Source organism: Micromonospora sp. RV43, from assembly GCF_001029515.1.
Classification (GTDB): Bacteria; Actinomycetota; Actinomycetes; order Mycobacteriales; family Micromonosporaceae; genus Micromonospora; species Micromonospora aurantiaca.
This window is the reverse complement of record NZ_LEKG01000053.1, coordinates 1-40416: the sequence shown is the minus strand read 5'-3', so window position 1 is coordinate 40416 and position 40416 is coordinate 1. Positions and strand designations below refer to the sequence as shown.

The 40416-nt window shown below is 76.2% G+C and carries 4 protein-coding genes; all 4 read left to right on the top strand.

Annotation, left to right across the window (positions count from 1 at the left end; genetic code table 11):
- Positions 1–13490 (top strand): type I polyketide synthase (locus tag ABD52_RS15275; protein WP_047892252.1); only part of this gene is annotated, 13490 nt, incomplete at its 5' end.
- Positions 13491–13839: 349 nt separating this feature from the next.
- Positions 13840–23967 (top strand): type I polyketide synthase, encoded by a 10128-nt coding sequence (locus ABD52_RS15270; RefSeq protein ID WP_047892251.1) that lies wholly within the window; start codon positions 13840–13842, stop codon positions 23965–23967.
- Positions 23968–24010: 43 nt separating this feature from the next.
- Positions 24011–38614, top strand: coding sequence for a type I polyketide synthase (locus ABD52_RS15265; protein ID WP_047892250.1), 14604 nt, complete (start codon positions 24011–24013; stop codon positions 38612–38614).
- 41 nt (positions 38615–38655) lie between these two features.
- On the top strand, positions 38656–40416 hold a 1761-nt coding region (locus tag ABD52_RS15260; RefSeq protein ID WP_047892249.1), incomplete at its 3' end, for a type I polyketide synthase.

The window sequence follows — 40416 nt, the reverse complement described above, 5'->3', positions numbered from 1 at the left end:
ACATCGGGCACACGCAGGCGGCTGCGGGTGTGGCTGGTGTGATCAAGATGGTCTTGGCGATGCGGCACGGTCTGGTGCCGGCGACGTTGCATGTGGACGAGGCGTCGCCGCATGTGGACTGGTCGGCGGGGGCGGTGGCCCTGGCCACCGAGCCCACTCCGTGGCCGCGGGTGGACCGGCCGCGTCGGGCGGCGGTGTCGTCGTTCGGGATCTCCGGCACGAACGCGCACGTGATCATCGAGCAGCCGCCGGCCGGGACGATCGAGGGTGAGGTCGTCACCCGCGACGTACCGCCGGTCGTGCCGGTGCTGCTGTCGGCCCGCGACGCCGCCGCGCTGTCGGCGCAGGCGGGCCGGTGGGCGCGCTGGCTGACCGCTGACGAGGCCCCGCGTCCGCTGGACGTGGCCTGGTCCTCCGTCACCACCCGGCCCGCGCTGGAACACCGGGCGGTCGTCACCGCCGCCGACCGGGACGACCTGGTCGCGGCGTTGACCGCCCTCGCCGACGGCGACCCCACCGGTACGGTCGTCTCCGGCGCCACCGGCCAGCGCGGCCGGCTCGCCCTGCTCTTCTCGGGCCAGGGCGCGCAGCGCGCCGGGATGGGCCGGGAGCTGTCGGCCGGGTTCCCGGTGTTCGCCGCCGCGCTGGACGAGGTGTGCGGACACCTCGATCCGTTGCTGCCGCGTCCGTTGCAGGGGGTGCTGTTCGCGTCGGCGGGCACCCCCGAGGCGGAGCTGCTGGACCAGACCGTGTTCACGCAGGCCGGGTTGTTCGCGGTCGAGGTGGCGCTGTTCCGCCTGGTGGAGTCGTTCGGGATCGTGCCGGACATGCTGGCTGGTCACTCGATCGGTGAGGTGACGGCCGCGTACGTGGCCGGGGTGCTGTCCCTGGCCGACGCGTGCGCCCTCGTGGCCGCGCGGGGCCGGTTGATGCAGGCGTTGCCCACGGGCGGCGGCATGCTGGCCGTGGCGGCCGACGAGGCTGCGGTGGTCGAATCGATCGCCGGGCTCGCCGACCGGGTGGGCATCGCTGCGGTCAACGGACCCACCGCAGTGGTGGTGTCGGGTGCCGTCGAGGCCCTCGACGAGGTGGAGCGGCACTGGCGCGACCGGAGTGTGCGCACTCGCCGCCTGACGGTGAGCCACGCGTTCCACAGTCCGCTGATGGAGCCGATGCTCGACGAGTTCCGCACGGTCCTGGACGGGTTGACGTTCTCCGCGCCGCTGCTGCCGGTCGTGTCGAACGTGACCGGGGCCCTGGCCGACGCCGACGAGATCCGCACGGCCGACTACTGGGTGCGGCACGTCCGCGACGCCGTGCGCTTCGCCGGCGGGATCATCGCCCTGCGCGAGGCGGGGGTGGACACGTTCCTGGAGGTCGGGCCGCAGAGCGTGCTGACCGCGATGGCCGCCGACGTGCTGCCCGCCGACGACGCCGTGCTGGCCGTCGCGGTGCAGCGCCGGGACCGTCCGGAGGCGCACGCGCTGCTGTACGCCTTGGCGGAGCTGCACGTGCACGGCGTGCCGGTGACCTGGACGCAGTGGTTCGCCGACACCGGCGCGCGCCGCGTCGACCTGCCCACGTACGCCTTCCAGCACCAGCGCTACTGGCCCACCGCCGGCCGGGCGCGTACGGGCGACGTGTCCGGGGCCGGGCTCGGCCGCACCGGGCACCCGCTGCTCGGCGCGACGGTGGACCTGGCCGGCGACGACGAGATGGTGCTGACGGGCCGGCTCTCCCTGGCCACGCACCCGTGGCTGGCCGACCACACGGTCTCCGGGCTGACGCTGGTGCCGGGCACCGCCCTGGTCGAGCTGGCGGTGCGGGCCGGCGACGAGGTGGGCCTCTCCCGGCTGCGGGAGCTGACCATGGCCACCCCGCTGGCCCTCCCCGGAACGGGAGGCGTACGGATCCAGGTGCGGGTGTCCACGTCGGAGTCGCCGCAGCGTCCCGTCGCCGTCTACTCCCGCCCCGACGACGATCCCGAGGCGGGCTGGACCCGGCACGCGGAGGGCGTGCTGGAGCCTTCCACCGCCGACGAGCCGGACCCGGTCACCTGGCCCCCCGCCGGCGCGGCGGAGGTGGACCTGGCGAGCTGGTACCCGACGCTGGCGGAACACGGCCTGACGTACGGGCCGGCCTTCCAGGGGCTCCGGCGTGCCTGGACCGGCGGCGACGAGGTGTACGCCGAGGTGGTCCTGCCGGACGACGCGACGGAGGCCGCCGGGTTCGGCGTGCACCCGGCGCTGCTGGACGCCGCCCTGCACCCGATCGGGCTGCTGCTGGGCGGCGAGGAGTCGGGCGGGCCACGGGTGCCGTTCGCGTTCGAGGGCGTGCAGGTGCACGCCTCGGGAGCGGGGGCGCTGCGGGTACGCCTGACCCGCGACGGCTCCGGGCTGCGGCTGGCCGCGTACGACGAGGTGGGCGCGCCGGTCGTGTCGGTGGACTCCCTCGCCCTGCGGGAGCTGACCGGCGTGGCCGCGCCGGGCGTGGCCACGCGGTCGCTGTTCGAGCTGCGATGGCCGGCCGTGGAGGCCGCGCCCGCCGGGGAGCTTTCCGGCTGGGCGCTGGTGACCGGCGGCCGGGAGCTGCCGGCACCCGTCGGAATGCCCACGTACCCCGACGTGGCGACGGCCGCGGGGGAGGAGTCCGTCCCCCGGACGCTGCTGCTGCCGGTGTTCCCCGCGCCCGGCGCGGCGACGCCGGAGTCGGTCCGGGCGGTGACCTCGGACGTGCTGGCGACCGTGCAGTCCTGGCTCGCGGCGGACGCCCTGGCGGACTCGCGGCTCGTGGTGGTGACCCGGGGCGCGGTGTCCGTCGGGGACGACGACCGGGTGACCGACCTGGCCGGCGCGGCGGTGTGGGGCCTGCTGCGCTCGGCGCAGTCGGAGCACCCGGGCCGCATCGTGCTCGCGGACGTCGACGGCGACCCGGATGCCGCGCTGATGGCCCTGCTGGACGGCGCCCTGCGGGAACCGACCGCGACCGGCGGCCAGTTGGCCGTCCGCGGGGGTGCGGTGCACTCGCCGCGCCTGGTCCGGGCCGGCATCACGGCGGCGGAGACGCCGGCCGTGGGTGACGGTGCGGTGCTGGTCACCGGTGGTACGGGTGCGCTCGGGGCGTTGGTCGCGGAGCACCTGGTGTCGGTGCATGGTGTGCGGTCGCTGGTGCTGGTGTCGCGGCGTGGTCCGGAGGCTGTGGGTGCGGGTGAGTTGTCGGAGCGGTTGTCGGCGTTGGGTGCGTCGGTGCGGGTGGTCGCGTGTGATGTGACGGACCGGGACCAGGTCGGCGCGCTGGTGGCGGAGGTGGCCGCCGGGGGTCGGTTGGCGGGTGTGGTGCACACGGCTGGTGTGTTGGATGACGGTGTGGTGGAGGGGCTGACGGCGGAGCGGTTGGCGGGGGTGTTGGCGCCGAAGGTGTCGGCGGGTTGGTTCCTGCATGAGGCGACGGCGGGTCTGGATCTCGACTTGTTCGTGGTGTTCTCGTCGGTTGCTGGTGTGCTGGGTTCGCCGGGTCAGTCGGGGTATGCGGCGGGTAACGCGTTCCTGGACGGGCTTGCGGCCCACCGGCGGCAGCTCGGGTTGCCGGCGGTGAGTCTGGCGTGGGGGATGTGGGACACCGCCGGCATGGCCGCCTCGATCGACGAGGCGGACCGGGCGCGGTCCGCGCGGGCGGGTCTGACGCCGATGAGCGCCGGGACCGGGTTGGAGCTGTTCGACGCCGCGCTGGGCGCCGACCGGGCGGTGCTCGTACCGGCCGTGATCGACGTGCCCGCGCTGCGGGCGGCGCTCGGCGGCGGCCCCGTGCCGGCCGTGCTGCGCACCCTGATCGGGTCGACGGCGGCCCGCCGCCAGGCGGGGCAGGGCGGCGGCTGGGCCGACCGGCTCGCCGGGCTGACCGAGGACGAGGGCCGCGCCCAGGTCGACGTGCTGGTACGGGGTCTGGTCGCGCAGGTGTTGGGGCACGGTGGTGCGGAAGCCGTGCCGGCGGACCGGGCGTTCCGGGAGTTGGGCTTCGACTCGCTGACGGCGGTGGACCTGCGTAACCGGTTGAACGCGGCCACCGGGCTGCGGCTGGCCTCGACGCTGGTCTTCGACTACCCGACCCCGGCCGTGCTCGCCGACCACCTGCACGAGCAGGTCTCCGGGCAGATCACCGCCCGCCAGACGGCGGTACTCACCGCCGGCACCGACGAGCCGATCGCGATCGTGGGCATGGCCTGCCGCTACCCCGGTGGCGTCGATGGTCCGGACCAGCTGTGGGCGTTGCTGGCCGGCGGCGGCGACGGGATCTCGGAGTTCCCCACCGATCGCGGCTGGGACCTGGAGAGCCTGTTCGACCCGGACCCGGAGCACAGCGGTACGTCGTACACGCGCCACGGGGGTTTCCTGTACGGGGCGGCGGAGTTCGACCCGGGCTTCTTCGGGATCTCGCCGCGTGAGGCTCTGGCGATGGACCCGCAGCAGCGGTTGCTGCTGGAGGCGTCGTGGGAGTCGTTCGAGTCGGCGGGGCTGGACCCGCAGCGGTTGCGGGGCAGCCGGACGGGTGTCTTCGCCGGTGTCATGTACCACGACTACGCCTCCCGGCTCATGGACCTGCCGACCGAGGTGGAGGGCTACGTCGGGACCGGCACCTCCGGTAGCGTGCTGTCCGGTCGGGTCGCCTACACCTTCGGGTTGGAGGGGCCGGCGGTCACAGTGGACACGGCGTGCTCGTCGTCGCTGGTGGCGCTGCACCTTGCCGCGCAGGCGTTGCGGTCGGGTGAGTGTGATCTGGCGTTGGCCGGTGGTGTGACGGTGATGGCGACGCCGGGGACGTTCATCGAGTTCTCCCGGCAGCGGGGCCTGTCGCAGGACGGCCGCTGCAAGTCGTTTGCGGCGTCCGCCGACGGCACCGGCTGGTCCGAGGGCGTGGGTGTCCTGCTGGTGCAACGGCTCTCCGACGCCCAGCGCGAGGGCCGAAAGATCTACGCCGTGGTGCGGGGCACGGCCGTGAACCAGGACGGTGCGTCGAACGGGCTGACCGCGCCGAACGGTCCGTCGCAGCAGCGGGTGATCCGGCAGGCCCTGGCGAACGCGCGCCTGTCCCCGGCGGACGTGGATGCCGTGGAGGCGCACGGCACGGGTACGACGCTGGGTGATCCGATCGAGGCGCAGGCGTTGCTGGCGACGTACGGGCAGGACCGGCCCGCCGACCGGCCACTCTGGCTCGGCTCGGTCAAGTCGAACATCGGGCACACGCAGGCGGCTGCGGGTGTGGCTGGTGTGATCAAGATGGTCTTGGCGATGCGGCACGGTCTGGTGCCGGCGACGTTGCATGTGGACGAGGCGTCGCCGCATGTGGACTGGTCGGCCGGGGCGGTGGCCCTCGCGACCGAGCCCACCCCGTGGCCGGCGGTGGACCGTCCGCGTCGGGCGGCGGTGTCGTCGTTCGGGATCTCCGGCACGAACGCGCATGTGATCATCGAGCAGCCGCCGGCTGAGACGATCGAGGGCGAGATCGTCGCCCGCGACCTGCCGCCGGTCGTACCGGTGCTGCTCTCCGCGCGCTCCGACGCGGCCCTGGCCGGCCAAGCGGGCCGGTGGGCGCGCTGGCTCGCCGCCGCCGAGGCCCCGCATCCGCTGGACGTGGCCTGGTCCTCCGTCACCACCCGGCCCGCGCTGGAACAGCGCGCCGTCGCCGTGGTGGCCGACGGCAACGACCTGCTCACCGCGCTTCGGGCCCTCGATGCGAGCGAGCCCTCCGGGACCGTCGTGACCGGCTCCACCGCCGTACGCGGCCAGCTCGCGCTGCTCTTCTCCGGCCAGGGCGCGCAGCGCGCCGGGATGGGCCGGGAGTTGTACGCCGGGTTCCCGGTGTTCGCGACCGCGCTGGACGAGGTGTGCGGACACCTCGATCCGTTGCTGCCGCGTCCGTTGCGGGAGGTGCTGTTCGCGTCGGCGGGCACCGCCGAGGCGGAGTTGCTGGATCAGACGGTGTTCACGCAGGCCGGTCTGTTCGCGGTCGAGGTGGCGCTGTTCCGCCTGGTGGAGTCGTTCGGGATCGTGCCGGACATGCTGGCTGGTCACTCGATCGGTGAGGTGACGGCGGCGCATGTCGCGGGCGTGTTGTCCCTGGCCGACGCGTGTCAGCTCGTCGCCGCGCGGGGCCGGTTGATGCAGGCGTTGCCCACGGGCGGCGGCATGCTGGCCGTGGCCGCCGACGAGGCTGCGGTGGCGGAGTCTCTCGCCGGGATGACCGACCGCCTCGGTATCGCGGCCGTCAACGGGCCCACCGCCGTCGTCGTCTCCGGTGCCGTCGAGGCCCTGGACGAGGTGGAGCAGGCCTGGCGGGACCGAGGTGTGCGCACCCGCCGTCTCACGGTCAGCCACGCGTTCCACAGTCCGCTGATGGAGCCGATGCTCGACGAGTTCCGCGCCGTCCTGGCGGGGCTGACGTTCGCGGCACCGCTGCTGCCGGTCGTGTCGAACGTGACGGGAGCCCTGGCCGGGGACGAGATCCGCACGGCCGACTACTGGGTGCGGCACGTGCGCGAGGCCGTCCGGTACGCCGACGGGATCACCGCCCTGCGCGAGGCGGGAGTGGACACGTTCCTGGAGGTCGGGCCACAGAGCGTGCTGACCGCGATGACCGCCGACGTGCTGCCCGGCGACGACGCCGTGCTGGCCGTCGCGGTGCAGCGCCGGGACCGTCCGGAGGCGCACGCGCTGCTGTACGCCTTGGCGGAGCTGCACGTGCACGGCGTGCCGGTGACCTGGCAGTCGTGGTTCGCGGACACCGGCGCGCGCCGCGTCGACCTGCCCACGTACGCCTTCCAGCACCAGCGCTACTGGCCTGAGGGCACGCCCACGAGGCAGGCCGCCCCGGAGGGCGGCGACACCGAGTTCTGGGCCGCCGTCGAGCGCGGCGACCTGTCCGCCCTCGCCGCCGAACTCGGCGACGACACCGAGGACCTGGACGCGCTCGGCCCGGCCCTGCCGCTCCTGGCGCGCTGGCGTCAGCACCGGTCGCGCGACACCGCCCTCGACGGGTGGTCGTACCGGATCGGGTGGGAGCCGGTACGGCCGGCCCCGGCGACCCGGCTGTCCGGGCGGTGGCTGGTCGTCACCGTCGACAGCGGCGCCGACGCGGGCGTGGCGAAGACCCTCACCCAGGCGGGCGCCCGGGTGGACACGCTCACCGTGTCGTCCACCCTCGCCCGCGCCGACCTGGGCGAGCGACTGGGCCGGATCAGCGGGGACGGCTGGGCCGGGGTGCTCTGCGTGCTGCCCCGCCAGGACCGGCCCCTGGCGGACACCCCGGCGGTGCCCGCCGGCGCGGCCGCCCTGCTTACCCTCATCCGGGCGCTCACCGACACCGGCCTGCCGGGACGGGTGTGGGCGCTGAGCCGTACCGCGATGCCGGTCACGGCGGGGGAGCGGGCCGGCGACGTGTGGGCGGCGCTGGCGTGGGGCCTGGGCCGGGTCGTCGCCCTCGAACAGCCGGACCGCTGGGGTGGCCTGGTCGACCTGCCCGACCGCGCCGACCGCGGCGCCCGCGCCGGGCTCGTCGCGGTCCTCGCCGACGGCACCCTGGACCAGGTGGCCGTCCGCCGCAACGGCCTCTTCGGCCGGCGGCTGGTGCCGGCCGCGCCGCCCGCGGGTGCGGGTTGGCGGCCCGCCGGGACGGTGCTGGTGACCGGCGGTACGGGTGCGCTGGGTCGGCACGTGGCGCGCTGGTTGCTGGCGAACGGGGCGGCCGAGGTGGTGCTGGCGTCGCGGCGGGGTCCGGCGGCTCCGGGCGCGGCCGAGCTGGTCGACGAGTTGGGCGCGGTGCGGGTGGTGGCGTGCGACGTCACCGATCGGGCCGCGGTCGAGGCTCTGGTCTCCGGGCTGCCGGAGCTGACCGCCGTCGTGCACACCGCCGGGGCGTCCGGCGGCACCACCGCAGCGCACGAGGTGACCGACGGCGAGCTGTCGGAGACCCTGGCCGGCAAGGTGCTCGGCGCCCTGCACCTCGACACCGCCTGCCGGGGTCGGGACCTCGACGCGTTCGTGGTCTTCTCCTCGGTCGCCGGTGTCTGGGGCGGCGGCGGGCAGGCCGGCTACGCGGCCGGCAACGCCCTGCTCGACACCCTCGTCGCCGCCCGCCGGGCGAAGGGCCTGCCCGCCACCGCGCTGGCGTACGGCCCGTGGGCGGAGGACGGCATGGCCGCCGGGGAGACCGCGGACGGCCTGCGCCGCCGCGGGTTCAGCCCGCTCGCGCCCGACGCCGCCGTCGCGGCGCTCGGCCGCTGGGTGAACGCCCCCGAGGCGGCCCCGGTGATCGTGGACGTCGACTGGTCCCGGTTCGTCACGGCGTTCACCGCCGTACGGCCGAGCCACCTCTTCGACCGGGTCGCCCCCGCCGTCGCCGGCGAGCCGCAGCGGCCGGAGAACGCCGCCGCGACCGACGGGCTGCGCAACCGGCTCGCCGCGCTGCCGGCGACCGGCCAGGAGGCGCTGCTGGTCGACCTCGTCCGCGCCGAGGCGGCGGCCGTGCTCGGCCACCCCACCACCGACCAGGTGCCGGCCGGCCGGGCGTTCCGCGAGCTGGGCTTCGACTCCCTCGCCGCCGTGCAGCTGCGGGACCGGCTGGGCCGGGTCACCGGCCTGACCCTGCCGTCGACAGTGGTCTTCGACCACCCCTCGGCGGCGGAACTGGCCCGCTTCCTGCGTACCGAAATCGTGGTCGGCGCGGACGGCGGCCCGGCTGCCGGCGGCGCGACCGCGACCCGGCCCGCGGCCGACGAGCCGATCGCGATCGTCTCCATGGCCTGCCGCTTCCCGGGCGGGGTGTCGTCGCCGCAGGAGCTGTGGCGGCTGCTGGCCGACGGAGTGGACGCGGTCACGCCGATGCCTGCCGACCGGGGCTGGGACCTCGACGCCCTGTTCGACAGCGACCCGGAGCAGGTCGGCACCAGCTACACCCGCAGCGGCGGCTTCCTGCACGACGTCGCCGGCTTCGACGCCGCGTTCTTCGGGATCAACCCGCGCGAGGCCCTCGCCATGGACCCGCAGCAGCGGCTGCTGCTGCACACCACCTGGGAGGCCTTCGAACGCGCCGGCATCGACCCGCACCGGGTACGCGGCTCCGCCACCGGCGTCTTCATGGGCACCAACGGGCAGGACTACGCCACACTGCTGCTGGGCGCCCGAGCCCAGGTGGAGGGCTACCAGGCGACCGGCAACGGCGCGTCGGTGGTCTCGGGCCGCCTGGCGTACTCGTTCGGGCTGCACGGCCCGGCGGTCACCGTCGACACGGCCTGCTCGTCGTCGCTGGTGGCCCTGCACCTCGCCACGCAGGCGCTGCGCAGCGGCGAATGCGACCTCGCGCTGGCCGGCGGCGTGACGGTGATGTCGACGCCGGGCGCGTTCCTGGAGTTCTCCCGGCAGCGCGGCCTCGCCGCCGACGGGCGGGTCAAGGCGTTCGCCGAGGCCGCCGACGGCACCGGCTGGGGCGAGGGCGTCGGCGTCCTGCTGCTCCAGCGGCTCTCCGACGCCCAGCGCGACGGCAACCGGATCCTCGCCGTCGTACGGGGCAGCGCCGTCAACTCCGACGGCGCGAGCAACGGCCTCACCGCGCCGAACGGGCCCGCGCAGCAACGGGTCATCCGGCACGCGCTCGACAACGCCGGCCTCACCCCCGCCGACGTGGACGTCGTCGAGGCGCACGGCACCGGCACCACCCTCGGCGACCCGATCGAGGCGCAGGCCCTGCTGGCCACGTACGGCAGGGACCGGACCGCCGACCGGCCGCTGTGGCTCGGGTCGGTGAAGTCGAACATCGGCCACACCCAGGCCGCGGCGGGCGCCGCCAGCCTCATCAAGATGGTGCTGGCCCTGCAGCACGAGGTGCTGCCGAAGACCCTGCACGTCGACGCGCCGACCCCGCACGTCGACTGGTCCTCCGGCACGCTGGCGCTGCTCACCGAGGCACGACCGTGGACCACCACGGAAGGGCCGCGCCGGGCGGGCGTCTCCTCGTTCGGTATCAGCGGCACCAACGCCCACGTCATCCTGGAACAGGCCCCGGACCGCCCGGAGCCGGCCTTCCCCGACGGGGACCGTCCCGCGGCGATCCTGCCGTGGCCGGTCTCCGCCGCCGACCTGCCCGCGCTGCGCGAGCAGGCCGGCCGGCTGGCCGACCGCGTCGCGACGGGCGACGACCCCGCCGACCTGGTCGCCTGGGCGCTCGCCGACGGCCGGGCCCACCTCGGCCGGCGGGCCACAGTGGTGGCCGCCGACCGGGCGACCCGAACGGCCGCGCTGCGGGCCCTGGCCGCCGGGGAGGAGCACCCCGCGGTGGTCACCGCCCGGCGACGCGGCGGCGGCCTCGCGGTCCAGTTCTCCGGCCAGGGCGCCCAGCGCCCCGGTGCCGGCCGCCGGCTGTACGACACGTTCCCCGTCTTCGCGGCGGCCCTCGACGAGGTCTGCGCGGTCCTGGACCACCAGCTGCCGCAGCCGCTGAAGCCGGTGCTGTTCGCGGCCGAGGGCAGCGCCGAGGCGACGCTGCTCGACGAGACGGTCTTCACCCAGGCGGGGCTGTTCGCGCTGGAGGTGGCCCTGTTCCGGCTGGTCGAGTCGTTCGGGGTGGTGCCCGGGCACGTTGCCGGGCACTCCATCGGCGAGATCACCGCCGCGCACGTCGCCGGCGTGCTGTCCCTCGCCGACGCCGCCACGCTGGTGGCCGCCCGGGGCCGGCTCATGCAGGCCCTGCCCGCCGGGGGCGGGATGCTCGCCGTCGCCGCCGACGAGGCGGCCGTCGTCGAGTCCCTGGCCGGGCTGGGCGACCGGGTCGGCGTCGCCGCCGTCAACGGCCCCACCGCCGTGGTCCTCGCCGGGGCCCTCGACGCCCTCGACGGGCTGGAACGGCTCTGGCGGGAACGCGGCGTACGCACCCGCCGGCTGCGGGTCAGCCACGCGTTCCACAGCCCGCTGATGGAGCCGATGCTGACCGAGTTCCGAGCCGTCCTCGACGGACTGACGTTCGCCGCGCCGCTGCTGCCGATCGTGTCGAACCTGACCGGGCGGCTCGCCGAGCCCGACGAGATCCGTACGCCCGGCTACTGGGTGCGCCACGTCCGGGAGGCCGTCCGGTACGCCGACGGGATCGCCGCGCTGCGCGACGCGGGCGTGGACACCTTCCTGGAACTCGGACCGCAGGCGGTGCTGACGGCGATGACCGCCGGCCTGCTCCCCGACGCCGACGACGGCACGGCCGTGGCGGCGCTGCGCGCCGGCGCCGACGAGCCGGCCGCCCTGCTCGCCGCGCTGGCCGTCGTGCACGGCACCGGGCGCGACGTCGACTGGGCGGCGGTGCTCGCCGCGCTGGCCGGCCCCCGCCCGGATCGCCGGCTGCTGCCCGAGCTGCCGACGTACGCGTTCCGGCCGCAGCGCTACTGGCCGACCCTCGACACGTTGCCGGCACCGGCCGCCGACGACCCGGTCGACGACGCGTTCTGGCGGGCCGTCACCGACGGCGACCTTGGCCGCCTCGGCCTCGACCCGGACCAGCCGATGCGCGAGCTGTTGCCGGAACTGGAGTCGTGGCGGCGCCGCCGGCAGCTCGACGGCACCCTGGCCGGCTGGCGGTACCGGGTCACCTGGGAACGCCGGGCGCTGACCGTCGCCGACCCCGGCACGTGGCTGGTGGTGGCCCCGCCGCACCAGGTCACCGAGCGGGTGCTCGCCGCCCTCACGGCCGGAGCCGCGACGGTGCACCTGCTGACCGTCGACCCGGCCACCGTCACCCGCGACGGTCTGACCGCCGACCTCGACCGGCTCGCCGCCGCGCACCAGCCGACGGCACTGCTGTCCCTGCTGGCGCTGGACGAGGCGCCGCACCCGGAGCAGTCCGCGCTGCCGACCGGCCTGGCGGCGAACCTGCTGCTCGTGCAGGCGCACACCGGCCGCTCCGGCCCGGCCGTGCCGCTGTGGCTGGCCACCACCGGCGCCGTCGCCGTCGGCGGGGAAGCGGTCGTGCACCCGACGCAGGCCACGACCTGGGGCCTCGGCCTCGTCGCCGCGCTGGAGCACCCCCGGCACGTCGGCGGAGTCGTCGACCTGCCGGCGGACCCGGCCGAGGCGGCGTACGCGGCCCTGGCCGGGGCCCTGGTCAACGTCGACGGCGAGGACCAGCTCGCCGTCCGGGAGGCCGGCGTGCACACCCGGCGGCTGGTCCGCGACACCGGGCTGCCGGCGGCGGGCGACGGCTACCGGCCGAACGGCACCGTCCTGCTCACCGGCGGGACCGGCCCCCTCGCCCGGCACACCACCGACTGGCTGGGCCGCCACGGCGCCGAGGTGCTCCCGCTGGCCGAGCCGGCCACGGGCAAGCTCGGCGACCTGATGGAGCGGCTCGCCGCCGAGGAACGGCCGGTGACCGCGCTCGTGCACGTCCCGGCCGAGACCGGCTCGGTGCCGCTGACCGAGCTGACCCTCGCCGCCCTGGCCGCCGACCTGGCCGCCACCGTCGGCGACGTCCCGAGGTACGCCGACGAGCTGGCCCACCGCCCGCTCGACGCGTTCGTGCTGTGCACCTCGACCACTGGGGTGTGGGGCGCGGGCGGCCGGGCCGGCCAGTCCGCCGGCGACGCGCTGCTGCACGCGCTCGCGGCGAGCCTGCGCCACGGGGGACTGGCGGCCACCGCCGTGGCGTGGGGCCCGTGGCACGACGATCCCGAGTCGGCGGAGCAGACGCAACTGCGCCGGCGGGGCCTGCCGGGCCTGCCCCCGGAGCTGGCCGTCGAGGCGTTCGGGCAGGCGCTGCGCGCGCAGGGGGCGCTGATCGTCGCCGACGTGCGCTGGGACCGGTTCGTGCCGACGTTCGCGTCGATGCGGCAGTGCCCGCTGCTGACCGGCGTCCCGGAGGCGGGCGCGGCGATGCCCGCCGACGACGAGCGCCGGCCGGCTGACGACGAGGCGGCGACCGCGCTGCGGGAGCGGCTGCGTCCGCTGAGCCCCGCCGACCGCGAGGGCGTCCTCGTCGACCTCGTGGGCGGCCTGGCGGCGACCGTGCTCGGCCACGGCGGCGACGCGGGGCTGGAGCCCGACCGGGCGTTCCGCGAGGTCGGCTTCGACTCGATGACGGCCGTGGAGCTGCGCAACCGGCTCCGCGCAGCCACCGGCGTCCACCTGCCCGCCGCCGTGGTGTTCGACTACCCCACTCCGGCGGCCCTTGCCCGGCACCTGCGCGACCGGCTCGCCGAGGACGGCGCCGCCGCGGCGGCGCCGCTGCTCGCCGAGCTGGAACGGCTCGACGACGCCTTCGCGGCCGAGGCGCCGGACCGGCTGACCCGGCAGAAGCTGCTGGTGCAGCTGCAGGCGTTCGTCGCCCGGTGGGGCGACGACCGTGGTCCCGCCGAGGAGAAATCGGCCACGCACACCCTCGACGACGCCACCGACGCCGAGATCTTCGATTTCATCCACCGCGAACTGGGTGGCCCCGGCGGCAATTTGCCAGGAATCTAGAAATGGTGTCGTACGACCGTTGTCGGCGGTCGTGACACGCCGGGCCGGGCGGGTCCGCGCACTCGCCCGGCCGCACCCCGCGAGGGCGGTGCGCCGCACCGCTCGCAGGGCGGGTCGGCCCAGCCTGCGCCCCCGCCACCTAGGGGCACCCGTAGGGGCACGCTAGGGGTTGTGACCGCCGTCCGGCGACAATTACCTTTCGTCCGGCGCGTAAGACCTGGTGGGGGGCTGAAACGCCATTTTGTCTGGCAATTCGTGGTCGGCTGAATGGGTTTGGATCTTCGCGGCTTGTGGCGTCCGTGGACGGTATTGGGTCGCTGTTTCTCTCCGACCCGAAGAGGTGGCGTCAATGGCGACTGAAGATACGCTCCGGGAGTACCTGAAATGGGTGACGGCGGACCTTCACCAGACCCGGAGGAAGCTCGGCGAGCTTGAGGCGGCCAGCCGCGAGCCGATCGCCATCGTCGGCATGGCCTGCCGATTCCCGGGCGGGGTGGGCTCGCCCGAGGAACTGTGGGAACTCGTCGACTCCCGCCGCGACGCCTACTCCGCGTTCCCCGCCGACCGCGGCTGGGACCTGGCGCGGCTGTTCCACCCGGACCCCGACCATCCCGGCACGTCGTACGTCGCCGAGGGCGGCTTCGTCGACTCCGCCACCGAGTTCGACGCCGCGTTCTTCGGCATCTCGCCGCGCGAGGCGCTGGCCATGGACCCCCAGCAGCGGCTGCTGCTGGAGACCTCGTGGGAGGCGTTCGAGCACGCCGGCATCGACCCCTCGACGCTGCGAGGCCACCAGGTCGGGGTGTTCGCCAGCACCACCGGCCAGGACTACGTGGGGCTGCTCCAGCAGCCGCCGCCCGGCACCGAGGGCTACATCCTCACCGGCACCGCGGCCAGCGTCGTGTCCGGCCGGATCTCGTACGCGCTCGGCATCGAGGGGCCCGCCGTCACCGTCGACACCGCCTGCTCGTCGTCGCTGGTCGCGCTGCACCTGGCCTGCCAGGCGCTGCGGCAGGGCGAGTGCACCCTGGCGCTGGCCGGCGGCGCCACCGTCATGTCCACCCCGTCCGCGTTCATCGGCTTCAGCCGCCAGCGCGGCCTGGCCCTGGACGGCCGGGTCAAGTCGTTCGCCGCCGCCGCCGACGGCACCGCCTGGGGCGAGGGGGCCGGCCTGCTGCTCGTCGAGCGGCTCTCCGACGCCCGCCGCAACGGCCACCCCGTGCTCGCGGTCGTACGCGGCAGCGCCGTCAACTCCGACGGCGCGAGCAACGGCCTGACCGCCCCCAACGGCCCGTCCCAGCAGCGAGTAGTGCTCCAGGCGCTGGCCAGCGCCCGGCTCGCGCCCGAGCAGGTCGACGTCGTGGAGGCGCACGGCACCGGCACCACCCTCGGCGACCCGATCGAGGCGCAGGCGCTGCTGTCGACGTACGGGCAGGGCCGGCCGGCCGACCAACCGCTCTGGCTCGGCTCGGTCAAGTCGAACATCGGCCACACCCAGGCCGCCGCCGGCGTGGCCGGCGTGATCAAGATGGTGATGGCGTTGCGGCACGACACCGTGCCCGCCACCCTGCACGTCGACGAGCCGACGCCCAACGTGGACTGGACGGCCGGCGCGGTGTCGCTGGCCACCGAGCCGCAGCCGTGGCCCGCCGGGGAGCGGCCCCGCCGCGCCGGCATCTCCTCCTTCGGCATGAGCGGCACCAACGCCCACGTGATCATCGAGGAGGCACCCGCCGCCGACCCGGCCCCGGCGGACGCCCCGGACGGCTCCGCCTCCGAGACCGACCCGGTCACGGCGCCCGGCACCGCCCCGGTCGACGGGGCCGGCCTCGTGCCGGTGCTGGTCTCCGCCCGCGACGCCGGATCCCTGACCGCGCAGGCCACCCGCTGGGCCGACTGGCTCGACGACCGCCCCGGGCTGCGGCTGACCGACGTCGGCTGGTCGTCGGCGAGCACCCGGGCCGGCCTGGAGCACCGCGCCGTACTGCTCGCCACCGACCGCGCCGACCTGGCCGCCGCCCTGCGCGCGCTGGCCGCCGGCGGCGACGCCCCGGGCCTGGTCACCGGCGCGGGTCCGCGCGGCGGCAAGCTCGCGTTCCTCTTCTCCGGCCAGGGCGCGCAGCGCAGCGGCATGGGCCGCGAGCTGGCCGCCGCGTTCCCCGTCTTCGACCGGGCACTGGCCGAGGTCTGCGCCGAGCTGGACCGGCACCTGCCCCGCCCGCTCGCCCCGGTGCTCTTCGCGCCCGAGGGCGACGAGGCGGCCGGACTGCTCAACCAGACCCTCTACACCCAGGCCGGTCTGTTCGCCGTCGAGGTCGCGCTGTTCCGGCTCCTGGAGAGCTGGGGGGTCGTCCCGGACGTGCTGCTCGGCCACTCGATCGGCGAGCTCTCCGCCGCGCACGCGGCCGGCGTGCTGTCGCTGCCCGACGCCGCCACGTTGGTGGCCGCCCGGGGCCGGCTGATGCAGGCCCTGCCGGCCGGCGGCGCGATGCTGGCCGTCCAGCTCCCCGCCGACGCCGTCCGGTCCGCTCTGGCCGACGTCGAGGACCGGGTCGCCGTGGCCGCCGTCAACGGGCCCACCGCCGTCGTCGTCTCCGGCGCCGCCGACGCCGTCGAGGAACTCGAACGCCGCTGGGCCGACCAGGGCGTACGCACCAGGCCGCTGCGGGTCAGCCACGCCTTCCACAGCCCGCTGATGGAACCGATGCTCGCCGAGTTCGCCGCCGTGGTGCGCCGGCTGGAGCTGCAACCGCCGGCGCTGCCGATCGTGTCGAACCTGACCGGCGCCGTCGCCGACGCCGACGAGATCCGCACCGCCGAGTACTGGGTGCGGCACGTGCGGGAGGCGGTCCGCTTCGCCGACGGCGTCGAGCAGCTGCGGGCCCTGGGCGTGCGTACGTTCCTGGAGGTCGGCCCCAGCGGGGTGCTCACCGCGCTGGCCCGCGACGTCCTGGCCGACGACGAGACCGCCGCCGTGGCGCTGCTGCGCCGCGACCGCCCCGAGCCCACGTCGGCGCTCACCGCCCTCGCCGAGCTGCACGTCGGCGGGGTGGAGGTCGCCTGGACCCGGCTGTACGCGGGCGCCGAGACCGCGCGGGTGCCGCTGCCCGGGTACGCCTTCCGCCGCCGGCGCTTCTGGCCCGAGCCGCCGCCCGCCGGCCCCGGCACCGCCTCCTCCGACGGCGACGACGAGTTCTGGACCGCCCTGGAGCAGGCGGACGTCGACACGCTGCGCGGCGAGCTGGGCGACGACGAGCAGGTACGGGCGCTGCTGCCGGCCCTGCCCGCGCTGTCCTCCTGGCGCCGGTCCCGGCGGGAACGCTCCCTCGTGGACGGGTGGTCGTACCAGGTGAGCTGGCAGCCCGTGCCGGTCGGGGACGGCGACGCCCCGGCGGGCCGCTGGCTGGTTGTGCTGCCCGCCGAGGACGCGCCGGCGTGGGCCGACGGCCTGGCCGGGCTCTTCGGCGACGCCGAGCCGCTGGTGCTACGCGTCGGCGCCGCGGACCTGGACCGCGCGGCGCTCGCCGCCCGGCTCCGGATGCTGACCGGCGACCGCGGTGTCGACGGCGTGCTCGCCGTCGTCGCCGGCCAGGACCGGCTGCTGCCCGAGCACCCCGGCGTGACCCTCGCCGCCGCCGGCACCCTCGCCCTCGTCCAGGCGATGACCGACCTGGACCTGGTGGCGCCGCTGTGGTGCGTCACCAGCGGCGCGGTGGCGGCGGCCCCGGGCGACCGGGTCGCGCACCCGCTGCAGACCGAGGTCTGGGGCCTCGGCCGCGCGGCGGCCGTCGAGCAACCGCACCGCTGGGGCGGCCTGGTCGACGTGCCGGCCACCGTCGACGCCGCCATCACCCGGCGGCTCGCCGCCGTGCTGGCCGGCCACGGCGGCGAGGACCAGGTGGCCGTGCGCCCCGGCGGAACCTGGGCCCGGAGGCTCACGCCGGCCCCGCCGGCGACCGACGAGAACCCCGCCGGCGACTGGTGGTCCGGCGCCGTCCTGGTCACCGGCGGCACCGGCGCCCTCGGCGGCCACGTCACCCGCTGGCTGCTCGACCGGGGCGCCGGGCGGGTGGTCCTGGCCAGCCGCCGGGGCGCCGCCGCCCCCGCCGTGGCGGACCTGCTCGACCGGTACGGCGCCGACGGGCGGGTCACCGCCGCCACCTGCGACGTCACCGACCGGCGGTCCGTGGCGGACCTGGTCGGCTCGCTGCCCGACCTGACGGCGGTCGTGCACGCCGCCGGCACCGACCAGCTCACCCCGATCACCGACACCACCCTCGACGAGTTCTCCCACGTCGTCGCGGGCAAGGTGCTCGGCGCCCTGCACCTCGACGCCTGCCTCGCCGAGCGCGACCTCGCCGCGTTCGTCATGTTCTCCTCCATCTCCGGCGTGTGGGGCAGCGCCGGGCAGTGCGCGTACGGCGCCGGCAACTCTCTGCTGGACGGCCTGGCCGTCAACCGGCGCGACCGGGGCCTGCCGGCCACCGCCGTGTCCTGGACGGCCTGGGGCGGCGCGCACGGCATGGCCGCCGAGAACGTCGCCACCGAGCAGCTCAACCGGATGGGCCTGCCGCCCGTCGACCCGGAGAAGGCGCTCGTCGCCCTCGACCGGGCGCTGCGCCGGCCCACGCCCTGCGTGACCGTCGCCGACGTCGACTGGAGCCGGTTCCACCCCGCGTTCACAGTGGCCCGGCCCAGCCCGTTCCTCGGCGACCTGCCGCAGGTGCGGGCGCTCGTCGCGCAGGAGGAGGCCGCCACGCCGGCGGACGGGGTCGCCGCGCCGCTGCGCCACCTCGCGGCGCTCCCGGCCGCGGAGCAGGAGCGGGAGCTGCTGCGCCTGGTCAACGAGCAGACCGCGGCGGTGCTGGGCCACGCCACCCCCGACGAGCTGCGCGGCCGCCCGTTCAAGGACCTCGGCTTCGACTCGCTGACCGCCGTGGACTTCCGGGGACGGTTGAACGCGGCCACCGGCCTGCGGCTGCCCACCACACTGGTCTTCGACTACCCGACCCCCGCCGAGCTGGCCGCGCACCTGCGCGAGCTGGTCTCCGGCGCCGCCCCGGCCGCCGCCCCGCAGACCGTCGTCGTCGATGCCGACGAGCCCGTCGCGATCGTCGGCATGGCCTGCCGCTACCCCGGCGGCGTCGACGGGCCGGAGGCGTTCTGGCGGCTCGTCGCCGACGGCGTGGACGCCATCTCGCCGTTTCCCACCGACCGGGGCTGGGAGATACCCGAGCCGGCCGAGGGGACGCACCCGCCGGCGGGCGGCTTCCTCCACGACGTGGCGGACTTCGACCCCGCCTTCTTCGAGATCTCGCCCCGCGAGGCCCTCGCCATGGACCCGCAGCAGCGGCTCACCCTGGAGACGTCCTGGGAGGCACTGGAGCGGGCCGGGGTGGACCCCGCGTCGCTGCGCGGCAGCCGTACGGGCGTCTTCGTGGGCGCTTCCACCTCCGGCTACGGCACGGGCCTGACCGAGGTCCCCGAGGGCGTCGAGGGCTACCTGATGACGGGCGCCGCGCACAGCGTCATCTCCGGCCGGGTCGCGTACGCCCTCGGGCTGGAGGGCCCCGCCGTCACCGTCGACACCGCCTGCTCCTCGTCGCTGGTGGCGCTGCACCTCGCCGGGGCGGCGCTGCGGCGCGGCGAGTGCGACCTGGCGCTGGCCGGCGGCGTGGCCGTGATGGCCACCCCGACGGCGTTCCAGGAGTTCTCCCGCCAGGGCGGCCTCGCCTCCGACGGGCGGTGCAAGTCCTTCGCCGCGACGGCGGACGGCACCGGCTGGTCCGAGGGCGTCGGCATGCTGCTCGTGCAGCGGCTCTCCGACGCCCGGCGGCAGGGCCGCCGCGTCCTCGCCGTCGTCCGCGGCTCCGCCGTCAACTCCGACGGCGCATCGAACGGCCTGACCGCCCCCAACGGCCCCTCCCAGCAGCGGGTGATCCGGCAGGCGCTGGCCGGCGCCGGGCTGGCGGTCACCGACGTGGACGTCGTCGAGGCGCACGGCACCGGCACCGTCCTCGGTGACCCGATCGAGGCGCAGGCGCTGCTGGCGACGTACGGGCAGGACCGGGGCGACGCCGGCCCGCTGCTGCTGGGCTCGGTCAAGTCGAACATGGGCCACGCGCAGGCCGCCGCCGGTGTGGCCGGCGTGATCAAGGTGGTGCTGGCGATGCGGGAGGGGACCGTACCGGCGACGCTGCACGTGGACGAGCCGTCGCCGCACATCGACTGGTCGGCCGGCGACGTGGAGCTGGTGACCCGGTCCCGGCCGTGGCCGGCCGTCGACCGGCCCCGCCGCGCGGCGGTCTCCTCGTTCGGCATCTCCGGCACGAACGCCCACGTGGTCGTCGAGCTGCCCACCGACGCGCCCGCCGACGCGCCCGCCGACGCCGAGCCGGGCGACGCACCGATGCCGCCCGCAGCCGCTGCGGAGGGGGAACGCGCCGCCGGGCTGCTCACCGCCGACGTGGTGGCCTGGCCCGTCTCGGCCCGCTCCACCTCGGCCCTGGCCGCGCAGGCGTCCCGGCTGGCCCGGCACCTGCGCGCGCACCCCGGCCTCGCCCCGGCGGCGGTCGGCTGGTCGCTCGCCGCGACCCGCTCGGCGTTCGACCGGCGCGCCGCCGTGCTCGGCGCGACCCCCGGCGAGCTGCTGGCCGGCCTGGACGCGCTCGCCGCCGGCACCCCGGCCGGCAACGTCGTGACCGGCACCGTCGCCAACCACGGCGCAGGCCCGGTGTTCGTCTTCCCGGGCGCCACCCCGGCGGGGGCGGCGGCCGCACTGGTGGGCCGCTGCCCGGTCTTCGACGACACCCTCGCCGAGTGCCGGCAGGCCCTCGCGCCCTGGGTCGACGTCGATCCGGCCGCCCTGCTCACCGGCGCGGACGCCTCCTGGGGCGAGCGGCCGGAGCTGGCCCGGCCCGTGCGGTTCGCCGTCGGGGTGGCGCTCGCCGCCGTCTGGCGGCACGCCGGCGTCACCCCCGCCGCTGTCGTCGGCGACGGCGACGGCGAGGTCGTGGCCGCGTACGTGGCGGGCCTGCTGTCCCTGCCCGACGCCGCCCGCACGGTGGCGTTGCGGGCCCGCGCCGCCGCCGGCCACCTGGACCACGACGGCCTCCGCGCCGCCCTCGCGGGGCTCGCCCCGCAGCCGGGGACCGCCCGGCTGGCCTCCACGTTCACCGGCGACTGGGCCGATTCGGCCCGCCTCGGTGTCGACCACTGGGCCGACCTGACCGGCCTTGGTGTCGACCGGGCGGGCCCCGGTGCCGACCCGGCCGGCCTCGGAGCGGCGCCGACCGCCTCCGGCGCCGACCGCCCGGCCGATATCGCCGGGGGACCGGAGCGGCTCGACGCCGCCCTGCGCGCCGCCGTCGCGGCCGGACACGTGACATTCGTGGAGATCTCGCCGGAGCCGGCGCTGACCGACCGGGTCGCCGCCGTCCTCGACGCGACCGGCGCCACCGGCCACGTCCTGGAGACCCTCGCCGGGTCGGACGACGCCGCCACCCGGCTGCTGACCGGCCTCGCCACCGCGCACACCCTCGGCCTGGCGGTGGACCACCGCCGGCTGCTGCCCGAGGCCGAGCCCGTCGACCTGCCCACGTACGCCTTCGACCGGAACCGCTTCTGGCTGGAGCGCACCGGCGCGCACCGCTCGGTCCTGCCCGCAGTGGGCCTCGACGTGGTCGACCACCCGCTGCTCAGCGCGGTGGCCGACCTGCCCGGCGACGAGGGCCTGCTGTTCACCGGCCGGATCACCCTCGCCACCCACCCCTGGCTGGCCGACCACGCCGTGCTGGGCACGGTGCTGCTGCCCGGGACGGCGCTTGTGGAGCTGGCGTCCTGGACCGGCCGGCAGGCCGGCGCGGCGACCGTCGCCGAGCTGAACCTGGAGGCGCCGCTGGCGATCCCCACCGAGGGAGGAATCGACCTGCGGGTCCGCGTCGGCCCGCCGGACGAGACCGGGCACCGGCCCGTCGCCGTCCACACCCGGCGCGACGACGACACCGGACCCGACGGTTCCCGGGCCTGGCAGCGGCACGCCTCCGGCCAGCTCGCCGACACCGTCGACCCGGACCCCGTGCCGGCCGCCGTGTGGCCGCCCGCCGACGCCGAGCCGATCGCCCTCGACGGGCTCTACGCCCGGCTCGCCGCCCAGGGCTACCACTACGGCCCCACCTTCCGGGCGCTGCGCGCCGCCTGGCGCTCGGGCCGGGACATCCTCGCCGAGGTCGCGCTGGACGCCGACGCGTCCACCGACACCACGGCCTTCTCCGTGCACCCGGCCCTGATGGACGCGGCGCTGCACGCCATCGGCGCCAGCGCCACGGCTGGTGAGCCCACCGCTGGCCCGCCGGCCCCCGAGGGCGGCCCCGACATCCGCCCGGGCCTGCCGTTCACCTGGTCGGGCGTGACCATCCGGCCCACCCGCGCCCGCGAACTGCGGATCCGGCTGCGCGCCACCGACGCCGGCTCCGTGGCCCTGACCGTGACCGACACGGGCGCGACCCCGGTCGCCTCCGTCGACGGTCTGGTCCTGCGGCCCATCTCCGGCGAGCAGCTCAGCGCCGCCCGCCGCTCGGCCAGCCGGTCCCTGCACCGCCTCGACTGGGTCGCCCCCGCCACCGGCCGCGCCGACGGCACGTCCCGGCTCGTCGCCCTCGGCGACGACTGGCCCGGCGCCGACCGGCACCCGGACCTGTCGACGCTGGTCGCCGACGTACGCGCTGGTGCCGCCGCACCCGACGCGGTGGTGGTGACCTGCGCCGGAACCGCCGCCGGCGAGCCACACCCGGCCGCCCAGGCGCACCGGGTCGCCCACCGGATGCTCGCGCTGGCCCAGCAGTGGCTCGCCGAGGAGTCCCTCACCGCCGCCCGGCTGGTGGTGGTCACCCGCGGCGCGGTCCGGGTCGACCCGGACGAGCGGATCGCCGACGTGCCGGCCGCCACCGCCTGGGGCCTGCTGCGCTCCGCCCAGTCGGAGAACCCCGACCGGATCGTGCTCCTCGACGTCGACGACGCCCCGGCCGCCGCGCTGCTGCCGGCGGCCCTGGCCACGGGCGAACCCCAGCTCGCCGTACGTGCCGGGCAGCTCCGGGTGCCCCGGCTGACCCGGCTCGGCCCGCCCCCGGCCGAGGCGCCCGGCCCCGACCTGGCCGCCGGCACCGTCCTGGTGACCGGGGCGACCGGTCTGCTCGGGCGGCTCGTGGCACGGCGGCTCGTCACCCGCCATGACGTACGGCACCTGCTGCTGGTCAGCCGCAGCGGGGCGGACGCACCGGGCGTCGCCGCGCTGGTCGACGACCTGGCCGGGCTGGGTGCCACCGCCCGGGTGGCCGCCTGCGACGTCACCGACCGCGATGCGCTCGCCCTGCTGGTCGATGAACTCCCCGCCGACCAGCCGCTGACCGGCGTGGTGCACGCCGCCGGGGTACTCGACGACGGCGTCCTGCCCGCGCTCACCCCGGAGCGCTTCGACGCCGTGCTGCGTCCCAAGGTCGACGCGGCGTGGCACCTGCACGAGCTGACCGAGAAGCTGGACCTGGCTGCGTTCGTGCTCTTCTCCTCGGCGGCCGGCCTGTTCGGCGGCCCCGGGCAGGCCAACCACGCGGCGGCGAACTGTTTCCTCGACGCCCTCGCCCAGCACCGGCGCGACCGGGGACTCCCGGCGCTCTCGCTGGCCTGGGGCCCGTGGGTCAACGACACCGGCGACGGGCGGACCGGGCACGTCGACGAGGCCCGGATGAACCGGGGCGGCTTCGTGCCGCTCGGCGCCGAGGAGGGCATGGACCTGTTCAGCGAGGCCCTGCGCTTCGCCGAGCCGGTGGTCGTACCGGTCAACCTGGACCTCGCCCTGATCGGCCGGCACGGGCCGGCGGCGGTGCCGCCCGTGCTGCGGTCGCTGGTGCGGCCGGCGACGACCGGCGCGGTACGGGCCGCCGAACGCGATCCGGCCGAGGCGCTGCGGGAGACCCTCGCCGCCACGGCGGAGGCCGATCGCGACCAGGTGCTCTCCGACCTGGTGCGGACCCACGCCGCCGCGGTCCTCGGCTACGCGTCGATCCGCTCGATCGACGTCGAGCGCGGCTTCGTCGAGCTGGGCTTCGACTCGCTGACCGCGGTCGAGTTCCGCAACCGGCTCAACGCGGCCACCGGGCTGCGGCTGCCGTCCACGCTGATCTACGACCGGCCGACCACGGCCGCGCTGGTCGAGTACCTGCGGGGCGCGCTGCTGGCGGAGCGGAGCACCTCCGCGCTGACGGTGCTCGGCGAGCTGAACAAGCTGGAGCACGCCATGCGGGCGGTGGCCTCTGCCGACACCGACCGGGCCGCCGTCGGCGCCCGGCTGCGTGAACTGCTCTCCCTGTGGACCTACACCGAGTCCGGTGCGGACTCCGCCGCCGACGAGGGCGCCAGCCTCGAGTCGGCCTCCGCCGAGGAGATCTTCAGCCTGCTGGACGAAGAGTTCGGCTCGGCCTGATCCGGCATGTCGCACACCTCGAACCCCGATACGGAGTGGCCCGATGCCCACTGAGGCAGAGTTCCTCGACTACCTCCGGCGTGCGACTGCCGACCTGCGCGACGCGCGCCGGCGGGTACGCGAGGTGGAGGCCAAGGACCGCGAGCCGATGGCAGTCATCGGCATGGCGTGCCGGTTCCCGGGCGGCGTGTCCAGCCCGGCGGAGCTGTGGGACCTCGTCGACCGGGGCGGCGACGGGGTGGGCGACTTCCCGGCCGACCGGGGCTGGGACCTGGAGCGGCTCTTCGACGTCGACCCGGACAACCCGGGCACGTCGACCAGCAGCCAGGGTGGTTTCCTCTACGACGCGCCGCAGTTCGACCCGGGCTTCTTCGGCATCAGCCCCCGCGAGGCCCTGGCGATGGACCCGCACCAGCGGTTGCTGCTGGAGACCTCCTGGGAGGCGTTCGAGCACGCCGGCATCGACCCGCAGGCGCTGCGCGGCAGCCGGACCGGCGTCTTCGCCGGGGTCATGTACCACGACTACGCGTCGCGGGTGCTGGACCTGCCCGACGGCGTCGAGGGCTACATCGGCACCGGCAACTCCGGCAGCGTGGTGTCCGGGCGGGTGGCGTACACATTCGGGCTGGAGGGCCCAGCCGTCACTGTGGACACGGCGTGCTCGTCGTCGCTGGTCGCCGTGCACCTCGCCACGCAGTCGCTGCGCCAGCGGGACTGCGACTTCGCGCTCGCCGGCGGCGTCACCGTGATGTCCACCCCCGGCACGTTCGCCGACTTCTCCCGCCAGCGGGGCCTGGCCTCGGACGGCCGCTGCAAGTCCTTCGCCGCCGCCGCCGACGGCACCGGCTGGTCCGAGGGCGTCGGCGTGCTGCTCCTGCAACGGCTCTCCGACGCTCGCCGCGACGGCCGCCGGATCCTCGCCGTGGTCCGGGGCAGCGCCGTCAACCAGGACGGCGCCAGCAGCGGGCTCACCGCGCCCAACGGACCGTCACAGGAGCGGGTCATCCGGCAGGCTCTCGCCAACGCCCGGCTCTCGCCGGCCGACATCGACGTGGTCGAGGCGCACGGCACCGGCACCACCCTCGGCGACCCCATCGAGGCACAGGCACTGCTGGCCACGTACGGGCAGGACCGGGGCGAAGGCGGGCCGCTCTGGCTGGGCTCGGTCAAGTCGAACCTGGGCCACACCCAGGCTGCCGCCGGTGCCGCCGGCCTGATCAAGATGATCGAGGCGATCCGGCACCGCACCATGCCCGCCACCCTGCACGTCGACGAGCCCTCCCCGCACATCGACTGGTCCGCCGGGCAGGTCTCGCTGCTGACCGAGGCACGCACGTGGTCGGCCACCGACCGGCCGCGCCGGGCCGCCGTGTCGTCCTTCGGCATCAGCGGTACGAACGCGCACGTCATCCTGGAGGAGGCGCCCGTCGACGACGCCCCGTCCACGGAGGAGGCCCCGTCCGCCGCCGACGCGCCGGTGGCGCTTCCGCTCGCCCCGGTGTTCCTCTCCGCCCGTACGCCCGAGGCGCTCGCCGGGCAGGCCGGCCGCTGGGCCGACCACCTCGCCCGCGCCGACTCCCCGCGCCCGGTCGACGTCGCCGTCTCCTCGGTCAGTCGCGCGGGACTGGAGCACCGCGCGGTCGTCCTGGCCGGCGACGCGGACGACCTGCTCGCCGGGCTGCGGGCCCTCGCCGCAGGCGAGCCGGCCGGCACCGTCACCACCGGTGCGTCGGCGCCGCGCGGCCGGGTGGCCTTCCTCTTCTCCGGCCAGGGCGCGCAGCGCGCCGGTATGGGTCGTGAGCTGTACGTGGCCTTCCCGGTCTTCGCCGCCGCCTTGGACGAGGTGTGTGCTCACCTCGACCCGCTGCTGCCGCGCCCGCTGCGCGAGGTGCTCTTCGCCGGGGCGGGCACGCCCGAGGCGGAGCTGCTGGACCAGACGGTGTTCACCCAGGCGGGGCTGTTCGCCGTCGAGGTGGCCCTGTTCCGCCTGGTCGAGTCGTTCGGTGTCGCGCCGGACCTGGTGGCCGGGCACTCCATCGGTGAGATCGCGGCGGCGCACGTGGCGAGCGTGCTCTCCCTGGCCGACGCGTGCGCGCTGGTCGCGGCGCGGGGTCGGCTGATGCAGGCCCTGCCGGCGGGCGGCGGCATGCTCGCCGTGGCAGCCGACGAGGCCGCGGTGGCCGCCTCCCTGGCGGGGATGACCGGCCGGCTGGACGTGGCCGCCGTGAACGGCCCCGCCGCCGTGGTGGTGGCGGGCGACGCCGAGGCCATCGACGAGGTGCAGCGGGTGTGGTCCGAGCGGGGCGTGCAGACCCGCCGCCTGCGGGTCAGCCACGCCTTCCACAGCGCGCGGATGGACCCGATGCTGGCCGAGTTCGCGGCCGTCGCCGAGGGGCTGACGTTCCGGCCGCCGACGATCCCGGTGGTGTCGAACCTGACCGGCCGCGTCGCCGACGCCGACCAGCTCTGCGACCCGGGCTACTGGGTGCGCCACGTACGCGGCACCGTGCGCTTCGCCGACGCCGTCGACTGCCTGCGCGCCGGGGACGTCGACACCTACCTCGAGGTCGGACCGAACGGCGTCCTGACCGCCATGGCGCAGAACTGCCTCGCCGAGCGCTCGGACGACGAACCGGCGCCTCTGCTGGTATCCGCGTCGCGCCACGACCGCCCCGAGCCGCAGGCCCTCCTGGAAGCCCTCGCAGCGCTGCACGTGCACGGCGTGACCGTCGGCTGGGCGGACCTGCTCGGCCGGGCCGGCGGCCGGCACCTGGACCTGCCGACGTACGCCTTCCAGCACCAGCGCTACTGGCTGGAGCCGGCGGGCCGCTGGACGGACGTGTCCGGGGCGGGCCTCGGTGTGGCCGGGCATCCGCTGCTCGCCGCGGCCGTCTCCGTGGCCGGCGCGGACATGGTGGTGCTGACCGGCCGCCTCTCGACGTCGACGCACGCCTGGCTCGCCGACCACGTCGTCTCCGGCGCGGTGATCGTGCCGGGCGCCGCTCTGGTGGAGTTGGCGGTGCGGGCGGGTGACGAGGTGGGTGCGTCGCGGGTGCGGGAGTTGACCGTGGCGGCGCCGCTGGTGCTGCCGCAGGCGGGTGCGGTGCGGGTGCAGGTGCGCGTCGGCGCGGCCGACGAGACCGGCGTGCGATCGGTGACCGTGCACTCGCAGCCCGAGGAGGCCGCCGACCCGGAGTGGGTGCGGCATGCGGAGGGTGTGCTGGAGCCGGCGTCGGCCGACGAGCCGGGCGTGGGGGAGTGGCCGCCGGTCGACGGCGTCGAGGTGGACGTGGCGGGCTGGTACCCGACCCTGGCGGAGCACGGCCTGTCGTACGGGCCGGTGTTCCGGGGGCTGCGCCGGGTGTGGACCGTCGGCGAGGACGTGTACGCCGAGGTGGCGTTGCCGGACGAGGTGGCCGGTGACGCCGCGGGGTTCGGCGTGCACCCGGCGCTGCTGGACGCCGCGCTGCATCCGATCGGGTTGCTGCCCGGCTTGGAGGGCTCGGGTGGGCCGCGGGTGCCGTTCGCGTTCGAGGGTGTGCAGGTGTATGCCTCGGGTGCGCGGGTGCTGCGGGTGCGGCTCACGCGCGCGGGTTTGGCGGTGCGTCTGGTCGCGTGCGACGAGTCGGGCGCGGCCGTGGTCTCGGTCGACACCCTCGCCCTGCGCGAGCTGACCGGGGTGTCGTCGTCCCCGGACGCGTCGGCCCGGTCGCTGTTCGAACTCACCTGGCAGGCCCAGGAGGTCGCCCCAGCCGGGGAGGCCTCCGGGTGGGCGCTGCTGGGCTCGCCCGCCGCCGCCGCCGACCTGCCGGCCGTCGCTGAGCTGCCGGTGTACGCCGACGTCGAGGCGGTCGCCGTGGCGTCGGGTGTGGCGCCGCGTCTGTTGCTGGTGCCGGCGGGTGGCCTGCGCCGGGCCCTTCATGTCGGGACGGAACCTGCTTCGGCCCCCGGTGAGATGCCCGCCGCCGCCGTCGACAACGGCCCCGAGTCGGTGCGGGCGGCGACGTCGCAGATGCTGGCGACGGTGCGGTCCTGGCTGGCGGCCGACGCGCTGGCGGAGTCGCGGTTGGTCGTGGTGACCCGGGGTGCGGTGTCGGTCGGGGACGGAGACCGGGTCACCGACCTGGCCGCAGCGGCGGTCTGGGGTCTGCTGCGCTCGGCGCAGTCGGAACACCCGGGTCGCATCGTCCTGGCGGACGTCGACGGTGACGTGGACGCCGGGCTGCTGGATGTGCTGACTTCCGTGGCCGACGAGCCGGTGGCGTTCGGTGGTCAGGTCGCGGTGCGTGCGGGTGAGGTGTTCGTACCGCGTCTGGTGCGCGCGGTCGCCCCGGCGTCGCTGGAGACGCCGGTCGTGGGTGACGGTGCGGTGCTGGTGACCGGTGGTACGGGTGCGCTCGGGGCATTGGTCGCGGAGCATCTGGTGTCGGCGTACGGCGTGCGGTCGCTGGTGCTGGTGTCGCGTCGTGGCCCGGCGGCTGCGGGTGCCGGTGAGTTGTCGGAGCGGCTGACCGCGCTGGGTGCGTCGGTGCGGGTGGTCGCCTGCGACGTGACGGACCGGGATCAGGCGTCCGCCCTGGTGGCGGAGGTTTCCGCTGGGGGCCGGCTGGCGGGTGTGGTGCACACCGCCGGTGTCCTGGACGACGGCGTAGTCGAGGGGCTGACCGCCGAGCGGCTTCGTGCGGTGCTGGCGCCGAAGGTGTCGGCGGGTTGGTTCCTGCACGAGGCGACGGCGGGTCTGGGTCTCGATCTGTTCGTGGTGTTCTCGTCGGTTGCGGGTGTGCTGGGTTCGCCGGGTCAGTCGGCGTACGCGGCGGGTAACGCGTTCCTCGACGCCCTGGCGGTCTACCGGCGGCAGCTCGGGTTGCCTGCCGTCAGCCTCGCCTGGGGCATGTGGGACACCGCCGGCATGGCCGCGTCCCTCGACGACGCCGACCGGGCGCGATCGGCGCGGGGCGGCCTCACGGCGATGAGCGCCGAGACCGGGTTGCGCCTGTTCGACGCGGCGCTCACCGCAGACCGCCCCGCCCTGGTGCCCGCCGTGATCGACCTGGCCGCCCTCCGGGCCGCCGTCGGCGCCGGCCCGGTGCCGCCGATGCTCCGCAACCTGATCGGTACGACCACGATCCGGCGCCAGGCGGGACAGGGCACCACCTGGGCGACCCGTATCGGTGGCCTGACCGCCGATGAGGCGCGCGCCCAGGTCGACGTGCTGGTACGCGGCCTCGTCGCGCAGGTGCTCGGGCACGGCGGGGCGGAAGCCGTGCCTGCCGACCGGGCGTTCCGCGAGCTGGGCTTCGACTCGCTGACCGCCGTCGACCTGCGCAACCGCGTGAACGCGGCCACCGGCCTGCGGCTGCCCTCGACGCTGGTGTTCGACTACCCGACGCCGCAGGTGCTCGCCGTCCACGTGCACGCCGAACTCGCCGGTGCCGCCGGCGGTCCCGCCGCGCCGGGCGCGCGGACCACCACCCGCGCCGACGAGCCGCTCGCCATCGTCGGCATGGCCTGCCGCTACCCGGGCGGCGTCGAGACGCCCGACCAGTTGTGGGCGCTGCTGGCCGCCGGCGGGGAGGGGATCGGGGAGTTCCCCACCGACCGTGGCTGGGACCTGGAGAGCCTGTTCGACCCCGACCCCGACCACCCCGGCACGTCGTACACGCGCCACGGCGGCTTCCTGTATGACGCGGGTGCGTTCGACCCGGCGTTCTTCGGGATCTCGCCGCGTGAGGCTCTGGCGATGGATCCGCAGCAGCGGCTGCTGCTGGAGGCGTCGTGGGAGTCGTTCGAGTCGGCAGGGCTGGACCCGCAGCGGTTGCGGGGCAGCCGGACGGGTGTGTTCGCCGGGGTCATGTACCACGACTACGCGTCGCAGCTCATGGAGCTGGCCGGCGAGGTGGAGGGCTACGTCGGCACCGGCAACTCGGGCAGCGTGCTGTCCGGGCGGGTGGCGTACACGTTCGGCCTCGAGGGCCCTGCGGTCACCGTCGACACCGCTTGTTCTTCCAGCCTCGTGGCGCTGCACCTCGCCGCGCAGGCGTTGCGGTCGGGTGAGTGTGATCTGGCGTTGGCCGGTGGTGTGACGGTGATGGCGACGCCGGGGACGTTCATCGAGTTCTCGCGTCAGCGTGGTCTGTCGCAGGACGGCCGGTGCAAGTCGTTCGCCGCCTCGGCCGACGGCACCGGCTGGAGCGAGGGCGTGGGTGTCCTGCTCGTGCAGCGGCTCTCCGACGCCCAGCGGGAAGGCCGGCGCATCCACGCCGTGCTGCGGGGTACGGCTGTGAACCAGGACGGCGCGTCCAACGGCCTGACCGCCCCGAACGGCCCCTCGCAGCAGCGCGTGATCCACCAGGCCCTCGCGAACGCCCGCCTGACTCCGGCCGACGTGGACGCCGTCGAGGCACACGGCACGGGCACGACCCTCGGTGACCCGATCGAGGCGCAGGCTCTGCTGGCCACCTACGGGCAGGAGCGTCCGCAGGATCGGCCGTTGCTGTTGGGGTCGGTGAAGTCGAACATCGGGCACACGCAGGCGGCTGCGGGTGTGGCTGGTGTGATCAAGATGGTGTTGGCGATGCGGTACGGTCTGGTGCCGGCGACGTTGCATGTGGACGAGGCGTCGCCGCATGTGGACTGGTCGGCGGGGGCGGTGGCCCTGGCTACGGAGGCGACCCCGTGGCCGCGGGTGGACCGTCCGCGTCGGGCGGCGGTGTCGTCGTTCGGGATCTCCGGCACGAACGCGCACGTGATCATCGAGCAGCCACCCGCCGAGACGATCGACGCGCGCGCCGCCGACGGGCCGCGCGCCGGACTCGTACCCCTGGTGCTCTCCGCCGCGGACGCTCCGGCGCTGCGCGACCAGGCGGCCCGGCTGGGCGCGCACCTCGCGGCACACCCGGAGCTGGCGCCGGCCGACGTCGCGCACGCCCTGGTCACCACCCGGACCGCGTTCGCGCACCGCGCCGTCGTCCTCGGCCGCGACACAGTCGGCCTGACGCGCGCCTTGGAGTCGCTCCGCCTCGGCGAGGCCACCCCCGCCACGGTCACCGGCACCGCGCTGCGCGGCGGCGACCCGGTCCTCGTCTTCCCCGGCCACGGCGACCCGTGGCCCGCCACGGCCGTCGAGCTGCTGGACCGGGCACCGGAGTTCGCCGCCGTGATCGCCGCCTGCGAGGCGGCCCTCACCCCCCACGTGGACTGGTCGCTCACCGCCGTGCTGCGCGGTGCCGACGGTGCCCCGCCCGCGACGGACCCCCGGGTGACGCACCCCGTCCGGTGGGCCGTGGCGGTTTCGCTGGCCCGCTGGTGGCGTTCGCTCGGCGTCCGGCCCGCCGCCGTGGTCGGGCACGCCCACGGCGAGGTCGCGGCCGCCTGCGTGGCCGGCGCGCTGTCGCTGGAGGACGCGGCGAGGACGATCACCCTCGGCAGCCGGGCCGGCGCCGACCCGGACGCGCTGGCCGGGACCACCCTCGGGGCGGCCGAGGTGCCGCTGTACTCGGCCGTGACCGGCGGACGGGTCGACACCGACGGCCTCGACGCCGCCCGGTGGTACCGGGAACTGTCCGCCGACGCCGACGCCGACGCCGACGCCTTACGCGTCCTGCTCGACGAGGGCCACCGGGTCTTCCTCGAGGCCGCTCCCGCGTCCGTGCTCGCCGCCGGGATCCGCGAGAGCGCGCGGGCCGACGACGCCGTCGTGGTGGCCGCCGAGGACACCCTGGCCGGTGGCTGGCAGCGCATGCTGACGGTCCTCGCCGGGCTGCACGTGCACGGCGTGCCGGTCGACTGGACGGCGATCCTGGGCGCCCCCACCGGCCCGCCGGTCGCGCTGCCCACGTACGCCTTCCAGCGCCAGCGCTACTGGCCGCAGCCGACGTCAGCGACCGCCCCCGCCCTCGCCGTCGCCGACGAGGCGGACCGGAAATTCTGGGAGGCCGTGGAACGCGCCGACGCACAGGCGCTGGCCGCCGCGATGCGCATCGACGAGGCCACGGCCCGCTCCCTCGACCCCGCGCTGCCGCTGCTCTCCTCGTGGCGCCGGCGCCGCCGCGAAGAGTCCACCGTCGACTTGTGGCGCTACCGGGTGACCTGGAAGCCGCTGACCGTCGCGGAGGCCACCCTCGCCGGCACCTGGCTGCTGGTCGTGCCGGCCGCCGGCGTCGAGCACCCCCTGGCCGACGGCGTCGCCCGGGTGCTGGGCGAGGGCGGGGCCGAGGTCGTCCGGATCGACGCGACGGAGCCGGACCGGCAGGCGCTTGCCGACCGGCTCGCGCGTACCGGTGGGCCCGTCGCCGGCGTGCTCTCGCTGCTCGGCCTGGACGACGCGCCGCACCCGGCCCACCCGGTCGTCCCGGCGGGCCTCGCCGCCACGTACGCACTGGTCCAGGCCCTCGGCGACGCCGGAATCACCGCGCCGCTGTGGTGCGCCACCGCCGGTGCGGTCTCGACCGGCCGGGCCGACCAGCTCGACCGCCCCCGGCAGGCGATGCTCTGGGGGCTCGGCCGGGTGGTCGCCCTGGAGCACCCGGACCGCTGGGGTGGCCTCGTCGACCTGCCCACGACGCTGGACCCCCGGGACCGGGCCCGGCTCGTGGCGGTGCTGGCCGGCGTCGACGCCGAGGACCAGCTGGCGCTGCGCCCCTCCGGGGTGTTCGCCCGGCGGCTGGTCCGGGCCCGCGCCGACCGGACGGCGACCGGGGACTGGCGTCCCGCCAGCGGCGCCGTCCTGGTCACCGGCGGCCTGGGGTCGATCGGGGCCCAGGTCGCGCGCTGGCTGGCCCGCGAGGGCGTCGGCGAGCTGGTGCTGACCGGCCGCCAGGGGCCCGCCACGCCCGGTGCCGACGCGCTGGCCGACGAACTGCGCGCCGCCGGCGCCACCGTCACCGTGGCCGCCTGCGACGTCGCGGACCCCGCCGCCGTACGGGCCCTCGTCGAGCGGCTGGCCGGGCAGGGCACCCGCGTCGGGGCCGTGTTCCACACCGCGGGCGTGGCCCACGCCGCGCCGGTCGCGGCCACCGACGTGGCCGACCTCGCCGACGCCCTGCGGGCCAAGGTGGCCGGCGCGGTGAACCTGGACGAGGCGTGCGGCGACGATCTGTCGGCGTTCGTGCTCTTCTCCTCCGGCGCGGGCGTCTGGGGCGGCGGGCACCAGGGCGGCTACGCCGCCGCCAACGCCTTCCTCGACGCGCTCGCCGAGGACCGGCGACGGCGCGGCCGGGCCGCCACCGCCATCGCCTGGGGCGCCTGGGACGGCGGCGGCATGGTCGACGCCGAGGGCGCCGCCGACCAGATGTTCCGCTCGGGCGTCCGGGCCATGCGCCCCGACCTCGCGGTCTCCGTGCTGGCCGGGGCGCTCGACGACGGCGACACCACGCTCACCGTGGCGGACATCGCCTGGGACCGGTTCCTCCAGACCTACACGCTGGCCCGCCCCCGGCCGCTGATCGCCGACGTCCCCGAGGTGGCGCAACTGCTCGCCGCCGGGCAGCGCGACGCCGACCCGTCCGACACGGCCTCGCCGCTGCGCGGCCGGCTGGCCGGCCTCGCCGCGCCGGAGCGCCGCCGGGTCCTGCTCGACCTCGTACGGGTCCACGCGGCGGCGGTGCTGCGGCTGGCCTCGCCGCAGGCGCTCGCTGCGGACCGGTCGTTCCGGGAGATCGGCTTCGACTCGCTCAGCGCCGTCGAGATGCGCAACCGGCTCGCCGAGGCGGTGGGGCTGAACCTGCCGGCGACCCTGGTGTTCGACCGCCCGACGCCCGACGCCCTCGCCGAGCACCTGGCGGGCAGGCTCGCGGGCGACGACAGCCCGGCGGCGGTTCCCACCCGGGCCGCCACCGCGCTGGACGAGCCGATCGCCATCGTCTCGATGAGCTGCCGCTACCCCGGCGGCGTCGCCGGCCCCGAGGACCTGTGGCGACTCGTCGCCGAGGGACGCGACGGCATCGCGGAGTTCCCGGCCGACCGGGGCTGGGACCTGGCGGCCATCTACGACCCCGACCCCGACCGGCCCGGCACCTCGTACGTGCGGGAGGGCGGCTTCCTCACCGACGCCGCCGGCTTCGACGCGGCCCTGTTCGGCATCTCCCCGCGCGAGGCGATGGTGATGGACCCGCAGCAGCGGGTGCTGCTGGAGAGCGCCTGGGAGTTGTTCGAGCGGGCCGGCACCGCGCCGGCCGACATGCGGGAGACCAACACCGGCGTCTTCGTCGGCACCAACGGCCAGGACTACGCGACGCTGCTGATGGCCGCCCGGGTCGAGACCGAGGGCTACCAGGCCACCGGCAACGTCGCCGCCGTCATCAGCGGTCGGCTGGCGTACCACTTCGGGTTGCAGGGCCCGGCCGTCAGCGTCGACACCGCCTGCTCGTCGTCGCTGGTGGCGCTGCACCTGGCCTGCCAGTCCCTGCGGCAGGGCGAGTGCGACGTCGCGGTCGCCGGCGGCGTGACGGTGATGGCCACCCCCGGCCCGTTCCTCGAGTTCGCCCGGCAGCGTGGGCTCGCCCTCGACGGCCGGTGCAAGTCGTTCGCCGGGGCCGCCGACGGCACCGGCTGGGGCGAGGGCGTCGGCCTGGTGATGTTGCAGCGGCTCTCCGACGCCCAGCGCGACGGCCGGCGGATCCTTGCCGTCGTCCGCGGCTCGGCCATGAACCAGGACGGCGCCAGCAACGGCCTGACCGCGCCCAACGGGCCCGCCCAGGAGCGGGTGATCAACCAGGCGCTGGCCAACGCGCGGCTGACCGCCGCCGACGTGGACGCCGTCGACGGGCACGGCACCGGCACCCGGCTCGGCGACCCGATCGAGGCGCAGGCGCTCCTGGCCACGTACGGGCGGGACCGGCCCGCCGACCGGCCGCTGCTGCTCGGCTCGGTCAAGTCGAACATCGGCCACACCCAGGCCGCCGCCGGGGTCTCCGGCGTGATCAAGATGGTGCTGGCGCTCCAGCACGACCTGCTGCCGCCCACCCTGCACGTGGACGAGCCGTCGCCGCACGTGGACTGGTCGGCGGGCGCCGTCGCGCTGCTGACCGAGGCGCAGCCGTGGCCGGACGTGGAGCGGCCTCGCCGGGCCGCCGTGTCGTCGTTCGGGGTCAGCGGCACCAACGTGCACGTCATCCTCGAACAGGCGCCGGCCGCGCCGCCGGCCGACACCGGCACGCCCCGCCCCGCCGCCGGGCCGCCGGTGCTGCCCTGGGTCGTCTCGGCCGACACCGCCGACAGCCTGCGGGCCCAGGCGGCCCGGCTGGCCGACTGGCTGCCGCAGACCGCCGCGTCCGCCGCCGACGTGGCCCGGGCACTGGCGACCGGACGTTCCCCGCTGCGGCACCGCGCGGTGCTGCTCGCCGAGGACGCCGACGCCGCCCTCGGCGGCCTGCGGGCCCTCGCCGCCGGGCAGGAGCACCCCGGGCTCACCCGGGGCGTCGCCGAGCCCGGCGGGGCGCTGGCGATGCTCTTCTCCGGCCAGGGCGCCCAGCACGCCGGCATGGGCCGCCGCCTGTACGAGACGTTCCCCGTCTTCGCGGCGGCCGTCGACGAGGCGTGCCAGCACCTGGACGCGTACCTGCCGCGGCCGCTGCGCACGGTGCTGTTCGCCGAGCCCGGCACCGCCGAGGCCGACCTGCTCGACCAGACGGTCTTCACCCAGGCCGGGCTCTTCGCCGTCGAGGTGGCGCTGTTCCGGCTGCTCGAACACTGGGGGATCCGGCCCGACTTCGTGGCCGGGCACTCCGTCGGGGAGATCAGCGCGGCCCACGTCGCCGGGGTGCTCGACCTGCCCGACGCCTGCGCGCTCGTCGGCAACCGGGGCCGGCTGATGCAGGCCCTGCCCGCCGGCGGCGGGATGCTGGCCGTCGCCGCGCCCGAGGTTGACGTGCTGCGGGCGCTGGACGGCACGCCGGGACAGGCGGCCGTCGCCGCCGTGAACGGGTCGGCCGCCGTCGTCGTCGCCGGCGCCGACGAGGCGCTGGCCGGGTTGGCCGCCCACTTCGCCGACCTCGGCGTACGCACCAAGCGGCTGCGGGTCAGCCACGCCTTCCACAGCCCGTTGATGGAGCCGATGCTCGCCGAGTTCGCGGCCGTCGCGGCGACCCTGTCGTACGCCCCGCCGACGGTGTCGCTGGTGTCGAACCTGACCGGCGCGGTCGTCGACGCCGAGCAGCTCTGCACTCCCGACTACTGGGTGCGCCACGTCCGGGAGGCGGTCCGCTTCGCCGACACCGTCACCCACCTGCACGCCCACGGGGTGACCCGGTTCCTGGAGGTCGGGCCGGACACCGTGCTGACCGCACTGACCGCCGACGCGCTGCCGGTGGACGCCCCGATCGTCGTGACCGGCGTGCAGCGGCCCGGCCAGGACGAGGTGACCACCCTGCTCGGCGCGGTGGCCGAGCTGTACTGCCACGGCATGCCCGTACGTTTCCCGGCGCTGCTTCCCGGTGGCGGCCACGTGGACCTGCCCACGTACGCGTTCGCCCACCAGCGGTTCTGGCCGACCCTCGACGCGGCGCCGGGGCCCACCCCCGCCACCACCCCCGACGACGTCGACTCGGCGTTCTGGCGGGCCGTGGCATCGGGCGACGGCGACGAACTCGCCAGCCGGCTCGGACTCGACGCGGACCGGCCGCTGCGGAAGCTGCTGCCGGACCTGGACCGGTGGCGGCGCCGGCAGCGGGAGGACACCCTCGCCGGCGGCTGGCGCTACCGGATCACCTGGCGTTCGCGGGCCCTCGCGGCGGGCGCCGTCGAGGGCACCTGGACCCTTGTGCACAGCGGCACCGGCCAGCCGGTCGCCGACCGGCTCGCCGAACTGCTCACCGCCCGTGGCGGTGACGTGCGGCAGATCGTCGTCGATCCGGCGACGACCGACCGGAACGCGCTCGCCGGGCAGCTCGCCGCCGCGGCGCCCGCCCGGATCGTGTCGCTGCTCGCCCTCGACGAGCGGGCGCACCCCGAGCGCCCGGCCGTGCCGCTGGGCCTGACCGCGAACCTCGCCCTCGTGCAGGCGGTCACGGACGCCCTGCCCCCGGCACCGTTGTGGCTGCTCACCCGGCAGGCAGTCGCCACCGGCGCCGACGACCCCGTCGCCCGCCCCGCCCAGGCCACCACGTGGGGCCTCGGCCTGGTGACCGCGCTGGAACACCCCCGGCACTGGGGTGGCCTGCTGGACCTGCCCGCCACCCTGGACACCGCCGCCGCCGAGGGAGTCCTGGCGGCCATCACCGCCGCCGGCGACGAGGACCAGCTCGCGGTGCGCGAATCCGGGACGTACCTGCGGCGGCTGGAGCGCGCGCCCCGCGCCGAGGCACCGGCCGGCTGGCAGGCACCGGACACCGTCCTGGTCACCGGCGGCACCGGCGCCGTCGGCCGGTACGCCGCAGGCTGGTTCGCCCGGCACGGCGCGCGGCGACTGCTGCTGGTCAGCCGGCGCGGCGCGGCCGCCCCCGGGGCCGACGAGGCGGTGGCGGAACTGGCCGCCCTCGGCGCCGAGGCCCGGGTGCTGGCCTGCGACCTGGCCGACCGGGACGCGGTCGCGGACCTCGTGCGCTCCCTGCGTGCCGACGGCGAGACCGTGCACGCGGTGGTGCACGCCGCCGGGGTGGGCCGGCTCAACCCGGTCGCCGCCGTGACCGAGGCGGAACTCGCCGACGTCGTCTCCGGCAAGATCGCCGGCGCCCGGCACCTCGGCGAGCTCCTCGACCCGGAGCCGCTCGACCTGGTCGTGCACTTCTCCTCCATCGCGGCCGTCTGGGGCGTCGGCGACCACGGCGCGTACGCCGCCGGCAACGCCTTCCTGGACGCCTGGGCGCAGTCCCGGCCTGCCGGGCGGGCCCGGCACCTCTCGGTGAACTGGGGCCCCTGGGCCGGCGGCGGCATGGTGACCGACGCGCACGCCGCGGCCATGAGCCGGCGCGGGGTGTCCCTGCTCGACCGGGAACCGGCGATGGCCGCCCTGCGCGCCGGCCTCGACGGCGACGACACCGCCCTCACCGTCGCCGACATCGACTGGGACCGCTTCGCGCCGGTGTTCGCCTCCGCCCGGCCCCGGCCGCTGATCAGCGAGATCGCCGAGGTGGCCGCCCAGGCCGCGGCGGCGCGTGCCACCGCCGAGGAGGGCGACCAGGTCGCCGGCGAACTGCGCAAGCGGCTCGGCGAGCTGTCGCAGGCCGAACAGGTACGGCTGCTGGTCGACCTCATCCGCACCGCCGCGGGCGAGGTCATCGGCCACGACACCCCGTACGCGGTGGAGGCCGGGCGGCCCTTCCGGGACCTCGGTTTCGACTCGCTCACCGCCGTGGAGCTGCGGGGCCGGCTGGCCCGTTCGACCGGGCTGAGCCTGCCCAGCTCGGTGGTGTTCGACCACCCGACCCCACAGGCGCTGGCCGAGCACCTGCGGGCCGAACTGCTCGACGAGGCGTCGGTGGAGGCGCTGCCCACCCTCGCGGAGCTGGACCAGTTGGAGATCGCCCTCGCGCTGCGCGACCCGGACGACATCGGCCGGGTGCGGATCACGATGCGCCTGCACAGCCTGCTCGAACGGCTCGGCGTCGCGGAGGAACGCCGGGAGGAGACCGCCGAGGTGGCCGACCGGCTGCGGGCGGCCAGCAACCAGGAGCTGTTCGACCTCATCGACCAGGACCTCGGGCTCTCCTGAGCCGTACGGGGACCTGTGGTGTCACGAGAAAGCGAGATGTCATGGCGGACGAAGAGCGGCTGCGCGAATACCTGACGCGCGTCGTCGCCGAGCTGCAGCAGACCCGCCAACGGCTGCGCGAGGTCACCGCCGAGGAGTCCGAGCCGGTGGCGATCGTGGCGATGAGCTGCCGCTACCCGGGCGGCATCAGCTCGCCCGAGGAGCTGTGGGAGTTCGTCTCGTCCGGCGGGGACGCCATCGGCGACTTCCCCACGGATCGCGGCTGGGACCTGAAGCGGCTCTACCACGCCGATCCGGACAACGCCGGCACCTCGTACACCACGGCCGGCGGATTCCTGCGCGACGCGGGGGAGTTCGACGCAGCGCTGTTCGGCATCTCGCCGCGCGAGGCGGTCGCCATGGACCCGCAGCAGCGGCTGCTGCTGGAGGTCACCTGGGAGCTGTTCGAGCGCGCCGGCATCGCCCCGCTGTCGCTGCGCGGCAGCCGCTCCGGCGTCTTCGTCGGCACCTCCGGGCAGGACTACGCCGCCGTGCTGCACCGGGCGCCCGGCGTCGAGGGGTACGTGCTGACCGGCACCGCCGCCAGCGTGGTCTCCGGCCGGCTGGCGTACACGTTCGGACTGGAAGGCCCGTCGGTCACCGTGGACACCGCCTGCTCGTCGGCATCCGTCGCCATCCACCTCGCCTGCCAGGCGCTGCGTCAACGCGAGTGCGGCCTCGCCCTGGCCGGCGGCGCGACCGTGCTGGCCACCCCCGGCCCGTTCGTCGAGTTCTCCCGGCAGCGCGGCCTCGCCGCCGACGGCCGGTGCAAGTCGTTCGCCGCCTCCGCCGACGGCACCGGCTGGTCCGAGGGCGTCGGCATGCTGCTGCTGGAACGGCTCAGCGACGCCCGCCGCAACGGCCACCCCGTACTCGGCGTCATCCGCAGCTCGGCGGTCAACTCCGACGGCGCGTCCAACGGCCTGACCGCCCCCAACGGCCCGTCCCAGCAGCGGGTCATCCGGCAGGCCCTGGCCGGCGCGAAGCTCACCCCCGACCTGGTCGACGTGGTCGAGGCACACGGCACCGGCACCACCCTCGGCGACCCGATCGAGGCCCAGGCGCTGCTCGCCACGTACGGCCGGGAGCGGGGCGACGCCGCGCCGCTGCTGCTCGGCTCGATCAAGTCGAACATCGGCCACACCCAGGCCGCCGCCGGCATCGCCGGGGTGATCAAGATGGTGCTGGCGATGCGGCACGGCATCGTGCCGGCCACCCTGCACGTCGACGAGCCCACCCCGCACGTGGACTGGGCCGCCGGCGCGGTCACCCTGGTCACCGAGGCCACGCCGTGGCCGGCCGTGGACCGGCCGCGCCGGGCCGCCGTCTCGTCGTTCGGAATGAGCGGCACCAACACCCACCTCATCCTCGAGCAGCCCGAGCCGGCCGGCGCCGAGGCGGACCGCCCGGCGGCGCCCGCGCCCGCGCCGGTGCTGCTCACCGGCCGCACCCGCACCGCCCTGCGCCGCCAGGCCGAGCGCTGGTCGGCCTGGCTCGCCGACGACCCGGACGCACGCCCGGCCGACGTCGCCCGGACGTCGGTGCTCTCGCGCTCGCCCCTGGAACACCGGGCGGTCGTCCTCGCCGACGACCGCGACGGCCTGCTCGCCGCCCTGCACGCCCTCGCCGACGACCGGCCCGCCCCCGGCCTGGTCACCGGCACCGCCGCCGAGCGGGGCGGGGTCGCGTTCCTCTTCTCCGGCCAGGGTGCCCAGCGCGCCGGCGCCGGCCGGGAACTGTACGAGGCGTACCCGGTCTTCGCG

Bases quoted from the DNA above. Each gene is read 5' to 3' on its own strand.
- ABD52_RS15270 (WP_047892251.1), top strand. From the start codon at position 13,840: ATGGCGACTGAAGATACGCTCCGGGAGTACCTGAAATGGGTGACGGCG.
- ABD52_RS15265 (WP_047892250.1), top strand. From the start codon at position 24,011: ATGCCCACTGAGGCAGAGTTCCTCGACTACCTCCGGCGTGCGACTGCC.